Annotated in this window: 48 protein-coding genes and 1 pseudogene (2 of these 49 running past the window's edge); 27 read left to right on the top strand and 22 right to left on the bottom strand. The window is 63.3% G+C overall.

Annotated features, from left to right (window positions below; genetic code table 11):
- The 5 genes from PW947_RS21840 to PW947_RS21820 form a co-directional block, all read right to left on the bottom strand.
- Nucleotides 1-946 carry the 5' portion of an LLM class flavin-dependent oxidoreductase gene (locus tag PW947_RS21840; RefSeq protein ID WP_299634482.1) on the bottom strand. 56 nt of this gene lie to the left of the window's left edge, so only the first 946 of its 1,002 coding nucleotides appear in the window; it begins with the start codon at nucleotides 944-946; the stop codon falls past the left edge of the window.
- A gap of 46 nt (nucleotides 947-992) precedes the next feature.
- On the bottom strand, nucleotides 993-2,207 hold the full coding sequence (gene coaBC, locus PW947_RS21835; RefSeq protein ID WP_299634481.1) for a bifunctional phosphopantothenoylcysteine decarboxylase/phosphopantothenate--cysteine ligase CoaBC: 1,215 nt from the start codon (nucleotides 2,205-2,207) through the stop codon (nucleotides 993-995).
- A gap of 88 nt (nucleotides 2,208-2,295) precedes the next feature.
- Nucleotides 2,296-2,799 (bottom strand): signal peptidase II, encoded by a 504-nt coding sequence (gene lspA, locus PW947_RS21830; protein ID WP_299634480.1) that lies wholly within the window; start codon nucleotides 2,797-2,799, stop codon nucleotides 2,296-2,298.
- Entirely contained in the window at nucleotides 2,799-5,648 is a 2,850-nt protein-coding gene (gene ileS, locus PW947_RS21825) for an isoleucine--tRNA ligase (RefSeq protein WP_299634479.1), read from the bottom strand. Before ileS ends, lspA begins: the two co-directional genes overlap by 1 nt.
- A 169-nt stretch (nucleotides 5,649-5,817) precedes the next feature.
- Nucleotides 5,818-6,837 carry a bifunctional riboflavin kinase/FAD synthetase gene (locus PW947_RS21820; RefSeq protein WP_299634478.1) on the bottom strand — a complete coding sequence of 340 codons (1,020 nt, stop codon included), beginning with the start codon at nucleotides 6,835-6,837 and terminating at the stop codon, nucleotides 5,818-5,820.
- A 117-nt stretch (nucleotides 6,838-6,954) separates the two neighbouring features.
- On the opposite strand from PW947_RS21820, the gene purN reads away from it, so the two are divergent.
- The 6 genes from purN (at nucleotide 6,955) to nadC (ending at nucleotide 14,031) form a co-directional block, all read left to right on the top strand.
- Nucleotides 6,955-7,626 carry a phosphoribosylglycinamide formyltransferase gene (gene purN, locus PW947_RS21815; RefSeq protein WP_299634477.1) on the top strand — a complete coding sequence of 224 codons (672 nt, stop codon included), beginning with the start codon at nucleotides 6,955-6,957 and terminating at the stop codon, nucleotides 7,624-7,626.
- On the top strand, nucleotides 7,623-9,032 hold the full coding sequence (locus PW947_RS21810) for an RsmB/NOP family class I SAM-dependent RNA methyltransferase (protein ID WP_299634476.1): 1,410 nt from the start codon (nucleotides 7,623-7,625) through the stop codon (nucleotides 9,030-9,032). Before purN ends, PW947_RS21810 begins: the two co-directional genes overlap by 4 nt.
- A 73-nt stretch (nucleotides 9,033-9,105) precedes the next feature.
- Nucleotides 9,106-10,461: a mechanosensitive ion channel domain-containing protein gene (locus PW947_RS21805; protein WP_299634475.1), complete on the top strand. Its 1,356-nt coding sequence runs from the start codon at nucleotides 9,106-9,108 to the stop codon at nucleotides 10,459-10,461.
- Nucleotides 10,462-10,686: 225 nt separating this feature from the next.
- The gene (locus PW947_RS21800) at nucleotides 10,687-11,883 is read left to right on the top strand and encodes an acyl-CoA desaturase (RefSeq protein ID WP_299634474.1); all 1,197 of its coding nucleotides are present in this window, start codon (nucleotides 10,687-10,689) and stop codon (nucleotides 11,881-11,883) included.
- A 112-nt stretch (nucleotides 11,884-11,995) separates the two neighbouring features.
- Nucleotides 11,996-13,132 carry a quinolinate synthase NadA gene (gene nadA, locus PW947_RS21795; protein ID WP_299634600.1) on the top strand — a complete coding sequence of 379 codons (1,137 nt, stop codon included), beginning with the start codon at nucleotides 11,996-11,998 and terminating at the stop codon, nucleotides 13,130-13,132.
- Nucleotides 13,132-14,031 carry a carboxylating nicotinate-nucleotide diphosphorylase gene (gene nadC / locus PW947_RS21790; protein ID WP_299634473.1) on the top strand — a complete coding sequence of 300 codons (900 nt, stop codon included), beginning with the start codon at nucleotides 13,132-13,134 and terminating at the stop codon, nucleotides 14,029-14,031. The genes nadA and nadC overlap by 1 nt, the downstream gene beginning before the upstream one ends.
- Nucleotides 14,032-14,116: 85 nt before the next feature.
- Here nadC and nadB read toward each other — a convergent pair whose 3' ends face one another.
- The 4 genes from nadB to radC all read right to left on the bottom strand — a co-directional run bounded on the left by nadB (nucleotide 14,117) and on the right by radC (nucleotide 17,460).
- On the bottom strand, nucleotides 14,117-15,715 hold the full coding sequence (nadB, locus tag PW947_RS21785) for an L-aspartate oxidase (protein ID WP_299634472.1): 1,599 nt from the start codon (nucleotides 15,713-15,715) through the stop codon (nucleotides 14,117-14,119).
- A 222-nt stretch (nucleotides 15,716-15,937) separates the two neighbouring features.
- Nucleotides 15,938-16,105: a 50S ribosomal protein L33 gene (rpmG, locus tag PW947_RS21780; RefSeq protein ID WP_121281636.1), complete on the bottom strand. Its 168-nt coding sequence runs from the start codon at nucleotides 16,103-16,105 to the stop codon at nucleotides 15,938-15,940.
- A 10-nt stretch (nucleotides 16,106-16,115) separates the two neighbouring features.
- Entirely contained in the window at nucleotides 16,116-16,349 is a 234-nt protein-coding gene (gene rpmB / locus PW947_RS21775) for a 50S ribosomal protein L28 (RefSeq protein ID WP_007586227.1), read from the bottom strand.
- 265 nt (nucleotides 16,350-16,614) lie between these two features.
- Complete coding sequence (radC, locus tag PW947_RS21770) at nucleotides 16,615-17,460, bottom strand: DNA repair protein RadC (RefSeq protein WP_299634471.1); 846 nt, start codon at nucleotides 17,458-17,460, stop codon at nucleotides 16,615-16,617.
- A gap of 198 nt (nucleotides 17,461-17,658) precedes the next feature.
- Here radC and PW947_RS21765 point away from each other — a divergent pair, with 198 nt between their 5' ends.
- The 7 genes from PW947_RS21765 to PW947_RS21735 all read left to right on the top strand — a co-directional run bounded on the left by PW947_RS21765 (nucleotide 17,659) and on the right by PW947_RS21735 (nucleotide 24,738).
- Entirely contained in the window at nucleotides 17,659-18,114 is a 456-nt protein-coding gene (locus tag PW947_RS21765) for a peptidylprolyl isomerase (RefSeq protein WP_299634470.1), read from the top strand.
- Between the two features lie 2 nt (nucleotides 18,115-18,116).
- A complete protein-coding gene (gene ispH / locus PW947_RS21760; RefSeq protein ID WP_299634469.1) occupies nucleotides 18,117-19,079 on the top strand; it encodes a 4-hydroxy-3-methylbut-2-enyl diphosphate reductase in 963 nt (320 codons plus the stop codon).
- A 537-nt stretch (nucleotides 19,080-19,616) separates the two neighbouring features.
- Nucleotides 19,617-20,816, top strand: a complete 1,200-nt coding sequence (locus tag PW947_RS21755; protein WP_299634468.1) for a branched-chain amino acid ABC transporter substrate-binding protein — start codon at nucleotides 19,617-19,619, stop codon at nucleotides 20,814-20,816.
- Between the two features lie 225 nt (nucleotides 20,817-21,041).
- The gene (locus tag PW947_RS21750) at nucleotides 21,042-21,992 is read left to right on the top strand and encodes a branched-chain amino acid ABC transporter permease (protein ID WP_299634467.1); all 951 of its coding nucleotides are present in this window, start codon (nucleotides 21,042-21,044) and stop codon (nucleotides 21,990-21,992) included.
- A 25-nt stretch (nucleotides 21,993-22,017) separates the two neighbouring features.
- Entirely contained in the window at nucleotides 22,018-23,187 is a 1,170-nt protein-coding gene (locus PW947_RS21745) for an ABC transporter ATP-binding protein (RefSeq protein WP_299634466.1), read from the top strand.
- A gap of 34 nt (nucleotides 23,188-23,221) precedes the next feature.
- Entirely contained in the window at nucleotides 23,222-23,998 is a 777-nt protein-coding gene (locus PW947_RS21740; protein WP_299634599.1) for an ABC transporter ATP-binding protein, read from the top strand.
- A gap of 35 nt (nucleotides 23,999-24,033) precedes the next feature.
- A complete protein-coding gene (locus PW947_RS21735) occupies nucleotides 24,034-24,738 on the top strand; it encodes an ABC transporter ATP-binding protein (RefSeq protein WP_299634598.1) in 705 nt (234 codons plus the stop codon).
- Between the two features lie 99 nt (nucleotides 24,739-24,837).
- Here the strand turns inward: PW947_RS21735 and PW947_RS21730 are convergent, their stop codons facing one another.
- From PW947_RS21730 to PW947_RS21720, 3 genes are all read right to left on the bottom strand, one after another.
- Nucleotides 24,838-25,305 (bottom strand): GNAT family acetyltransferase, encoded by a 468-nt coding sequence (locus PW947_RS21730; RefSeq protein ID WP_299634465.1) that lies wholly within the window; start codon nucleotides 25,303-25,305, stop codon nucleotides 24,838-24,840.
- Nucleotides 25,306-25,324: 19 nt separating this feature from the next.
- Complete coding sequence (locus tag PW947_RS21725; protein WP_299634464.1) at nucleotides 25,325-26,509, bottom strand: acetylornithine transaminase; 1,185 nt, start codon at nucleotides 26,507-26,509, stop codon at nucleotides 25,325-25,327.
- 316 nt (nucleotides 26,510-26,825) lie between these two features.
- Complete coding sequence (locus tag PW947_RS21720; RefSeq protein WP_299634463.1) at nucleotides 26,826-27,857, bottom strand: CDP-6-deoxy-delta-3,4-glucoseen reductase; 1,032 nt, start codon at nucleotides 27,855-27,857, stop codon at nucleotides 26,826-26,828.
- Between the two features lie 156 nt (nucleotides 27,858-28,013).
- Between PW947_RS21720 and PW947_RS21715 the strand changes: the two genes are divergently transcribed.
- Nucleotides 28,014-29,129, top strand: a complete 1,116-nt coding sequence (locus tag PW947_RS21715; protein WP_299634462.1) for an NAD-dependent epimerase/dehydratase family protein — start codon at nucleotides 28,014-28,016, stop codon at nucleotides 29,127-29,129.
- 74 nt (nucleotides 29,130-29,203) lie between these two features.
- Here PW947_RS21715 and PW947_RS21710 read toward each other — a convergent pair whose 3' ends face one another.
- The 3 genes from PW947_RS21710 to PW947_RS21700 form a co-directional block, all read right to left on the bottom strand.
- A complete protein-coding gene (locus PW947_RS21710) occupies nucleotides 29,204-29,392 on the bottom strand; it encodes a hypothetical protein (protein ID WP_299634461.1) in 189 nt (62 codons plus the stop codon).
- A gap of 168 nt (nucleotides 29,393-29,560) precedes the next feature.
- The gene (locus PW947_RS21705; RefSeq protein WP_299634460.1) at nucleotides 29,561-30,265 is read right to left on the bottom strand and encodes a 16S rRNA pseudouridine(516) synthase; all 705 of its coding nucleotides are present in this window, start codon (nucleotides 30,263-30,265) and stop codon (nucleotides 29,561-29,563) included.
- 93 nt (nucleotides 30,266-30,358) lie between these two features.
- Nucleotides 30,359-31,570, bottom strand: a complete 1,212-nt coding sequence (locus tag PW947_RS21700) for an MFS transporter (protein ID WP_299634459.1) — start codon at nucleotides 31,568-31,570, stop codon at nucleotides 30,359-30,361.
- Nucleotides 31,571-31,991: 421 nt separating this feature from the next.
- On the opposite strand from PW947_RS21700, the gene xdhA reads away from it, so the two are divergent.
- The 3 genes and pseudogenes from xdhA (at nucleotide 31,992) to xdhC (ending at nucleotide 36,575) form a co-directional block, all read left to right on the top strand.
- A complete protein-coding gene (gene xdhA / locus PW947_RS21695; protein ID WP_299634458.1) occupies nucleotides 31,992-33,536 on the top strand; it encodes a xanthine dehydrogenase small subunit in 1,545 nt (514 codons plus the stop codon).
- 27 nt (nucleotides 33,537-33,563) lie between these two features.
- Nucleotides 33,564-35,939 carry a xanthine dehydrogenase molybdopterin binding subunit gene (gene xdhB / locus PW947_RS21690; protein ID WP_299634457.1) on the top strand — a complete coding sequence of 792 codons (2,376 nt, stop codon included), beginning with the start codon at nucleotides 33,564-33,566 and terminating at the stop codon, nucleotides 35,937-35,939.
- Between the two features lie 110 nt (nucleotides 35,940-36,049).
- A pseudogene (xdhC, locus tag PW947_RS21685) lies at nucleotides 36,050-36,575 on the top strand (xanthine dehydrogenase accessory protein XdhC).
- Here the strand turns inward: xdhC and PW947_RS21680 are convergent.
- From PW947_RS21680 to PW947_RS21670, 3 genes are all read right to left on the bottom strand, one after another.
- Complete coding sequence (locus tag PW947_RS21680; protein WP_299634456.1) at nucleotides 36,520-37,512, bottom strand: LysR substrate-binding domain-containing protein; 993 nt, start codon at nucleotides 37,510-37,512, stop codon at nucleotides 36,520-36,522. The pseudogene xdhC and the gene PW947_RS21680 sit on opposite strands and share 56 nt — an antisense overlap.
- A 258-nt stretch (nucleotides 37,513-37,770) precedes the next feature.
- Nucleotides 37,771-38,415 carry a 2-hydroxychromene-2-carboxylate isomerase gene (locus tag PW947_RS21675; protein ID WP_299634455.1) on the bottom strand — a complete coding sequence of 215 codons (645 nt, stop codon included), beginning with the start codon at nucleotides 38,413-38,415 and terminating at the stop codon, nucleotides 37,771-37,773.
- 114 nt (nucleotides 38,416-38,529) lie between these two features.
- Nucleotides 38,530-40,071, bottom strand: a complete 1,542-nt coding sequence (locus PW947_RS21670; protein WP_299634454.1) for a TAXI family TRAP transporter solute-binding subunit — start codon at nucleotides 40,069-40,071, stop codon at nucleotides 38,530-38,532.
- Between the two features lie 510 nt (nucleotides 40,072-40,581).
- On the opposite strand from PW947_RS21670, the gene PW947_RS21665 reads away from it, so the two are divergent.
- Both PW947_RS21665 and PW947_RS21660 read left to right on the top strand, forming a co-directional pair.
- Nucleotides 40,582-40,926: a BON domain-containing protein gene (locus PW947_RS21665; RefSeq protein WP_299634452.1), complete on the top strand. Its 345-nt coding sequence runs from the start codon at nucleotides 40,582-40,584 to the stop codon at nucleotides 40,924-40,926.
- 359 nt (nucleotides 40,927-41,285) lie between these two features.
- Nucleotides 41,286-41,540, top strand: coding sequence for a hypothetical protein (locus tag PW947_RS21660; protein ID WP_299634451.1), 255 nt, complete (start codon nucleotides 41,286-41,288; stop codon nucleotides 41,538-41,540).
- An 18-nt stretch (nucleotides 41,541-41,558) separates the two neighbouring features.
- On the opposite strand, the gene PW947_RS21655 is transcribed toward PW947_RS21660, so the two are convergent.
- From PW947_RS21655 to PW947_RS21640, 4 genes are all read right to left on the bottom strand, one after another.
- Nucleotides 41,559-42,347 carry a sulfite exporter TauE/SafE family protein gene (locus PW947_RS21655; protein WP_299634450.1) on the bottom strand — a complete coding sequence of 263 codons (789 nt, stop codon included), beginning with the start codon at nucleotides 42,345-42,347 and terminating at the stop codon, nucleotides 41,559-41,561.
- 601 nt (nucleotides 42,348-42,948) lie between these two features.
- Nucleotides 42,949-44,007: a helix-turn-helix domain-containing protein gene (locus tag PW947_RS21650; protein WP_299634449.1), complete on the bottom strand. Its 1,059-nt coding sequence runs from the start codon at nucleotides 44,005-44,007 to the stop codon at nucleotides 42,949-42,951.
- A gap of 26 nt (nucleotides 44,008-44,033) precedes the next feature.
- Complete coding sequence (locus tag PW947_RS21645; protein WP_299634448.1) at nucleotides 44,034-44,486, bottom strand: GDP-mannose mannosyl hydrolase; 453 nt, start codon at nucleotides 44,484-44,486, stop codon at nucleotides 44,034-44,036.
- Between the two features lie 203 nt (nucleotides 44,487-44,689).
- A complete protein-coding gene (locus tag PW947_RS21640) occupies nucleotides 44,690-46,681 on the bottom strand; it encodes a hypothetical protein (RefSeq protein ID WP_299634447.1) in 1,992 nt (663 codons plus the stop codon).
- A gap of 728 nt (nucleotides 46,682-47,409) precedes the next feature.
- Here PW947_RS21640 and PW947_RS21635 point away from each other — a divergent pair.
- The 8 genes from PW947_RS21635 to PW947_RS21600 all read left to right on the top strand — a co-directional run.
- Nucleotides 47,410-48,402, top strand: a complete 993-nt coding sequence (locus PW947_RS21635) for a helix-turn-helix domain-containing protein (RefSeq protein ID WP_299634446.1) — start codon at nucleotides 47,410-47,412, stop codon at nucleotides 48,400-48,402.
- Between the two features lie 74 nt (nucleotides 48,403-48,476).
- The gene (locus PW947_RS21630) at nucleotides 48,477-50,024 is read left to right on the top strand and encodes a mannose-1-phosphate guanylyltransferase/mannose-6-phosphate isomerase (protein WP_299634445.1); all 1,548 of its coding nucleotides are present in this window, start codon (nucleotides 48,477-48,479) and stop codon (nucleotides 50,022-50,024) included.
- Between the two features lie 68 nt (nucleotides 50,025-50,092).
- Complete coding sequence (locus tag PW947_RS21625; protein ID WP_299634444.1) at nucleotides 50,093-51,478, top strand: undecaprenyl-phosphate glucose phosphotransferase; 1,386 nt, start codon at nucleotides 50,093-50,095, stop codon at nucleotides 51,476-51,478.
- A gap of 15 nt (nucleotides 51,479-51,493) precedes the next feature.
- Nucleotides 51,494-52,699 (top strand): polysaccharide biosynthesis/export family protein, encoded by a 1,206-nt coding sequence (locus PW947_RS21620; protein WP_299634443.1) that lies wholly within the window; start codon nucleotides 51,494-51,496, stop codon nucleotides 52,697-52,699.
- A gap of 49 nt (nucleotides 52,700-52,748) precedes the next feature.
- Nucleotides 52,749-54,980 carry a polysaccharide biosynthesis tyrosine autokinase gene (locus tag PW947_RS21615; protein WP_299634442.1) on the top strand — a complete coding sequence of 744 codons (2,232 nt, stop codon included), beginning with the start codon at nucleotides 52,749-52,751 and terminating at the stop codon, nucleotides 54,978-54,980.
- A 125-nt stretch (nucleotides 54,981-55,105) separates the two neighbouring features.
- Entirely contained in the window at nucleotides 55,106-56,224 is a 1,119-nt protein-coding gene (gmd, locus tag PW947_RS21610) for a GDP-mannose 4,6-dehydratase (protein ID WP_299634441.1), read from the top strand.
- 7 nt (nucleotides 56,225-56,231) lie between these two features.
- Nucleotides 56,232-57,206 carry a GDP-L-fucose synthase gene (locus tag PW947_RS21605; protein ID WP_299634440.1) on the top strand — a complete coding sequence of 325 codons (975 nt, stop codon included), beginning with the start codon at nucleotides 56,232-56,234 and terminating at the stop codon, nucleotides 57,204-57,206.
- A 344-nt stretch (nucleotides 57,207-57,550) separates the two neighbouring features.
- A protein-coding gene (locus tag PW947_RS21600) for a glycosyltransferase WbuB (protein WP_299634439.1) crosses the window boundary here: on the top strand, nucleotides 57,551-57,671 show its 5' end (the start). It continues 1,199 nt past the right edge of the window; 121 of the gene's 1,320 nt are visible here — the first part of the coding sequence; it begins with the start codon at nucleotides 57,551-57,553; its stop codon lies beyond the right edge, outside the window.

Here is a 57,671-nt window from a genome sequence, read left to right as displayed (position 1 = left end):
GATAGCTGCCCGCAACGGTCAGCACGATCAGTTCGTCGGCCTGGAATTGTTCTTGTAGCGCGTGCAGGCGCGCGGTGACGGACTCCGGCGTGCCGATCACGCTGCGTGGCTTCTCGCGCGCAATCACCAGTTGCTCGCGCTCGCCGTACTCTTGCGCAACCCCTTGCTCGACGGACGGAATCTCCGCGTTCAGGCCGTAAGCCATTTGCACACGTCGTAAATCGACCGCTTTCTCCAGCGCGAGCGCTTCGTCTTCCGTGTCCGCGCAGATCACGAACACGGCGGCCGCCAGATACGGTTGCGTGCCGTTCACGCTCTTGAACCGCTCGCGATACGCATGCGCGACCTGATGGCCGAAGTGCGCGTTGATGAAGTGCGCGAACGCGAAGCGAATGCCGAGTTGCGCCGCCAGCAAGCCGCCGAATTCGCTGGACCCGAGCATCCAGAGATCGGGTCGGGTTTCGACTTGCGGTTGCAGCAGCACGCCATGCGCGACGTGGTCTTCCGGCAGGGTGCCGTTGAACAGCCCGACCAGATCCGCGACCTGCTGCGCGAAGATGTCACCACGGTTGTAGTCGCCGGCTGCGACCGCCTGCGCGGTTTTCATGTCGCCGCCAGGCGCGCGCCCGACGCCCAGATCGATGCGTCCGGGAAACAGCGCTTCGAGCATCATGAATTGCTCGGCGACCTTAAACGGGCTGTAATACGGCAGCATCACGCCGCCCGAGCCGAGCCGGATGCGCTGCGTCACGCTGCCAAGGCGCGCGAGCATCACTTCCGGACACGGGTTCGACACGCCGCGCAAGCCGTGATGCTCTGCGCACCAGTAGCGCGTGTAGCCGAGGTCGTCGGCGAGCTGGGCGAGTTCGACGGTGGCCGCGATGGCGTCCGCCACCGAGTGCCCGGCGATCACCGGCGTTTGATCGAGCACGGAAAGTAGCGTCATCTGAAGCTCCAGCGAAATCGACGCGCAGTGGGATGACCCAACGCGCTTACTTGATCAGGCTCGTGTTCGGCACGCGTTTCGCGATTTCCGCGATCAGCGTGCGTGCGAGCGCCTGCTTGTCCGCGCGCGGCAATTTCGTCGCGCCGCTCGCCTCGAACAGCACGACTTCGTTGTCGTCCTGGCCGAAGGTCAGCGGACCGAGATTGCCGATCAGCAGCGGCACGTTCTTGCGTACGCGTTTTTCTTCGCCGTGCACGTCGAGATCGCCGCTTTCCGCCGCGAAACCCACGCAATACGGCGGGAACGGCATCTTCGCAACCGACGCCAGAATGTCGGGGTTTTCGACGAAGTTAAACGACGGCAACGCGCGATCCGCGGTCTTCTTGATCTTGTGTTCGGCGACGTGATCGACGCGCCAGTCGGCCACCGCCGCGACGCCGATAAAGATGTCGTAGTCCGCTGCGGCCCGCATGACCGCATCGTGCATCTGCTGGGCCGTCTGCACGTCTTCGCGGTACACGCCCCACGGCGTATCCAGCGCCACCGGACCGGCGATCAGCAACACGTCGGCACCGGCCTGCTGGGCCGCGCGCGCGAGCGCAAAACCCATCTTGCCGCTGGAGCGGTTGGTGATGCCGCGAACCGGATCGAGCGGCTCGAAGGTCGGGCCGGCAGTCAGCAGCACGCGGCGTCCGGAGAGAATTTTCGGTGTGAAGAACGACGCGATCGCTTCGTAGATCGCTTCGGGTTCGAGCATCCGGCCGTCGCCGGTTTCGCCGCACGCCTGCGGCCCCGAATCCGGCCCGAGCACGTCGATGCCGTCCGCGCGCACCTGTGCGACATTGCGCTGGGTGGCCGGGTTCTGCCACATCTGACGGTTCATCGCCGGCACCACCAGCAGCGGACAATCACGCGCCACGCACAGCGTGGATAGCAGATCGTCGGCCATGCCGTGCGACAGTTTTGCGATGAAATCCGTGGACGCGGGCGCGATGACGATCGCGTCGGCTTCGCGCGACAGATCGATGTGCGCCATGTTGTTCGGCACGCGTGCGTCCCACTGGCTGGTGTAGACGGGACGTCCCGACAGCGCCTGCATCGTCACCGGCGTGATGAACTGCGTCGCGGCGTCGGTCATCACGACCTGCACGGTCGCACCGGCCTTGATGAGCAAACGGGTGAGTTCGGCGATCTTGTAACAGGCGACGCCGCCCGTCAGACCGAGGACCAGATGTTTTCCAGCGAGTTCTGCGGTTGCCAACGCAAGCCTCCGAATGCATGACAGGCCGGGCGAACGCACCGGCCTGAATTTCCTGACGCTGTTTTGGGCGCGCGATGCGCCGCGACGTCTAGCGCGAGCCGCGCACGCGCCGCAACTCGTCGATCACGAGCAGCACCGCGCCGATCGTGATCGCGCTGTCGGCGATATTGAATGCGGGCCAATGCCACGTGCGAACATGGAAATCGAGAAAGTCGATCACATGGCCGTACGCGAGACGGTCGATAACATTGCCGAGCGCGCCGCCCAGAATCAGCGCGAGCGCGGTGCAGAACATCTTTTGCGCGCCGTGGCGCTTGAGCAGATAGCAGATCACCAGCGCCGCGACGATGCCGAGCGCGGTGAATGCCCAACGCTGCCAGCCGCCCGCCATCGCGAGGAAGCTGAAGGCCGCGCCGCGGTTGTAGACCAGCACCAGGTTGAAGAACGGCGCGAGCACGACGCCCTGGCCGTAGGCCAGAATCTTCGCGACCGCGATCTTGCTCAACTGGTCGAACAGGATGACGATCAGCGCGACGCCCAGCCACGGCGCCAGCGAACCGCTACTCGACGACTTCGACAGGGTTCGAGCCATTATGCCGCGCTCCTCGTTTCACCGTTTCCGAACAGATTGCTGAAGCATCGGCCGCACAGGCCCGGATGGTCGGCGTGTGCGCCGACGTCTTCGCGGTAGTGCCAGCAGCGCTCGCACTTCAGATACTTCGACGTGATCACCTCGACGCCTTCTTCCGCTTCCGATGCCACCTTGACGACCGTTGCCGCCGACGTGATCAGCACGAACTTCAGGTCGTCGCCGAGGCTGACGAGCGCATCGTAGCGCGCGCCGCTCGCACGGATTTCCACTTCGGCCTGCAACGACGAACCGATCAGGTTCGCGCCGCGCGCTTCTTCCAGCGCCTTGGTCACGTCGCTGCGAGCGGAACGCAGCAGGGTCCATTTGTCGAGCAGATCGCCCGCATTCGGCACGGCCGGATACGCGTGATAGGTCTCGGTGAAGATGGTCTCGCTGTTCGGGCTGAAGATCTTCCACGCTTCTTCGGCGGTGAACGACAGGAACGGCGCCATCACGCGCAGCAGACCGTGTGCGATGTGATACAGCGCGGTCTGTGCGGAACGGCGCGCGACCGAATCCGGCGCTGTCGTGTACAGACGGTCTTTCAGCACGTCGAGATAGAAGCCGCCGAGGTCTTCGGAGCAGAACGTCTGCACCTTCGCGACCACCGGATGGAACTCGTACTTGTCGTAGTGCGACAGGATGTCGTTTTGCAGATTGGCCGACAGCGCAACCGCGTAACGGTCGATCTCCAGCCAGTCTTCGACCGGACGCGCGTTCGTGTCGAAGTCGAAATCGGACAGGTTCGCGAGCAGGAAGCGCAGCGTGTTGCGGATCCGGCGATAGCCTTCCGTCACGCGCTTCAGGATTTCTTCGGAGATCGCGAGTTCGCCGGAGTAGTCGGTCGACGCGATCCACATACGGATGATTTCCGCGCCGAGACGGTTCGCCACTTCATGCGGATCGATACCGTTGCCGAGCGACTTGCTCATCTTGCGGCCTTCGCCGTCGACCGTGAAGCCGTGCGTCAGCAGCGCGTTGTACGGCGGACGGCCGTCGAGCATCGACGCGGTCAGCAGCGACGAATGGAACCAGCCGCGATGCTGGTCCGAGCCTTCCAGATAGAGGTCGGCCGGGAATTGCAGTTCGTCCTTGTGCGAGCCGCGCAGCACGTGCCAGTGCGTCGTGCCCGAGTCGAACCAGACGTCGAGCGTGTCGCGGTTTTTCTCGTACATGTTCGCTTCATCGCCGAGCAGTTCGCGCGGATCGAGCGTTTGCCACGCCTCGATACCGGCCTTCTCGACCCGTTGTGCGACTTCTTCGAGCAGTTCCGGCGTGCGCGGATGCAGCGCGCCGGTTTCCTTGTGCACGAAGAACGCCATCGGCACGCCCCACTGACGTTGACGCGACAGCGTCCAGTCAGGGCGGTTCGCGATCATGCTGAACAGGCGCTGCTTGCCCCACGACGGATAGAACGCCGTGTTTTCGATCCCTTCGAGCGCGGTTTCGCGCAGCGTCCGTTCGCTGTCGTTCGGCTTCAGGTCCATGCCCGCGAACCATTGCGACGTCGCGCGATAGATGATCGGCGTTTTGTGACGCCAGCAGTGCATGTAGCTGTGCAGGTACTTTTCGGTGTAGAGCAGCGTGCCGGCTTCGTCGAGCGCTTCGACGATCTTCGGATTCGCGGCCCAGATCGACAGGCCGCCGAACAGCGCGAGCGATTCGATATAACGGCCGTCGCCCATCACCGGGCTGACGATGTCCGAATCGGACATGCCGTGCGCCTTGCACGAGACGAAGTCTTCGACGCCATAAGCGGGCGACGAGTGGACGATGCCGGTACCGGTTTCCGTGGTTACGTAGTCGCCGAGATACACCGGCGCGGTGCGCTTGTACGACGGATGCGCGCCCGACAGCGGGTGATTGAAGCGGATTTCCGACAGATTCGCGCCGACGGTCGTGGCGATCACGCTGCCTTCGAGGCCGTATTGCTTCAGGCACGCTTCGACGCGTTCTTCGGCGAGAATCAGCAGTCCGCGCGGCGTATCGACCAGCGCGTAGACGATTTCCGGGTGCACGTTCAGCGCCTGGTTGGCGGGGATCGTCCACGGCGTGGTGGTCCAGATTACGACGCCGCCTTCGACGCCGCCGTCACGTTGCGGCAGCGCGTCGAGGCCGAACGCCTGCGCGGTTTTGGCCGGTTCGGCGAACGTGAACAGCACGTCGATGGTCGGATCGGTCTTGTCCTTGTACTCGACTTCCGCTTCAGCCAGCGCCGAGCCGCAGTCGAAACACCAGTTGACCGGTTTCAGGCCGCGGAACACGTAGCCCTTTTCCATGATCTTCGCGAGCGCGCGGATTTCACCGGCTTCGTTCGCGAAATTCATCGTCTTGTACGGGTTGTCCCAGTCGCCGAGCACGCCCAGACGGCGGAAGCCGAGCTTCTGCTTTTCGATCTGCTCGGTTGCGTAGGCGCGCGCCTTTTCCATCACTTCGATGGCCGGCAGCGACTTGCCGAACTGCTTTTCGATCTGGATTTCGATCGGCATGCCGTGGCAATCCCAGCCCGGCACGTAGACCGCATCGAAGCCCGCCAGATTGCGTGCCTTGACGATCATGTCCTTCAGGATCTTGTTCACCGCGTGGCCGAGGTGGATGTCGCCGTTCGCATACGGCGGGCCATCGTGCAGAATGAACTTCTTGCGGCCTTTGGAGGCGGCGCGGATCGTCTCGTAGACCTTGCGCTCCTGCCATTCCTTGACCCATTGCGGCTCGCGCTTGGGCAGGTCGCCACGCATCGGGAACGGCGTGTCGAGCAGATTGACCGGATATCGGGATTGGGGTTTCGAGTCGGCTTTCTTGTTGCTCATGATCAGGTCGCGGTGGATTCGATGAACTCAGTGTGAGCGGTAGCGGCGCGATGCTCGCGCAGCGGCGCGGGGCGCGCCGTGCCGGGACAACCGTGGAATGCACGGACGAACCCGGCGTGACGCGTGTCGAGGGTACGCAGGCGCGACGCGCCGGAGCGTACCGCGGCGGCTATCTAATTCGGTCGGTGGCCGAGGTGGCGAAACCGGTGGAACCGCTGCCCGGCGGAGTGTCGCCGGTGTGGCCCATACCATTCACGCCCATCGCCGCGAACCACTCGCGCGCATTGACGACGTCGCGTGCGATTGCAGCAGTCAGCGTTTCGAGGTCGATGTACTTTTCCTCGTCTCGCAACTTTTTCAGGAATTCGACGCGCACGAGTTTGCCATACGCGTCGCCGTGCCAGTCGAGCAGATGCACTTCGAGCAGCACGCGGCCGGAATCGTCCACCGTGGGGCGCAAGCCGAGACTTGCGACGCCCGGCAGCGGTTGATCGCCCAGGCCGTGAACCCGCACGACGAAGATGCCTGCGAGCGCTGGACGCTTGTGCGCGATAGGCAGGTTCAACGTGGGGAAGCCGAGATCGCGGCCGAGTTTCATGCCGTGCACGACATGGCCGCTGATCAGGTAATCGCGGCCGAGCGCGCCACGCGCGGCGTCGAGGTCGCCCGCCATCAGCGCGGCGCGCACGCCGGAGCTGGAAATGCGTGCACCCGACGGATCAGCGACCGTGGCCATCTGTTCGACTTCGAAGCCGTGATGCTGACCCGCTGCCTTGAGCGATGCGAAGTCGCCGGCGCGTTTCGCGCCGTAACGGAAGTCGTCGCCGATCATCACCCAGCGCGCGTGCAATCCGTTGACGATGATCCGCTCGACGAACGATTCCGGCGACTGGCTGGCGAACGTGTGGTTGAAGTGTTCGACGACCACCCGGTCGACGCCGTTGGTGCGCAGTGCTTCGAGTTTGTCGCGCAGCATCGCGATGCGCGGCGGCGCGCCGGCGGGATTGAAATACTCGCGCGGGTGCGGCTCGAAGGTCATCACGCAGACGGGCAGACCGCGTGCATCGGCGGCGGCCCGGACATGGGCGAGCAGCGCCTGATGGCCGCGATGGACACCGTCGAAATTGCCGATGGTCAGCGCGCAGGGCGACCGGCTTTCGGCATTGGGAAGACCGCGGAAGACTCTCACGATAGCGGGTGGTCGGTAGGGCGGCAGGCACGCCGCAAAACAAACGATTATAAACGCTCGGAGCCGGACTCGGCGGCGCGCGGCGGATCGACGGTCCCCGAATGATAAAATCCGCGAATGAAAAAACTCGTCATCCTGATTTCAGGGCGGGGCAGCAACATGGAGGCCATCGTTCAAGCGTGTTTGCGCGAGCGCTGGCCGGCGCGGGTCGCCGCCGTGATTGCCAACCGTCCGGACGCCGCGGGCCTTGTGTTCGCGGCGTCGCAAGGCATTCCCACGGCGGTGATCGATCACCGCCAGTATCCTGACCGCGAAAGCTTCGACGCCGCGCTGGCCGGCGAAATCGACGCGTTCGCGCCCGATCTGGTCGTGCTCGCGGGCTTCATGCGCGTGCTGACGGCCGGTTTTGTCGACCGTTACGCGGGGCGCATGATGAACGTGCATCCGTCGCTGTTGCCCAGCTTTCCGGGCCTGAAGACGCATCAGCAGGCGCTCGACGCCGGCGTGCGCGTGCACGGCGCGTCGGTCCATTTTGTCACGTCGCAGCTCGATCACGGTCCGATCGTGCTGCAATCCGTCGTACCCGTTGTGACCGGCGATGACGCCGCGGCCCTGTCCGCGCGCGTGCTCGCCACCGAACACCAGATTTATCCGCGCGCGGTACGCTGGTTCGTCGAAGGGCGTCTCGCCCTCGACGGCCTGCGCGTCGCGCTTACGCCGCCGGAGCCCCAATGGCTCTTTGACGACACATGTAACAAAAGCAATAACGTCGCCGGGGAGGGCGTATGAGACTGCATGGATTTTTGATTGGACAAACCGAAACCTTGCTGGCCGAGGTTTTGAAACTGGCCGGCCCGGCCGATGCTGCCACCAGCCGCTTTTTCCGCGCGCACCCGAAACTCGGGCACGGCGAGCGCGGCGTGATCGCGGAAGCGGTGTTTGCCGTGCTGCGTCGCCGGATGGAATTCGCGCATCTGGCCGAAAGCGGCACGGGCAGCCCGGCACGCCGGATGGCCTTGCTCGGTCTGATGCAAACGGCCGGCCGTAACGCGCTGAAGCCGTTCGTGTCGGACCAGGAATCGCACTGGCTGGAACACGTGTCGAAGATCGACCCGGAAAGCCTGCCGCTGCGCATCCGGATGAATCTGCCCGACTGGATTTATCAGGCGCTGTCCACGCGTTTCGAAGCCGACGAACTGGCGCAACTGGCCGCGGCGCTGAACTATCCGGCGCCGCTCGATCTGCGCGCGAACCCGATCAAGGCGAGCCGCGACGACGTGCTGACGGCACTGTCGAAAGCCGGCATCGAAGCCGGCGCGACGCCGTTTGCGCCGTTCGGCGTGCGGGTGGTCGGCAAGCCGCCGCTCACCAAGCTCGACGCGTTCCAGCAAGGCTGGCTCGAAGTGCAGGACGAAGGCAGCCAGTTGCTGTGCTCGCTGGTCGCGCCCAAGCGCGGCGAGATGATCGTCGACTTCTGCGCGGGCGCGGGCGGCAAGACGCTGGCACTAGGCGCGGCGATGCGCTCGACCGGCCGTCTGTATGCGTTCGATATTTCGGATCGCCGTCTCGCCAAGCTGAAGCCGCGTCTCGCGCGCAGCGGCCTGTCGAACGTGAATCCGGTGCTGATCGACAGCGAACACGACGCCAAGATCAAGCGCCTCGCGGGCAAGATCGATCGCGTGCTGGTCGATGCGCCGTGCAGCGGATTGGGCACGCTGCGTCGTAATCCGGATCTGAAATGGCGCCAGTCGCCGGATTCGGTGGCCGAACTGGCACCCAAACAGCTGTCGATTCTCACGAGCGCCGCGCGTCTCGTGAAGAAGGGCGGCCGTCTGGTCTACGCGACGTGCAGTATTCTCGACGCGGAAAACGAAGCGGTTGTGGAGAAGTTCCTGTCGGCGCATCCGGAATTCGTCGTGGTGCCTGTGCGCGACGTGCTCGCGGATCAGCGGATCGAGCTGGAAATGGGCGATTACCTGTCGATGTGGCCGCACCGTCATGCGACGGACGGTTTCTTCGCAGCCGTTCTGGAGCGTCGCGGCGACGCGAAGCCGGCAAAGGCGGCAGCGAAAGCCGACGAAACGGCTGAAGCCGTAGCGGAAACGGCAGCGGAAACGGAAACGCCGTCGGAAGCCTCGCCCGAGGCCGCATCCGACGCCGCGCCCGCAGCCCCGGCCGACGACTCGGCGGCCTAAGGCGGACGCGACGGGCCGGTCGTGCGTTGTGTGAAGCAGCGCGCGACCGGCCCGTCGCTTTTTGGTCATCACCATGCAACCACGCGTCTTTTCTCACATGTTCGCCGACGTCGTCCGCGACTTCGGTGAGCCTGTCCTTCTGTGGCAGGCCGGCGTGCTGGTCGGCACGCTCGCGCTTGCCTGGTACCTGTCGCGGCTCTTGCGGCGCACCCTCGACGCGCGCCGTCAGGCTCGCCATCAAAGCTTGCCGTTCGGCGCCGAAAGCCTGAACCGCGCGTTTTTCCCGCTGCTCGGCGGCGCGCTGATGTGGCTGGCCGCGTCGATCGCCGGACAGTTCATCCATACATCGCTGCTCGATCTGGCGCTGGTGCCGTTGCTCGGTATCGGGCTGATCTACATCGTCTTTTTCCTCGCGCGACGCGTGTTCAGCGGCAACGGCGAGACCCACGCGTGGCTGTTACTGATCGAGCGGATCGTCACGGTGGTCGTCTGGATCGCCATGGTGCTGACCGTGATGGGCATTCAGGACGACGTGCTCGGCTGGATGGCGAGCGTCAAGTTCCGGATCGCCAACGCGCATATGACCCTGCTGTCGCTGACCACGGGTCTGTTGTGGGTCGCGATCACGATGATCGTCGCGATGTGGCTCGGCTCGACGTTCGAAGAGCGCCTGATGCGCGCGCGGACGCTCGATGCCAACCTCAAGGTCGTGGTGGCGCGCGTCGGACGTGCGCTGTTCATGATGGCGGCCATTCTGATCAGCCTGTCGCTGGTCGGGATCGACATTACGGTGCTGGGCGTGTTCGGCGGTGCGCTGGGCGTCGGCCTCGGTTTCGGCTTGCAGAAGATCGCGAGCAACTACGTGTCGGGTTTCATCATCCTGATCGACCGCTCGTTGCGGATTGGCGACACGATCAACGTCAGCGGTCTGCAAGGCCGGGTCACGCAGATCCGCACCCGTTACACGGTGGTGCGGGGTCTGGACGGTATCGAAACGCTGGTGCCGAACGAAAAGCTGATCACCGATGTCGTGCAGAACCAGTCGTCGTACCTGACGCGCGGTTATGCGAAGGTGGCGGTGCAGGTTGCGTACACGTCCGACGTCGAGCACGCGATGACGCTGCTCAAGCAAGCCGCCGACGACGTGCCGCGGGTCTTGCAGGATCCGTCACCGACCCCATATCTGGTGAGCTTCGGCAGCGACGGTATCAATCTCGAACTCGGTTTCTGGATCGAGGACGCGGCAACCGGAACGTCGGGAGTGCGATCGAATGTGAACCGAAACGTGTGGCGGCTGTTCTCCGAGCACGGTATTTCGATCCCGTTTGCGCAACGCGAAGTGAGAATCGTCGGTCCGGCCGGCGACATGCTGTCGCAAGCGGTAATAAATCCCGAAACGCCATCGGATCTGCCTGCGAGCGGCGCCTGACGCACATTCGCAACATCCGGACGACCGCAAAATGTCGTCCGGATGCCCCTCCAGCGACGGTCGAGCTTTGTCCCTTAACAAAAAATCTTCAATTGTTACAAACACTTGGAACGCTTGAAGTAGAATATCGTCCAATCTCGCTGTTCGCTTTCACTTTCTTGACATTGGCCCTTTTCCGGGCGATTGTCTTGGCAATCCCGTCTCTCGTTACTCAGGTAAACAACTTTGTTGAATTCCCTGCTTGATTTCCTTGCCCACGGCCTGCTGCGCTTCTCCTGGTTGCAACTCGTGCTCTACACGCTGGTCGTTACGCACATCACCATTATTGGTGTGACCGTGTATCTGCACCGCTGCCAGGCGCATCGCGCGCTGGAGTTGCATCCTATTGCGAGTCATTTTTTCCGGTTCTGGCTGTGGATGACCACCGGCATGCTGACTGGCCAGTGGGCGGCGATCCACCGTAAGCACCACGCCAAGTGCGAAACCGAAGAAGATCCGCACAGCCCGCAAACGCGCGGTCTGATGAAGGTTCTGCTCGAAGGTGCCGAACTCTATCGCGCTGAAGCGAAAAACGAAGAAACGATGCGCAAGTTCAGTCACGGCACGCCGAACGACTGGATGGAACGCAACGTCTACACCAAGTACCCGATCCTCGGCATCAGCCTGATGATGGTCATGAACGTGGCGTTGTTCGGCATCGTCGGTCTGACGGTCTGGGCGATCCAGATGGTGTGGATCCCGTTCTGGGCGGCTGGCGTTGTCAACGGTCTCGCGCACTTCTGGGGCTATCGCAACTTCAATTCGTCGGATGCGAGCACGAACCTGCTGCCGTGGGGCATCATCATCGGCGGCGAAGAACTGCACAACAATCACCACACGTACGCGACGTCGGCGAAGCTGTCGAACAAGTGGTACGAGTTCGATATCGGCTGGATGTATATCCGCATCATGTCGGCATTCCGTCTTGCCAAGGTCAAGAAGGTTGCGCCCACGCCGCGTCTGTCCACCAGCAAGCTGGTGCTCGATCAGGACACGCTGCAAGCCGTGCTGGCCAACCGCTATGAAGTGATGGCGCGTTACGGCAAGGCACTGAAGCGCGCATATCGTCAGGAACTCGCGCATCTGAAGGAAGTAGGCGCACGTGAAAAGTATCAGGTGATGCGTGGTGCGCGTAGCTGGTTCCACAAGGAAGAGGCAGGCCTCGACGAGCCGCAGAAACGTCAGTTGCCGCAAATCTTCGCTGACAGCCAGAAGCTCGCTACATACATCGAACTGCGCCGCGAGTTGTCTGCGATGTGGGAACGCTCGAACGCATCGCGCGAACAGTTGCTGGTTCAGCTTCAAGACTGGTGCCATCGCGCTGAAGAAAGCGGCATCAAGGCTTTGCAGGAATTTGCGATGCGTCTGCGTCGTTATGCCTGAGTACGAAATCCGTTAAGATTTCGGCACGTCACAAAACCCCGCGTTGGCGGGGTTTTGCTTTTTGGGCTGCCGAAAACGTAGGCGGCAAATCAGCAGGGCAGAGGAGATTATGATTCAGCAGGCGATCAGGAGCGTCGAATACGACCGGCCGCAAGCGCAAGGCGTAACCTGTGGGATCGGCCAGGCGTGGGCGAAGGTGCCGGACACGCCGTCGGCGGCTGAAAAACTCGCGTTGAAAGCACGAATCCGCGCGCTCCTCGAGCGTGAAAGGGCGGTGCTGGTCGCGCACTATTATGTCGATCCGGAGCTTCAGGAGCTGGCCGACGAGACCGGCGGTTGCGTCGCAGACTCGCTGGAAATGGCCCGCTTTGGCCGCGATCACGCTGCGCAAACGCTCGTGGTTGCCGGCGTCCGGTTCATGGGCGAAACCGCGAAGATTCTGAGTCCGGACAAGCGCATTTTGATGCCCGATCTGGATGCCACCTGCTCGCTGGACCTGGGTTGTCCGGTCGATGAGTTTTCCGCTTTCTGTGACGCGCATCCGGATCGCACGGTCGTGGTCTACGCGAACACCAGCGCGGCTGTGAAGGCGCGGGCCGACTGGATGGTGACGTCGTCGATCGGGCTGGATATCGTCGCCGATCTGCACGCGCGCGGAGAGAAAATCCTGTGGGCGCCGGATCGGCATCTTGGTGGTTACATCCAGGAAAAGACCGGTGCGGACATGCTGATGTGGCAAGGCTCCTGCCTCGTCCACGACGAGTTCAAAGGCATCGAGCTCGATTTGCTGCGCGCCGAGTATTCGGGCGCGAAGGTGCTCGTGCATCCTGAATCGCCGGCAGGCGTCGTGGCGCAGGCCGACGTGGTCGGTTCGACGACCCAGTTGATCGACGCCGCACAGCGTCTCGATGCAACGCATTTCATCGTCGCGACCGACCTGGGCATTCTGTACAAGATGCGCATCGCCGCGCCCAACAAGACCTTCATCGCCGCGCCAACCGCGGGCAATAGCGCCACGTGCAAAAGTTGCGCGCACTGTCCGTGGATGGCGATGAACGGCCTCACGAACCTCGCCGATGTGCTGGAGCGCGGTCACAACGAAATTTTCGTGGATCGCGCGATCGGCGAGCGAGCACGGTTGCCGATCGATCGCATGCTCGATTTCGCCGCGCGTCAAAAGAAGCGCGTGCAGACAAGCGGTGATTTCGCGAACGACAACGCGTTATTCGCAAATGTGGGGCCGGCGTAATGAGTTCAGCGGAAGTCAATCTGGACGGTGCGGTGTCACCGTTGTTCGGCGAAATTCGCGCGCAATACGGCGACGCGTTCGGTGCGGCACTCGCCCGCAATGTCGCGGATGCGCTCGATGAAGACGTCGGCAGCGGCGATCTGACCGGCCTTCTGGTACCAGCCGACGATGCGCGCGACGCGCGAATCATCGTCCGCGAAGATGCGGTGTTGTGCGGCGTGCCGTGGTTCAACGAAGTGATGCGGCGCGTCGACCCGGCCATCAGCGTGAACTGGCGCTATCGCGAAGGCGACCGGATGACGGCGAATTCGACCGTCTGCGAGTTGCGCGGCGCGGCGCGTTCGCTGCTGACGGCCGAGCGCAACGGCCTGAATTTTCTGCAACTGCTGTCAGGCGTTGCGAGTGCCACGCGGCGTTATGTCGATGCGATCGCACACACGCAAACGCGCGTGCTCGATACCCGCAAAACCTTGCCTGGCTTGCGTCTCGCGCAAAAATACGCGGTTCGCGTCGGCGGCGGCGCGAATCAGCGGCTTGCGCTGTATGACGGCATTCTGATCAAGGAAAACCACATTGCTGCCGCAGGCGGCGTCGGCGCGGCGATGGACGCGGCGCTCGCGCTCGACGCGGGCGTGTCGATCCAGATCGAAGTCGAGACGCTTGCCCAGCTCGAAATTGCGCTCGCACATCGGGCGCAATCCGTTCTGCTGGACAATTTCTCGTTCGACGCGATGCGCGAGGCGGTCCGGATCACGGCAGGTCGCGCGGTGCTGGAAGTGTCCGGCGGCGTCAATTTCGACACGGTCCGGACGATCGCCGAAACGGGTGTGGATCGAGTGTCGATCGGCGCGCTGACCAAAGACGTGCGGGCGACCGACTATTCGATGCGTTTCGTTTGATCACGGCGGGTATTGTGGGCAAAAAAGAACGGCCACTTCTGTGGCCGTTTTTTATTGCGCCGAACGCGCGGTCAGTGTTGCGTGGTTAGACGTTACGGTTCCGTACGTTTTCCGGCGACAACACCGTCGGCAGGGCTTTGGGCAGCGCGGCCGGCCAGTCCCGGCTGAAATGCAGCCCCCGGCTTTCGCGACGTGAGCGCGCGCTATCGACTATCAACGACGCGACGTCGACGAGGTTACGCAGTTCCAGCAAGTCACGGCTGACCTTGAAGTTCGCGTAGTACTCGTGGATCTCGTCGCGAAGCAGGGACAGTCGATGCTTCGCGCGCGCGAGCCGCTTGTCGGTTCGCACGATGCCGACGTAATTCCACATCAGCCGGCGCAGCTCGTCCCAGTTGTGCGCGACCACCACTTCCTCGTCCGGGTCCGATACGCGGCTTTCGTCCCAGTCGGGCAACGGCGCATGAACTGCCGCGCCGAATCCTTCCTCTTCGATGGCTGCCGCAGCCGACCGCCCGATCACGATGCATTCGAGCAACGAGTTGCTTGCCAGCCGGTTCGCGCCGTGCAGACCGGTGCAGGAGGTTTCGCCGACGGCGTAGAGCCCCGCGAGATCGGTGCGTCCGGCCAGGTCCGTCACAACGCCGCCGCAGGTGTAGTGTGCGGCCGGCACGACCGGAATCGGCTCTTTCGTGATGTCGATGCCGAATTCCTTGCAGCGAGCGAGGATCGTCGGGAAATGCTCTTGCAGAAATTCGGCCGGTTGATGGCTGATGTCGAGATACACGCAGTCGATCCCGCGCTTCTTGATCTCGAAATCGATCGCGCGCGCGACCACGTCGCGCGGCGCGAGCTCCGCGCGTTCGTCGTGATCCGGCATGAAGCGCGTGCCGTCCGGGAGTTTGAGGATGCCGCCTTCGCCGCGCACCGCTTCCGAAATCAGGAACGACTTGGCGTACGGGTGGAACAGGCAGGTTGGATGGAACTGGATAAATTCCATGTTCGACACGCGGCAGCCGGCGCGCCACGCCATCGCAATGCCGTCGCCGGTGGCGGTGTCGGGGTTGGTCGTGTAGAGGTAGACCTTGCCCGCGCCACCGGTGGCGAGCACCGTGTGCGCAGCTTCGATGGTCACGGTGCGGCCGGTTTCGATGTCGAGCGCGTACAGGCCGTGACAACGGCGACCGGGCAGGCCGAGCCGGTCGGACGTAATCAGGTCGATCGCGCAATGATTTTCGAGCAGCGTGATATTCGGATGACGGCGAACGCGCTCGGACAAGGTCGCGACGACGGCGTGGCCGGTCGCGTCGGCCGCGTGAATGATCCGCCGATGGCTGTGGCCGCCTTCGCGCGTCAGGTGAAAACCGAGTTCCGCTGCGTTGTCGCGCGTGAACGGCACGTCCTGGTCGATCAGCCACTGAATGGCCGCGCGCCCGTGTTCGACGATGTAGCGCGTTGCCGCCTCGTCACACAAGCCGCCGCCGGCTACGAGTGTGTCCCGCACGTGATTCTCGATGCTGTCCGCGGAGTCGAGAACGGCCGCGATGCCGCCTTGGGCCCAGTCGCTCGCGCCATCGGTCATCGAGCGCTTTGCGATCACCGCCACGCGACGCGTTTCCGCGAGATTCAGCGCAACGCTCAAGCCCGCAAGGCCGCTGCCGACAATCGCCACATCGAAATTCATCTGCCGCATCTCCGTCGTTCGTTTTGCCGTCGGTGCGCAACGTGGTGCGCATTACCGCAAACAAGTTAGCAATGAACGGGAAAGGATACGCGCGCGCGCTCGCAACGGAAAGCTGGCCAAATGGAATAGGCGTGAATGTTTCTCGCAAGAATCGCTCGCGCAAAGCAAAAAGCCCCGCACGAGTGCGGGGCTTTTTGCGTCGAACTGACGCGGAAACCGAGCTTACTTGATCTTGGTTTCTTTGTACTCAACGTGCTTACGGACGACGGGATCGAACTTCATGATCGCCATCTTTTCCGGCATGTTGCGCTTGTTCTTCGTGGTGGTGTAGAAGTGACCCGTACCTGCGGTCGATTCCAGCTTGATCTTGTCGCGTGCGCCTTTTGCCATGATTTACTCCTTAGGCTTCGCCGCGTGCGCGCAGATCCGCGAGCACGGTGTCGATACCGTTCTTGTCAATCAGGCGCAGACCGGCGTTCGAGACGCGCAGACGCACCCAACGGTTTTCGCTTTCGACCCAGAACCGGCGATTCTGCAGGTTCGGAAGAAAACGACGCTTGGTCTTGTTGTTCGCGTGGGAAACGTTGTTGCCGCTCATCGGCGCTTTCCCAGTTACTTGGCATACGCGTGCCATGAGAGCACTCCTAATACGCTAATTCTGAGTTCGAACGCCGTGAAAGTATCCCGGAGAAGAGGCTGGTACGAATGCGGGTTAGTGCATTGAACCGCTACTTTTCCGGAAAGCCTTGGTGGCTTCGGAACAGGGGTTGGAAACAGGCAAACCAGGATTCTAGCAGGGAAAATCCCGAAAAATCAAACCTTATTTGCGACAGCCGAGCCTTGGCGGACATCGGTGAGACTCGCGCCGGCACGGCCGGAGCGCCGTGCGACAACACTTTTCAGGACCAGTCGGCCCTCGCGAAAGAGTAGGTGTCGTGTGCGCCGATTACCAGATGGTCGATCAACTGGACATCGATCAGCGCAAGGGTATCGCGCAAAACCTGAGTCAATTGACGATCGCTCGCGCTGGGTTTGACGGCACCGGAGGGGTGATTATGCGCCACGATCAGGCTTGCTGCATTAGCCGCGAGCGTTCGACGCACAATTTCTCGCGGATAGACCGCCATTCGCGTCAGCGATCCGCGTGAATTCTCCTCGGTCCGGATCAGCCGATGCCGCGCGTCGAGGAACAGGCAAACGAACACCTCGTAAGGCCGGGCGCCGATCAGCAGGCGCAGATAATCTTCGACGGAGTCGGGTGAATCGATCAGCGGACGCTCGCGCATTTTCTCCGCCAGCGCGCGCCGCGCCATTTCGATGATCGCCAGCAATTGCGCACGTTTGGCCGGGCCGACGCCGCGCAGCCCGGCGAAATCTTCGGGCGTCGCATCGAGCATCGCGCGCAACGAGCCGAAGCGTTGCAGCAACGAACGCGCGATGCCGAACACATCGTGGCCCGCCATGCCCGAGCCGAGCACCAGCGCGACCATTTCCGTGTCGGACAGGGCGGCCGTCCCGGCGTCGAACAGGCGCTCGCGCGGCATGTCGCGGGTGGGCCAACCTTGTCGCTTGCGCGAGATGGTGTCGGCAATGGAAAAATCTGTCGCCACGAGGTCGTCAGGTGGCGCGTCGGCCCACTCGACGCATGAGTCGAGGTCCTCGGCATCATGTGGCAGGTGCGAGGTTTCACGCGCCTCCACCCCGTCCGGCAAGGGTTTCTGGAGGGTGCTGACAAGCTGGTTCATCACATGATTCTCCGCAAAGGGTGCTGCGCGCGGGTGCGGCGACCGACAGCGCTTCGTGCCGGACGTCGAACCGCAGTCAAATATGTGGCTTACAATAGGCGTTTGCGCTTGGCACCATGACGGTTTGCCACACGCGCCAACGGCGCCGACAAGCTCCGGTGGCCCGCGTGCAGCGCGTCCCGAACGAACGAGTAACGCATGAGCATCATCGACATCTCTGAAGTGAAATCCGGTTCGCACGTCACGCTTCACTACCGGCTTTCCCTTGCCGATGGCGCCGAAGTCATCAGTACCTTCAACGACAAGCCCGCCACGCTGCTGCTGGGCGCCGGCCAACTTGCGCCGCCGCTCGAAGACATTCTGCTGGGTTTGAAGGTCGGCCACCATTCGACCGTTCAGCTAGCGGAAGGTCAGGCTTTCGGTCCGCGCAACCCGGAATTGATCCAGCGCGTGTCGCTGGCGACGCTGCGCGAAAACAGCATGATCGGCGAGGATTTTTCGCCGGGCGACCTGGTCGAATTCAACGCGCCGGGCGGCGGCCGCTACGCCGGCGTGCTGAAAGAAGTGGGCGAAACCTCCGCCCTGTTCGATTTCAATCACCCGCTTGCCGGCCAGGCGCTGGCGTTCGAAGTGAAAATCATCGGAATCCTGTAACTATGACGAGCATCACGGATACGACTCTCGCCGAAGCCGAGATCCTGCTCGCGCAACCGCGCGGTTTCTGCGCCGGTGTCGACCGGGCAATCGAAATCGTCGAGCGCGCGATCACGCTGCACGGCTCGCCCATCTACGTGCGCCACGAAATCGTCCACAACGCTTATGTGGTCGAGGATCTGCGCAAGAAAGGCGCGATCTTCATCGAGCAGCTGGAAGAAGTGCCGGCGGGCAATACGGTCATTTTCAGTGCGCACGGCGTGTCGAAGGCGGTTCGCGCCGAGGCCGAGTCGCGCGGGCTGCGCGTGTACGACGCCACCTGTCCGCTCGTGACCAAGGTGCATATCGAAGTCGCAAAAATGCGCCAGGACGGTTTCTCGATCGTCATGATCGGCCACAAGGGCCATCCGGAAGTCGAAGGCACGATGGGCCAGGCGGGCGAGGGCATGCATCTCGTCGAAGACATCGAAGACGTCCAGAAGCTCGACCTTGCCGATCCCGACCGTATCGCGTTCGTCACGCAAACCACGCTGTCGGTGGATGACGCGGCGCAGATCATCGGCGCGCTGAAGGCGAAGTACCCGGCCATTCGCGAACCGAAGAAGCAGGACATCTGCTACGCCACCCAGAACCGTCAGGACGCCGTCAAGTTCATGGCGCCGCAGTGCGACGTGGTGATCGTGGTTGGCAGCCCCAACAGTTCGAATTCGAACCGTCTGCGCGAACTGGCTGAAAAGCTCGGCGTGCCGTCCTACATGGTGGACTCGCCCGACCAGATCGATCCGGTCTGGGTCGAAGGCAAGCGCCGTATCGGCGTGACGGCGGGCGCGTCGGCGCCGGAAGCGCTGGCTCAGGCGGTGATCGGCCGTTTGCGTGAACTCGGCGTGCGCAACGTGCGCGCGCTCGAAGGCATCGAGGAAAACATCGCGTTTCCGCTTCCGCGAGGCTTGGGCATTCCTGCCTGACACGCGTTCAAACCGCAAAAAAGCGCGCCAACGGCGCGCTTTTTTTATTTCTACGCGTCTCCAGCAAACGTTTCACACAATAAAAATTCGGGGACACATCAAATTTTTAGTGTGAAAACGCACCCAAAAACCCGACAATTTTTTTGGTGAAGTACCCTAATTTTGATGGCTGCGCTTCGATACGTCCCCATTATTAACGTGCGGTTGATGACGAATTGCACCGTGTTGGTGCGCAAGGTTTTTCCAGCGGTTCGGCGCTGACGCCCGCGGCTTCCACTGTTAAATCAAGCGCTACGAACCCAGTCGCGCAACAGTTGATGCAACGGTTGTCTGCGGTGGTGCAACTGGTGCACGAAAATGAGTCGCAACCTGGTTGCTACTTTTGACGAAAGTTCGACTCAAAAAGCGGTTGCAATGCAGGAAAACCCTGCCGTTTCAACAATATTGCCCATCGCAAAATTGGAGTTACAATGCGCGCGTTCTCAAGGCCTCCGGGGCTTGGGACACCGAAATTGCAAGGCGCGGGAGACCTAATTAATGCGAGTCGAGTTTGCTTACGCCGTGTCCATCGCGGCCGCGGTTGCGCTGTTGACCGCGTGCGGCAAGAAGAATGAAGGCGAGGCAGGCACAGGCGCATCGGCTGCTGTTTCGGCAGCCGCGCCGGCAAGCGATGCAACCATCGTCCGGATCGGTCATGCCGGTCCGTTGACGGGTGGCATTGCGCACCTCGGTAAGGACAATGAAAACGGGGCTCGCCTCGCGATCGAAGAAATCAACACGCAGGGTTTGACCATCGACGGTCGCAAGATCCAGCTCGAACTCGATGCGCAGGACGACGCCGCCGATCCGAAGACCGGCACGCAAGTCGCGCAGAAGCTGGTCGACGATCACGTCGTGGCCGTGGTCGGCCATCTGAATTCGGGCGTGTCGATCCCGGCGTCGAAGATTTATAGCGACGCCGGCATCGTGCAGATTTCACCGTCGTCGACCAATCCTGCGTATACACAGCAAGGTTTCAAGACCACGTACCGGGTCGTCGCCACCGACGCGCAGCAAGGTCCCGCGCTCGCCGGTTACGCGACCAAGGCGCTCAATGCAAAGCGCATCGCGATCGTGGACGACGCAACCGCCTACGGCAAAGGTCTCGCGGACGAATTCGCGAAGAGTGTCGAGGCAAGCGGTGCAAAGATCGTCGCGCGCGAAGCGACGACTGACAAGGCCACGGACTTCCGGGCCATCCTCACGAAGATCAAGAGTGTTCATCCGGACGTCATCATGTTCGGCGGAATGGACGCAACGGGCGGGCCTTTCACGAAGCAGGCGGCCGCGCTCGGAATCGGGGCAAAAATCCTTGGCGGCGACGGCGTGTGTACCGACAAGGTAGGGGAGCTGGCGGGTACCGCCGTGCATAACCTGGTGTGTTCGGAAGCGGGACTCGCGCTTTCGAAGATGGACAAGGGAGCGGACTTCCAAAAGAAGTACGAAGACCGCTTTCACACGCCGGTGCAGATTTACGCACCGTTCACGTACGACGCTGTGTACGTGATAGTCGATGCAATGAAGCGCGCTAACTCGATCGACGCGCCCAAGGTGCTGGCTGCGATGCCGTCCACCGACTACAACGGTGTAATCGGCCATATCGCATTCGACGACAAGGGTGATTTGAAAGAGGGTGCCATTACGCTTTACGACTTCAAGGACGGCAAGAAAGCGGTTCTCGACGTCGTGAAGATGTGAGCGGGACGTATAGCCTGACGGCACCGACCCACCCAACGGTGCCGTTTTTGCATCCGCCTGCGGCATGCCACCAACTGCAACCCGGTTGATTGGCGTGCCGGTGACGGATAACCCTTACCGGTCTTTTACATCAGTACCCGCAGTGCCGTTGCGATTCCGTGAAGCATCACCGCCCACCGGCTGATGAACCACGCGAATCCAGTCGCACGGGCTAAGGAGCAATAAATGGATATTTTCATCCAGCAGATCATCAACGGACTGGTGCTTGGCAGCGTGTACGCCATCATCGCACTGGGCTACACGATGGTTTACGGCATTCTGGGCATCATCAACTTCGCCCACGGCGATGTGTTGATGGTGGGCGCGATGGTCGCGCTCTCGGCTATCGGCGTGCTGCAGAACCATTTTCCGGGTCTCGGCCATGTGCTGACACTCGTCATCGCGCTGGTCGTTGCGGCCGTGGTGTGCGCGATAGTCGGTTATACGATCGAACGGGTTGCGTACCGGCCGCTGCGCCGCGCGCCGCGCCTCGCACCGCTGATCACCGCGATCGGCGTGTCGATCCTGCTGCAAACGCTGGCCATGATGATCTGGGGCCGTAATCCGCTGGCTTTCCCGCAGCTTCTGCCGACCGATCCGCTCAACGTGATCAAGGCCACGGATACGACGCCGGGCGCCGTGATCTCGATGACTGAAATCGTGATCATCGTGGTTGCGTTCCTCGTGATGGCCGGTCTGCTGCTGCTGGTGCACAAGACCAAGCTGGGCCGCGCAATGCGCGCGATCGCGGAGAACCCGAACAACGCCAGCCTGATGGGCGTGAACCCGAACTTCGTGATCTCGGCAACGTTCATGATCGGCTCGGCGCTGGCCGCACTGGCCGGCGTGATGATCGCGTCGGAATACGGCAACGCGCACTTCTACATGGGCTTCATCCCCGGTCTGAAGGCCTTTACCGCAGCGGTGCTGGGCGGGATCGGCAACCTCGGCGGCGCGATGGTCGGCGGCGTGCTGCTGGGCCTGATCGAGCAGCTGGGCGCGGGTTACATCGGCAATCTGACCGGTGGCGTGTTTGGTTCGAACTACCAGGACGTGTTTGCGTTCATCGTCCTGATTATCGTGCTGGTGTTCCGTCCGTCGGGTCTGCTCGGCGAACGTGTCGCGGATCGAGCTTAATTCCAGGCCATAAGGAGTTATACAAATGACCTCAATTCAACCGATCGAGCCGTCCACGACCTTGATCCCCGAGAAGAACCGCACGAAGACGCTGACGGTCGGCATCATCACCGCGGTATTCGTGATCCTCGCGCCGATGATCATCGGCGCGGCAGGCGGCAACTATTGGGTCCGCGTGCTCGACTTCGCGATGCTGTACGTGATGCTCGCGCTCGGCCTGAACGTCGTGGTGGGTTTCGCAGGCTTGCTCGACCTGGGCTACATCGCGTTTTACGCGGTCGGCGCCTATGTCACGGCGCTGCTGAGCTCGCCGCACCTGTCGTCGCAATTCGAGTGGATCGCGCACTTCGCGCCGAACGGTTTGCATGTGCCGTTCCTGATCATCATCCCGTGTGCGATGGCGGTCGCGGCGCTGTTCGGGATTCTGCTCGGCGCACCGACGCTGCGTCTGCGTGGCGACTACCTCGCGATCGTGACCCTGGGCTTCGGGGAAATCGTCCGGATCTTCATGAACAACCTCGACCGTCCGGTGAACATCACCAACGGCCCGAAGGGGATCACGGCGATCGACCCGATTCACGTCGGCGACTTCAGCCTCGCGCAATCGCACTCGCTGTTCGGCATCAACTTCCCGTCGGTGTACTCGTACTACTACGTGTTCGTACTGTGCGCGCTGCTGGTGATCTGGGTGTGTACGCGTCTGCAACACTCGCGTATCGGCCGTGCATGGGCCGCGATCCGCGAAGACGAAATCGCCGCGAAGGCGATGGGCATCAACACCCGTAACGTGAAGCTGCTGGCTTTCGCGATGGGCGCATCGTTCGGCGGTCTGTCGGGCGCGATGTTCGGCTCGTTCCAGGGCTTCGTGTCGCCGGAATCGTTCACGCTGTCGGAATCGATCGTCGTGCTGGCCTGCGTGGTGCTGGGCGGTATGGGCCACATCCCGGGCGTGATTCTCGGCGCGGTGCTGCTCGCCGTGCTGCCGGAATTCCTGCGCTCGACGATGGGTCCGCTGCAGAACATGCTGTTCGGTCACGAGATCGTCGATACGGAAGTCATCCGCCAGCTGGTCTACGCACTCGCGATGGTGCTGATCATGCTCTATCGCTCGGAAGGCCTGTGGCCGTCGCCGAAGCACGAAGACAAGATCGCCAAACTCGCGAAGCGCGGCGCCAAGAAGCCGGTGCGCGCCTAAAGGCAGGCTGGGAGAAAACACAATGAGCACTACTGTGAGCAACGATCAAGTCCGTCTGTCCGTCAAGGGCGTGAACAAGCGTTTCGGCGGCCTGCAGGCGCTGTCGGAAGTCGGACTGGAAATCAAGAGCGGCCAGATTTACGGCCTGATCGGCCCGAACGGCGCAGGCAAGACCACGTTTTTCAACGTGATCACGGGTCTCTACACGCCGGACTCCGGCGAGTTCAAGCTCGACGGCACGCCGTACACGCCGACTGCTGTGTATCAGGTCGCGAAGGCCGGTATCGCGCGGACGTTCCAGAACATCCGTCTGTTCGGCGGCATGACCGCGCTGGAAAACGTGATGGTCGGCCGTCACGTTCGCACGAAGCACGGTCTGCTGGGCGCGGTGTTCCAGACCCCGGCGGAGCGCCAGGAAGAGCGTGAGATCAAGGAACGCGCGATCGAACTGCTCGAGTACGTCGGCATCGCGCAATACGCGGATTTCACGTCGCGCAACCTGTCGTACGGTCACCAGCGTCGTCTGGAAATCGCCCGTGCGCTGGCCACCGATCCGAAGCTGCTCGCGCTGGATGAGCCCGCCGCCGGCATGAACGCAACGGAAAAGGTCGAGCTGACCAAGCTGCTCGACAAGATCCGCGCGGACGGCAAGACGATCCTGCTGATCGAGCACGACGTGAAACTGGTGATGGGTCTGTGCAACCAGATGACGGTGCTCGACTACGGCAAGGTGATTGCGCAAGGTCTGCCGCAAGACGTGCAGAAGGATGCGAAGGTGATCGAGGCTTACCTCGGCGCGGGAGTTCATTGATGGCAGCGACTATGGCAACGAGTGCAAATACCCCGATGCTGAAAATCAAGGGTCTGCAGGTCAACTATGGCGGTATTCAGGCCGTCAAGGGCATCGACCTGCAAGTGGAGCAGGGCGAACTGGTCACGCTGATCGGCGCGAACGGTGCGGGCAAGACCACCACGATGAAGGCGATCACCGGCCTGAAGGCGTACTCGGCAGGCGATATCGAGTACATGGGTCAGTCGATCAAGGGTCTGCCCGCGCACGAACTCCTCAAGCGCGGTCTGGCGATGGTGCCGGAAGGCCGTGGCATCTTCGCGCGCATGTCGATCATCGAAAACATGCAGATGGGCGCGTATCTGCGTAAGGATACGGAGGGCATCAAGGCCGACGTCGATCGCATGTTCGGTTTCTTCCCGCGTCTGAAGGAACGTGCAGCGCAGTTTGCCGGCACGTTGTCGGGCGGCGAGCAGCAGATGCTGGCGATGGCGCGCGCGATCATCAGCAAGCCGAAGCTGCTGTTGCTGGACGAACCGTCGATGGGTCTGTCGCCGATCATGGTCGAGAAGATCTTCGAAGTGGTGCGTGCGATTTCCGGCGAAGGCATGACCGTGCTGCTGGTCGAGCAGAACGCGCGTCTCGCGTTGCAAGCGGCGAACCGCGGCTACGTGATGGATTCCGGTCTCGTCACGATGTCCGGCGACGCGAAGCAGATGCTGGATGATCCGAAGGTGCGTGCAGCGTACCTCGGCGAATAAGCCGGCTCGATACCCGCTGTCGTGGGGTTAAAAAAAGCCCGTATGCGTGCCAACGCATACGGGCTTTTTATCGTGCGCCGACGCTTCGAGCGCCGATGTTCACGCCGTCGATTCGAGCGCCGCGCCGTCGAGCCGTTTGCCGAGACTGATCACGGCATCCGCGCGATAACCGAGCGCTTCGTAGAACGCCTGCACCTCGGCTTTCGCGCTCAACACCTGCAGATTCACCTTCGGGCAGCCGCGCGCGATCAATGCACGTTCGGCATGCGCGACCAATTGCGTGCCGATCCCATGACGACGCGCCGACGCATCCACCGCGAGCGAGTACATCCAGCCGCGATGGCCGTCGTAACCGGCCATTACCGTGCCGACGATACGCGTATCGCGCGTCGCGACGAAGAACAGTTCCGGCTGCGTCGCGAGCTTGTTCGCGATCGACAGATGCGGATTGCGCTGCGGCCGCGTCGGATCGCGATACTCGGGAAACGCGTCCTGCCACAACCCAACGACAGCTTCGGTATCGCGTGCGTCGAAGCAGCGGATCGCAACGGATGAGACTTCGTTCATCGTCATGTGTCCTTGCCCATTACAGCGAATCGAGCACCGAGCGCAGCATCGTCATCATCTGATCGATCTCGCCGGTGGTGACGTTCAGCGCGGGCATGAAGCGCAGCAGATTCGGGCGCGCCGCATTCAGCAGCAAGCCGTCCGGTTGCATCAGACGCGCCTTCTCGACGATCTGCGGACCGATGTCCTTGCCGAGCAGCAACGCGCGCAACAAGCCTTCGCCGCGCTCGCCGTTGAAGCCGCGTTCTTCCGACAGTTCGAGCAGCTTCGCGCGCAGATAGTCGCCGGTTTTGCGGACGTTTTCGAGGAAGCCCGGCGCGGTCAGTTGCGAGATCACCGAGTAGCCGACCGCCGTCATCAGCGGATTGCCGTTGTAGGTGCCGCCCTGATCGCCCGCTTCGAACACGCAGATTTCTTGCTTCGCCATCAGCGCGGCCAGCGGCACGCCGCCGCCGATGCCCTTGCCGAGCGTCATGATGTCCGGTTCGACGCCCGACAGTTCGTACGCGAACAGCGTGCCGGCACGACCGCAACCGCTCTGCACTTCGTCGACGATCAGCAGCAGGTTGTGCTGTTTCGTCAGCGCGCGCAGTTGCTGCATGAATTCGCGCGTGGCCGGAATCACGCCGCCTTCGCCCTGGATCGGTTCGAGCATCACCGCGACCGTCTTGTCGTTGATCAGCTTCTCGACCGACGCGATGTCGTTCAGATCCGCTTTCGGGAAACCCGGCACTTGCGGCGCGTAGATCGTGTCCCAGCCCGGCTTGCCGCTCGCCGACATGGTCGCGATCGTGCGGCCGTGGAAGCTGTGATCGAACGTGATGATCTCGAACGCGCCGCCCTTGTTTTTCTTGCCCCACTTGCGCGCGAGTTTGATCGCGCCTTCGTTGGCTTCGGCGCCGCTGTTCGCGAAGAACACCTTGTCGAAGCAGCTGTGCTGCGTCAGCAGGCTGGCGAGCTGGGCCATCGGCTCGTTGTAGAACGCCGGCGACGGATTGATCAGCAGACGCGCTTGCGTGTTCAGCGCCTCGATCATGCCTTCGTTGCAATGACCGAGACTGTTGACCGCCCAACCCTGGATGAAGTCGAGATAGCGCTTGCCTTCGTTGTCATAGAGCCACGAGCCTTTGCCGTGCGTGTAGACGATCTCCGGACGGCTGGTGATGTACATCAGCGACTCGATGGGGTACTCATTGAAATTCATGGCAACAGGCTCCTGACGGCACTTAAGGTGAATGGACAACGCTAAGGTTTCAGCACGATGAAAAGCGGGCGGGAAAAACAAAAAAGCCACGGCAGGCCGTGGCTTTCATGATTCGAACTACATGCGCGTGTTTAGCGGCGCGAATCCGTGACGAGCCAGCGGCGCCCCAATGGGAGCGGCGAGCGGCGACGTCGGAGTTCGGATTGAATGCGGTTCATGCGTCGAAGGATACGATAAGCGCGACCGATGTGTAAACCGCTGAGTTGCATCGTTTTTGCAAACGCGCGGTTTCAGCGGCTTACCGTTTCGCGTTGCGTCAGACCGGGTTCGCTAGATCGGCGGCGCTGGTGAACGAGTCCGCGTAGAACTCGTCTTCGGGCAAGCCGTGATGCTGCGAGAAATCGCGCTGTGCCGATTCCACCATCACCGGCGCACCGCACGCATACACCTGATACGCGGACAGATCCGGCAAATCCTCGATCACCGCGCGATGCACGAAGCCGACGCGACCCGTCCACGCATCCGACGCGTCCGGCTCCGACAGCACCGGCACGAACGTGAAGTTCGGCACGTCGCGCGCCCATTGTTCGGCGAGTTCGAGCAGGTACAGGTCTTTCTTGCGACGTGCGCCCCAGTACAGCGTGACCGGACGCTCGATCTTCTTGTGCACGATATGTTCGACGATCGCCTTCAGCGGCGCGAAGCCCGTGCCCGAGCCGAGCAGCACGATCGGCTTGTCCGAATCTTCGCGCAGGAAGAACGTGCCGAGCGGCGCTTCGAAACGCAGGATGTCGCGTTCCTTCAGCGTGTTGAAGACGTGATCGGTGAACACGCCGCCGGGCATATGGCGGATATGCAGCTCGACCGGACCTTCGGCGTGCGGCGCGCTCGCCATCGAATAGCTGCGGCGCTTGCCGTCCTTCAGGATGAATTCGAGGTATTGACCGGCCAGATACTGCAGACGCTCGTTGGCGGGCAGTTGCAGCTTGAGCACGACGACGTCGTCGGCGACGCGCTCGATTGCGTTGACGCGGCACGGCAGCTTCTTGACCTGCACATCGCCGACACCGGCCACTTCGCGGATATCGATTTCGAGGTCGGAGCACGCGGTCGCGCAGCAGAACAGCGCCATGCCGCGGGTTTTTTCATCGTTCGACAATGCCGAAGACGAGTGCTGCGCCTGTTCGACATCGCCGTTCACCACGGTGCCCTTGCACGACCCGCACGCGCCGTTCTTGCAGCCGTACGGCAGGCCGATGCCCTGGCGCAAAGCGGCGCTCAGCACGGGTTCGTCGGGTTCCACTTGAAACTGCCGGCCGCTTTGCCGGAGGGTGACGTTGAATGCCATATCGTAGGGATCTTAAGTTCGGTGATGCTGTGATTCGGTAATGTATGCGGCGTGCGACCGCCGTCCTGCCATTGCGTGCGAGCCGTCGCCGAGGCGGGCGAGGACCGGTGCCGGTCGTTCTCGTCACGGGCTTGCGGCGGCTACAATGCGTCCACCATGAGAGCGACACGAACCTTGCGCCGGCCGCGCGTCCTGATCGTAGGATGCGGCGACGTCGGCATGCGCTGCGTCGAACTGCTGCGACCGCGCGCCCACCTCTACGCCCTGACGAGTCACCCGGAGCGCTGCACCGAATTGCGCGCGGCGGGCGTCAGCCCGCTGGTCGGCGATCTCGACGTGCGACGCAGCTTGCGCCGCCTCGGCGGTCTTGCGCCGACGGTGCTGCACCTCGCGCCGCCGCAAAAAGACGGCGAACTCGACCGGCGCACCCGCGCGCTGATTGCCGCGCTGACCGCACAGCCGCTTCGGGCCGCCCGCGCGACCCTGAAAACCGCTGCGCCGGTGGCCCGTTTGCGCCGCTTGCGCGGTGCGTCGATGCGACCACAGCCGACGAATATTGTACCCGACGGGGTGCATCGTCCGACGCAGGGCTCGTCGCGCGGCAGGATGCGCAAACCGGTGTTGCAGACCGGGCGTCCGGTGCCGCGTTCGCTGCCGGGCATCGGCAAACGTTGGGTGAATCCGCTGCACGCCGCGCCGCGCGTGGTCTATGCCAGTACGACCGGCGTCTATGGCGATTGCGGCGGTGCATGGATCGACGAAACGCGTCCGGTGCGCCCGGCGAATCCGCGCGCGCAGCGACGTGTATCGGCGGAACGGCTGTTGCGCAAGGCCACCGCGCGCGGCTCGATTGCCGCCAGCGTCGCGCGGATTCCCGGCATTTACGCAGGCAACCGCTTGCCGCTCGCGCGGCTGGAAAAGCGCACGCCCGCGTTGCTCGATGTCGACGACGTCTACACCAGCCATATCCACGCCGACGACCTCGCGGCGATTCTCGTGCGGATGACCACGCGCGGACGACCGGCGCGTGTGGTGCACGCGTCGGACGATAGCGGGATGAAGATGGGCGAGTATTTCGATGCCGTCGCCGATGCGTTCGGCGTTGCGCGCGCGCCGCGCATTTCGCGCGACGCCGCCGAACAGCAGATCGATCCGATGCTGCTGTCGTTCATGCGCGAGTCGCGCCGATTGATCAACCGGCGGCTGAAAGAAGAGTTGCGCGTGCGGCTGCGTTATCCGAGCGTCGACGACTTTCTCGCGACGCTCGAATAAGCCGATGCGCTGCAACACGCGGCGCATCCGCGCGTTCACGATCGCTTACGTCGGGCCGCGCGCCGGGTTTCGGTTCACGTCAACGCGGGCAGGGCTTCCAGCAGCAGGAAACACAGAAACGCGCCGATCAGCGCGCCGATCAGGTTCGGGTGGTACTTGTGGCGCATATGCATGATGGCCAGCAGGCCACCCACCACCAGCGCGCTTATAACAATGAACGCAATCATCAGGTATGAGATTGCAAAACCAGTGTGATGGATCATGGCGCCCCTCCCGGATTCCTTTGTAATCCTTGTTTAATCGAGTATAGGGCGGGATGTCAGGAAGGGCATGCTGCGCCGCAGCGCAAAACGCGAACTTTTTCGTGTGTGCGTACGGACTCGCACGCAGTGCTTCGTGCCGAATCAACGACTTCGGCGCGGGCTCGATGTTTACCCTTTCCGGAGAAGTCCGAGTGCGGTTTCGTCGAGCCATTGCCACGCGCCCGGTGCCAGTTCGGCGGGCAACGTATAGCCGCCGATGCTGTCGCGATGCAGCGCTTCGCAGCGGTTTCCGGCGGCGGCGATCATCCGTTTGACCTGATGATATTTGCCTTCGAGCACGGTCAGTTCGAGTTCGTGGTCACCGCGGGCGTTCGCGGCGACGGCGGCGATCGGTTTCGGCTCGCCGTGCAGCAGGACGCCTTCGCGCAACGCGCCAAGTTGTGCGTCGTCGAGCGGATGGCGGGTGGTCGCGACGTACAGCTTCGGCACCTTGCGTTTCGGTGACGTGAACGCGTGGACAAACTGGCCGTCGTCGGAGAGCAGCAGCAGGCCGGTCGTGTCCTGATCGAGACGCCCGACGCATTGCACGCCGCGCGTCGCGAATTGCGCCGGCAACAGGCTGAACACGCTTCGATGATGTTGCGGATCGCGCGAACATTCGTAGCCGGCCGGCTTGTTCAGCACGATATACGCGGCCGCGTGATACGGCCACGTGACGCCGTCGACCGTGAAGTTCAGCGCGTTGGTGTCGTGATCGGCGTCGGGATCGGTGGCGCTCTCGCCGTCGATCGTGACGTGGCCGCGGGCGATCAGCGCGCGGCATTGCCGACGCGAGCCGAAGCCTTGCGTAAAGAGAATGCTTTCGAGGTTCATCGGTGGTGGGGGCGCCGTGCTTGCGGCTGCGGCGGTCGGGCGATTGCGGAAGCCGCTATTGTGCCCGCAACGCCCGCCGCTTCGCGCGACCGGTCAGGCCGCCGCGCTCGCGTCACCGACGCGGGTATGCCGCAGGTACAGGAACGTCGACAGCGCGACGGCGGCCGCTGCGGCGACAGCCGCGAACAGGAACACCGAGCCGTAGCCGAATTCCCCGGCGATATACCCGGCGAGCGGCCCGGTAATCCCCAGCGACAGATCCAGAAACACCGAATACGCGGACAAGGCCGCGCCGCGGCTGGCCGGCGGCACCAGTCCGACCGCTTCGACGCCGAGCGCCGGAAACACCAGCGCGAAGCCGAAGCCGGTCAATGCCGCGCCCGCCAGCGCGAAATGCGGTTCGGGCGCGAGCCACAGCATCAGCAGACCGACACATTCGAATGAAAACGACGCGATGGCGACGCGAAAGCCGCCATAGGTCTTGATGGTGTTCGCGAACAGCAGCCGCGCGCCGATAAACAGCGTGCCGAAAACCGTCAGCGACAGCGCCGCGTTCGGCCAGTGCCGCGCGGCATAGAAGAGCGTGATGAAAGTGGCAATCGAACCGAAACCCGCCGAACCGAGCGCCAGGCCGATGCCGTGCGGCAACACGCGCGTGAACACGCTGCGATACGACATCCGTTCGCCGTGAACGACCGGCACCGGCGCAATCGGACGCGCGAGGTAGTAGCCCGCCGCCGCCAGCACGATCACGCAGATGCCGAGCGCCGCGAAGCCGACCGTGTGCGAGATCGCCACGCCGAGCGGTGCGCCGATGGCGAGCGCGCCATAGGTGGCGATGCCGTTCCACGAAATGACCCGCGCATTGTGGTTCGTGCCGACCCGGCCGATGCCCCACAGAATCGCGCCTGTCCCGCACAGGCTTTCGCCGAAACCGAGCACGAGGCGGCTCAGCACCAGCAGCGTCAGGCTCAGCACCGGCCAGCGACCCGTGACGACCGCCAGCAACAGCAGCACGCCGCTGATTCCGCAGCCGATCAAACCGATGGATACCGTTTTCTTGGGGCCGAGCGTGTCGGCCGAACGGCCGGCGAGCGGACGCGAGGCGAGCGTCGCGAAGTACTGGACGCTGATCGCGAGACCGGCGATGACCGCGCTGTAGCCGAGATCGTCGTGGACGTAGCCCGGCAACACGGCGAGCGGCAGACCGATCGTCAGGTAGCAGATAAAGGTGAAACAGACGACGGAAACGATCTGAAGCGTGATGGCAAATTCGCTGCGCGGTGATGCGGAGTCTGAGGGCATGGGGAAAACGACAGTTGAAAACGGCGGGAAGTCGTGATTTTCCCATGGAACCGGTCCCTGTGCGGGAGATGCTTAATATTTTTATGCTCAAAAATTGAGCGTCAGATGGACATCGATACGCGAAATGTGAATAAAAAGACCACACCGGCGACTACGGAAAGCCACGTGGATAAATGGTCAGTGGCAATTAATACGTAATATCGACAAAAATAAGGCACAGCAGCCACACCGTCATAAGCGCCGACGCACCCGTTCGTCTCAATTTATCGCGCTGACGATATGTCCCGCATGCGTTCCCCGCTATGGGTTACGAATATTGACGGTGATAGTTTTCGAATCGTCAACGCGACACTTTCACGCGCTTTCGAGCCGCAGACGCGAAGTGGACGCCGCCCTGCACAACCGATCCGAGTTCCGAGACATGAGCCAGCCCATCCGTTTTTATCACCGCAACGCGATCCGCGAAGTCGACGACGCGCCCGTCACCCGCACGGTGTTGCAATACCTGCGCGAGGACGCGCGCTGCACCGGCACCAAGGAAGGCTGCGCCGAGGGCGATTGCGGCGCGTGCACGGTCGTGGTCGGTGAACGCAACGCGAACGGCGGCGTCGATTTCAAGGCGGTCAACGCGTGCATCCAGTTTCTGCCGACGCTCGACGGCAAGGCGCTGTTCACCGTCGAGGATTTGCGCCAGCCGGACGGCTCGCTGCATCCGGTTCAGGAAGCGATGGTCGAATGTCACGGCTCGCAATGCGGCTTCTGCACGCCCGGCTTCGTGATGTCGATGTGGTCGCTGTATGAAAAACATGGGCACGAACACAGCTGCGCGAATCGCAGCGTGCCGTCGCGCGACCAGATTTCGAACGCGCTGACCGGCAATCTGTGCCGTTGCACCGGCTATCGGCCGATCGTCGATGCGGCGGTCAGGATGTTCGCCGCGCCCGCGCCGAAAGCGCCGCTCGATATCGACGCGCTGTCGCGCTCGCTCGCCGGCATCGAGCGCGACGATACGTTTCACTACGAACACAAAGGCCAGCATTTCGCCGCGCCGCGCAGCGTCGAAGCGCTCGCGCAGATCAAATCCGCCGCGCCCGACACGCGCATTCTCGCCGGCAGCACCGACATCGGCTTGTGGGTGACCAAGCAGATGCGCGAGCTTGGCGATATCGTCTATGTCGGGCAGATCGACGCATTGCGCCGGATCGAGACCACGCCCGACTGGATCGAGATCGGCGCGGGCGTCACGGTCGAGGCGGCGTACGCGGAACTCGCGAAGCACTATCCGGAACTGACCGAGATGTGGCAACGCTTCGCGTCGCTGCCGATCCGTAACGCAGGCACGCTCGGCGGCAATATCGCCAACGGCTCGCCGATCGGCGACTCGATGCCCGGTCTGATCGCACTGGGCGCGCACGTCGTGATCGGCGGCGACAGCGGCGGCGATAGCGCAAGCAACGGTCGCGGCACTCGCGAGATGCCGCTCGAAGACCTGTATCTGGCGTATCAGAAGAAGGACATGGCCGCGCACGAATTCGTCGCCGGTCTGAAGGTGCCGACCCGGACCGGCGCGCGCCGCAATCTGCAATTCCGCACGTACAAGCTGTCCAAACGTTTCGACTCGGATATCTCGGCGGTGTGCGCGGCCTTTTCGTTTATCGCGGACGGCGACACGATCCGCGAACCGCGCATCGCGTTCGGCGGGATGGCGGCGACGCCGAAGCGCGCGACCCACGTCGAAGCCGTGCTGAACGATGCCGAGTGGCACGAAGCGACCGCGCAAGCCGCGATGCTCGCGCTCTCGAACGACTACGCGCCGTTGTCCGATATGCGCGCGACCAAAGACTACCGGCTCGAAGCCGCGAAGAACACGCTGTATCGCTTCTGGCTCGAAACCCGTCCGCACGACCCGCTGCCGAAAAGCGCGCTCGACGTGCGCGCCGTGCTGGCAGCAGGCGCTACCGCGTAATCAGACAACGGAACCGGAGAACCCACGATGAACCAGCAAGCCGAACCGTTCCTGAAAGAAGCGCAGGCACTCGAAGATTTCGCACAGGTGCATATCTCGCGCCCGCATGAATCCGCGCATCTGCATGTCGCCGGACGCGCCACGTATACCGACGACATTCCCGTGGTTGCCGGGACGCTGCACGCAGCGCTCGGACTGTCCGCGAAAGCGCACGCGAAGATCGTGTCGATGTCGTTCGACAAGGTGCGCGCGACGCCCGGCGTGGTCGCGGTCTTTACCGCCGACGATATTCCCGGCGTCAACGAGTGCGGCCCGATCATCCACGACGATCCGGTGCTCGCGAACGGCATCGTGCAGTTCGTCGGACAGCCGATGTTCATCGTCGTCGCGACTTCGCACGAAATCGCGCGGCGGGCCGCGCGTCGCGCCGAGGTCGTCTACGACGAACTGCCCGCGATCCTGACCGCGAAACAGGCGCGCGCCGCGAACACGCATGTGCTGCCGCCGATGAAAATCGCGCGTGGCGAACCGGGCAACAAGATCGCGCGCGCCACGTATCGCGACGAAGGCGAAATGCTGCTCGGCGGTCAGGAGCAGTTCTATCTGGAAGGGCAGATTTCGTACGCGGTGCCGAAAGACGACGACGGCATGCATATCTGGTGCTCGACGCAGCACCCGACCGAAATGCAGCATCTGGTCGCTCACGTGCTCGGCGTCGCGTCGCACAACGTGCTGGTCGAATGTCGCCGGATGGGCGGCGGATTCGGCGGCAAGGAGTCGCAATCGGGGCTGTTCGCGTGCTGCGCCGCGCTGGCCGCATGGAAGCTGCTGTGCCCGGTCAAGCTGCGCCCGGACCGCGACGACGACATGATGGTGACCGGCAAGCGCCACGATTTCCACTACACGTACGAAGTCGGTTACGACGAGCAGGGCGTGCTCGACGGCGTATCCGTCGATATGACGTCGCGCTGCGGCTTCTCGGCGGATCTGTCGGGACCGGTGATGACGCGCGCGCTGTGCCATTTCGACAACGCGTACTGGCTGCCGGACGTGTCGATCGCGGGCTTTTGCGGCAAGACCAACACGCAGTCGAACACCGCGTTCCGTGGTTTCGGCGGCCCGCAAGGCGCGTTCGCGATCGAATACATCATGGACAACGTCGCGCGTTCGCTCGACCTCGACCCGCTCGACGTCCGCCGTCGCAACCTGTACGGCACGACCGAACGCAACCTGACGCCGTACGGTCAGACCGTCGAAGACAACGTGATCCACCACCTGCTCGACGAACTCGAAGCAACCAGCGACTACCGCGCGCGTCGCGCCGAAATTCGCGAGTTCAATGCGAACAACGCGATCCTGAAGAAGGGGATCGCGGTGACGCCGGTGAAGTTCGGCATCGCGTTCAACGTGACGCACTTCAACCAGGCGGGCGCGCTGGTCCACATCTACACCGACGGCTCGGTGCTGGTGAATCACGGCGGCACCGAAATGGGCCAGGGTTTGAACACCAAGGTCGCGCAGGTGGTCGCGCATGAACTCGGCATCATGTTCAAGCGCGTGCGCGTGACCGCGACGGACACCAGCAAGGTCGCGAACACGTCGGCGACGGCGGCCTCGACCGGTTCCGATCTGAACGGCAAGGCGGCGCAAGATGCGGCGCACCAGTTGCGCACACGGCTCGCGACGTTCGCCGCGGAGAAGTTCGGCGCGGGTCAGGTCGATGCGGCCAGCGTGCGCTTCGCCAACGACAACGTGATCGTCGGCGAGACGGTCGTGCCGTTCGAGGAAGTGATCTCGAAGGCGTATCTCGCGCGCGTGCAGTTGTGGTCCGACGGTTTCTACGCGACGCCGAAGCTGTACTGGGACCAGGCCAAACTGCAAGGCCGGCCGTTTTCCTATTACTCGTACGGCGCGGCTGTGTCGGAAGTGGTGATCGATACGCTGACGGGCGAAATGCGCGTGTTGCGCGCCGATGCGCTGCACGACGTCGGCGCGTCGCTGAATCCGGCGCTTGACGTCGGACAGGTGGAAGGCGGCTTCATTCAGGGCATGGGCTGGCTGACCACCGAAGAATTGTGGTGGAACGACGGCGGCAAGCTGATGACGCATGCGCCGTCCACGTACAAGATTCCGACCGTCAACGACACGCCGCCCGATTTCCGCGTGCGCCTGTTCAACAACCGCAACGTGGAAGACAGCATCCATCGTTCGAAAGCGGTGGGCGAACCGCCGTTGCTGTTGCCGTTCTCGGTGTTCTTTGCGATCCGCGACGCGGTCGCGGCCGTCGGAGATTACCGCATCAATCCGCCGCTGAATGCGCCCGCCACGGCCGAGGAAATCCTCAAAGCGGTCGGCGCGGTGAAGTCGGCGGCGGCGGCAAATCGTGCAAGCGCACGCGTCTGATGATGCGGGCTTCGGAGATCGCGATGAAAAACATGCGTTTGAGCGATCCGGCCGCGCCGGCGCTCGCAGACACCGGCCCCCGGTCTGACGACCGCGCGAAATCGCGTCCGATGCACATCGTGCTGTTCGGCGCGGGGCATGTCGGCCATGCGTTGATAGCGTTGCTCGGGCGTCTGCCGTGCGTCGTGCAATGGGTGGACGAGCGCGACGAACTGTTCCCCGACGAAACCCCGCCGAACGTGCAGGTCGAAGCCACCGACACGCCCGAATCGATACGTCGATCAGGCGCCGGCGGGCGCGTACTTTCTGGTGATGACGCACAACCACGCGCTCGATTTCGCGCTTGCCGCACGCATCATGCGGCGGCGCGATTTCACGTACTTCGGGATGATCGGTTCGGCGACCAAGCGCGTGAAGTTCGAGCGGCGCTTGATCGAGCGAGGCGTGCAGCCTGAGCGGATGGACGAGATGGTGTGCCCGATCGGCGTGCCGGGGATCGTCGATAAAGCACCGCCATCGATCGCGCTCGCGGTGTGCGCGGAGTTGCTGCAGATCCGCTCGCGGGCGGTGACGGCAGATGTCAGCGTGACAGCAAGGCCGACACGTCAGCGTGATCTTCAGGCTTTGCGCGTTTGACCCGGCGCGCGCCGCGCGCCACCAGTTGCTCCGATACTTGCGACATCAACGCCCGCAGCCAGCCGATATCGCTCGGCCGACCGGCTTGCGGGTGCCACAACTGATAGCACTTGATCCGCGGAAACGGGATCGGTGCATCGACCACCGCCAGCGGCAGAATGCCCGCATAGTGACTCGCGAATCGCCGCGTCGTCGTAAAGATCAGATCCGATTGCAGTAGTACTTGCGGCACGAGGCCGAAGTACGGAATGGTTGCGACCACGCGACGTTGCGCATGCGCGCGCGCAAAGCCGATATCGATCGCGCCGCCGCGTGCGCCGCTATACGCGGTAGGCGCGAGATGCGGGGCCGCGAGATACGCGTCGCGGGTCATCGGACGCCGCGCGAGCGGATGATCGGCGCGCATCAGGCACACGACGGTATCGGAGAACAGATCGCTTTTGCCGAAGCGCGGATCGGGCTTCGGCCAGTTGCCGATCACGAGATCGAGTTCGCCCGCGTCGAGTGCGGCGTCGTGATCGAGCGTCGGGCTCAACGAACCGATCTCCAGCCGCGCATGCGGTGCCGCCTCGCGAAACTGCGCGATCACGGTCGGCATGAAGAAGTCGTTCAGATAATCCGGCGCGGCGACGCGGAACGTGCGGCGCGAACGCTCGGGATCGAAGTCGCCGTGCGGCGTCGCGACGAAATCGACTTCGCGCAGCACGCGTTGCGCCGACGCCAGCAGCGACTCGCCGTATTCGGTCGGCACCATGCCGGATTTGCCGCGCACGAGAATCGGATCGTTCAGGGTCTCGCGCAGCTTGCGCAGCGCGGTGCTGATCGCCGGTTGCGTCTGGTTCAGGCGCATCGCCGTCTGCGTGACGCTGCGTTCGACCAGCAGCGTGTGCAGCACGCGCACGAGCCAGATATCGAGGGAAGCGGCGGTGTCATCCATAAGCGGGGCAAGCGAAGTCGAAGGCGGGCGGGATCGTGCAAAAGCGGGCTTTCGGCGACGCGCAAGACGATGTGCGGAAAGCCTAAACCTTAGGCCTGTTTGCGATGCGACGGCATAGCGGGCGCGGTATGACCGGCATCAGCGAAGCCGCTTTTCGCTTATCTGCGAGTGCGCGCGTTGCGTGACGTGCGGCGCAATCGAAACGGCCGCGCCGAAGCGGCGCGGCCGTGCGTGTTGTCAGCGTAGTTCAGCGCCGGGTCAATCTTCCGCAAGACCCGACGGCAGCGTGCTGATGCGCCTGACTTCTTTCGAGTCGAGCCAGTTCGGCGTGCGCGCGCAGTACAGCACCATCGGCAATGCGTCTTCGCCCCAGAACAGTTGCCGGTTCATCCAGAACGTCGGCACGCCGAATACGCCGAGGTCCAACGCGTCTTCGGTATTGCGGCGCAACTTTTCCTTGATGTCGGCGCGCTGGATCAGCGCCGGACCGTCGGGCAAACCGACGCGTTCGCACAGTTCCGCAAACGCTTCGGGGGTGGACGGATCACGGCCTTCGCGCCAGATGAAACGGAAAATTTCGCGCGTCACGTTGATGTCGCCGCCCGCGGCGATGGCCAGCAGCATCGGGCCGGTCGAGTCGAACGGATGCACGGGCGGCATCCGGTACGGAATGCCCAGTTGTTCCGCGCGAAACAGCGCGTGACGATACGTGAACGTGCGCTTGGACGGCACGCCGTAAGCGGGGCGCTGCGACCAGCGCTCGACCAGTTCGTTGACGGACACCGGCGTCGCGACGAACGGGAACGCGGGCCATTTGTCGTATTGCTCCAGCAGCAGGTACGAGAACGGCGAAACGAAATCGTAAAACCACAACGGTTGCGTGGCGTCGATGCCATCGGTCATAAATGTCTCCGGGATTGCCTGTCGGGCGGTCGCGATTCTGCTAAACCGCCGGATGTGTGGTGATCTTACGCGGAGCCGGAGCGGCGCGCATCCCAGGTATTGCGCAGGCGGCGATCACGCATCGCGCGGGGCGGGATTGAGCGGCGGCGCGGTATCGGGCGAGGCCGAGGCCGTTTCCGCAGCGGTCGGAGCGTCGCGGCTATGCATCAGCCGTTCGCGGACGAAGCCGATATGCTCGCGCAGCACGTAGAACTGATCGGCGTACGCCAGCGGCATCTTCAGACCGTTGACGGATTCCTCGATGGCGTCGAGCTTCTCGATCAGCGTGCGCCGTTCTTCCGGCGAATGTTCGCTGAGCGCGCCGCGCTCGATCGCGATCAGCGCGCCGTACCAGCGGTAGATCCGCGATTTCACCCGCCATGCGTACAGCGACGGCACCAGCCGCAAACCCGGAATCAGCACCACGACGATCGGCACCAGCACCACCAGCAGGCGATCCGCGAGACTGGCGAGCCAGAACGGCAGCACGCGATACAGAAAGCCCTTGCCCGACTTGTAGTAGCGCGCGGCGTCGTCGCCGATCGGGAAATCGTGCGCGAGCGGCGCGGGGAATTCGTTGGCGCGCTGCATCACGTTTGCCTTGCCGTGCACTTCCTTCGCGGCTTCGATCATCAGATCCGACAGCGCGGGATGCAGCGAATCGCGCGCGACCAGTTCGGTGGTCGGCGCAACCATATGGATCGTGTTCGACGGCAGGTTGCGGCCGAGGTCGAATGCGCCCATCGGCAACGTGATTTCCGTCAGATACGGAAAGCGGCGCGAGTAGGCGTCGGCTTGCGTGAAGTTGTAGAACTGCACGCCGGGCGTCCGGTACAGCTTGCCCATCACCGGCGGCTGCGCGGAATCGCCGGCGAGAAACGCGGCGTCCACCTTGCCGGTGGTCAGCGCCTGCGCGGCTTCGTCGCCGGACAGCGGCAACAGCGTGGTCGGGCCGCCGGGTTCGATGCCGTTCGCTTTCAGCAAGGCCAGCGCGAGGTCGCGCGTGCCGCTGCCTTCCGCGCCGATCGCAAGACGCAAGCCTTTGAATTCGGACAATCGCGTGACGATGTGCGGCCGGGTTTCGCCGCCAGGCGCGTTGCCGGCGCTTTTCCGGCCGCGCGGCGTGGCCTTGCCGGATGATCCGGACTGACCGGACGAACCAGCCGAACCACCCGGCTGATCCACGGATTCCGGCCGGCTGCGGTAGAAGATCGCCAGCGGCACATACGACACGCTGCCGAGCGAAATCAGATCCTGCCGCGATTGCGTCGGCGCGATGCCGTCCTGCACGAAACCGACATCGACGTTGCCGTGCGGATCGGCGAGCCGCTTCAGGTTGTCGAGCGAGCCTTCGGACGGCAGCACGACCAGCGTGATCCGGTTGCGCGCGAGGATCTCCTTGTACTTTTGCGCCGCATTCCAAAACGTACTGCCGACCGGTCCGGCGCTCATCGTCAGCGTACTGGGCGGCGCGGGCTGGATCAGCCGCACCGCGAGGTAGATCGCGGCGGCGCTGACCAGCAGGATCGGACCGAACGAGACCGCCAGGTCGCGCCAGGAGATCGCCACGAAACGGGCGACGAGGCGAGGAGGTTTGCGGCCGGACAGGGGCTTCATCGGATGACGGGGCGGATGCGAACGGATGCGGTGGAGACGACCAATGGCTCGCGCCGATGGTACATGAGCGCGCCGCGCCCGGAATTCATAAACCAGTAACAAATCGTGAAAGACAGGCGGCGGCGCCTCATGCCGTGGCGGCGCGCGGCCACGATGGGCGCTGGTGCGCGATGCTGACTAAACCCTTTGCGCTTCTCGCGCGGCTAGATTAAATTGTGCATCGCTGCTGCGATTCAAGCGTTTGCGCAGCGCGACCCGGCACGACAAAGCAGAACCGGGCGCGCTGGCGGACTTCGCGGCAGTTCGGCCCGCCTGAACGCACGGTTCACGGCAGCCGGCTTCTCTCGCCTCTCGCACACCGTCAAAGCCATATCGGCCGTTGGATCGCCGCGCGTATTCGCTCGCGCGCGTCGCCAGGCGCGTGATCGCGCGCGCGTGGCGCCAGGCCGCCGGAAGTCGTAACGAAGCCGCAGTGAGATGCGGTCCAAACCGAAGTAAAAGGAGAAAAGCATGAAATCGGTCGGTTTTTTGAAGGCGCTGGGTGGTGTGGTGGCAATGGTCGTTGCTTGCAACGTGTATGCACAGGCAAGCGATGCCGGCACGATGGCAGCGCCGGCAACGAGCGCGAAAGCCGGCAAGAAGGCTAACAGCCAGCTCGGCCGCAAGGTCCGCGCGGCGATCGGCAAGACGCCCGGCGTCGACGTGTCGAACATCGTCGTGCGCGCACGCGGCGGCGCGGTTTCGCTGACCGGCTCGGTGCCGGACCAAGGCCAGATCGACGCAGCCGGCACGGCCGCCAAGGGCGTCGCAGGCGTCACGTCGGTGAGCAACAAGCTCTCGGTGGTGCAACAGTAAGCGCTGCTTCGCGGACACGGCGGATCGAGGTTCCGCGGTGTCCGCGGTGCACGCTTGCGTGACGAAGCGCGGCACGTGGACGCGCGGTGGATCGCTGTGCGTCTATCCGGCGCGGGCGATTTCCGTGCGATGAATGTGTCGCGGCGACGAAAACGGGCTCCGGCGAAATCGCCGGAGCCCGTTTTTTTTCGATTTATTTTCCGCTGACGCGCGTAGCGTGACGCGTATTCACGCGCGGCGGACGCGCTTGCTGGCCGGCGATGACCGATCCGGTCGAGGCTCGCAAAAACCCGTGCGCCATGACACACAATTTTCGTATTGGCAGGCGTACTGTGAGGTTATGCACGGGAGTCAACGATATGAACACGACGCTGCAGGACTACACCGATCTGCCGATCGGCGAACGGGCCGCCTTCGAACTGGTGTGCGCGCGGCACGGTTTTGCGCCGGCCCACTTCGAAGTCACCGGATGTCCCGATCCGGACGATATCGCTCATTGCGCGCGGCTCGTGACGGTGCGGCGTGGCGGCTGGGCGCAGTCGTACCGGCTGGATTCGGCGGGGCACTGGGTCCGGCAGTTCGAAAACGATCTGACCTGCCGGTTCTTCAAGTAACGCGCCCGCAGGTTCCGTTCAGGCCAGCACCAGTCGCACGCCCACCAGCGTGAGTGTCGCGGCGAGCAGGTTGCGCAGCAGCGCATCCGGCGCGCGCGACGACAGATAGCTGCCGATCGCGATGCCCGGCAGCGAGCCGACCAGCAACGACAGCAACATCGCCCAGTCGATCGAACCGAGCAGCCAGTGGCCGGCGCCCGCCAGCAGCGTCAGCGGCACCGCGTGTGCGATGTCCGAGCCGACGATACGGGTGGTCGGCAGCAGCGGATACAGCAAAAGCAGCACCGTCACGCCGATCGCGCCCGCACCCACCGACGTCAGCGACACCAGCACACCGAGCACCGCACCGGTCAGAATCGTCAGGCCGAGCGTGCGCGCATGGCTTTGCGCGCTCGCGCGCCGCGCGGCCAGCGCCGCGAGCTTCGGGCGAAAGATCAGTGCGACCGCGGTGATCAGCAGGGCCGCGCCGAGCACGACCTGGATCAGACGGCTCGCGCCCGGCGTATCCATCCCATAGCGATGCAGCAGGATCAGCGTGATGGTCGCGGCGGGCACGCTGCCGGCCGCGAGCCGCAGCGTCACGCCCCAATCCACCGAACCTTTCAGACCGTGAACCAGCGTGCCGGTCGCCTTGGTCGCGGCCGCGTACAGCAGGTCGGTGCCGACGGCAGTGGCCGGATGGACGTTGAACAGCAGCACGAGGATCGGCGTCATCAGCGAGCCGCCGCCAACACCCGTCAGCCCGACCAGGAAGCCGACGAACAGACCGGACAGCGAGTACAGCAGATTCAGATGGGGAAGGGCCATGAAGCGGACCGCGAACGGTCGATGGAGGTTGCGAACCGCGTGTTCCGGCGGCAAACGCCGCGAAGCACGCACAGAGACTGGCGTGACAAAGGCGCTATTGTCGCAAAAGTGGCGCGGTTGCGTCGGTATCCGGAAATGGCGTGCGCCTTTCCCAGACCTTCACGACGGCCGCAGCGGAAGCGGAAGTGGGATTCGAACGAGGACGAGAACGAAGACGAAGTGCATTCAGGACGCGCGCGAGCCGGACGGCCGCGCGCGATCTCGCCGATTGCGTCAATGCTTTTTCGGCGTGGCGGTTGAGGACGGCGTTACCCGAATGGGTTGCGCGCCCGACGGCGTGACAGGCGCCGGCGATTTCTTGTTGGCCTGTTTCGGTTTCTTTGTTTCGCGATTGCTGCGCATCTGACCTTTTGCCATACGGTGACTCCCGGTTGCGTGTGTGCGCCCGTCGAATTGGCCGGGCGTCGCCATCGAGTGTGCGCCGAATCGACATCGCTGTCGCCGGAAGTTTTTGGCGCGACGCTTACGTGCGGGCGTCGCGCCGGGCGGTCAGGCAAGGCGTGCCAGTTATCCGTGACGCACGCCGCGCGTCATCTCATCTTCATGCAGCAGTTGCGTCGGCGTGCTCGCGTTCGTCGGCTGCCGCGTTCTTGCTGTTGCGATTCGCGGTGCGATAACGCGTCGGCGAGATCGACAGACGCCGGCGGAAGATTTTCGCGAGACCGTCGCCGCTGCGCATGCCGCAGCGGCGCGCGATCGCATCGATCGGGAGATCGGTGCCGGTCAGCAGCAGGCAACTCGCGTCGAGTCGTGCACGCAATAGATATTCCGACGGCGTCAGACCCATCTGCGTCTTGAAGCGTCGGAGAAAACTGCGCTCGCTCATCTGCGCGACCTGCGCGGCGTCGCTGACGGAAATCAGCTTGCCGTAGTTCGAACGCAACCACGATGCGGCCGTGTTGATGCGTCCGCTCAACGCGTCCGATTCCGCATCGTCGAGCATCACGCCGAGGCGCCGCCATGCTCCCGGCGCGGAGCGTTCGGAGATCAGTTGCGCCATCGACGTGCCGTGATCGCGGCGAATCACCGTCAGCGCCGCGACGATCGGTCCGCGCGGCGAATCGATCGCGGTGTTCGCGTAATCACCCGGTAATGCGCGCCATTGCGTGCTGCGCACCGACGCGGTCGTGATACTGCCGCGTCCCACCGACAGATCCGCTGCCGCCAGCAACGCGCGTCCTTCGCCGAGCGCTTTCACGATGCCGACTTGCGGCGCGATCGCGCGCAGGCGTCCGAGGAATGTGCTGTTGAATCTGGCGCGCGCCGCACCCGGACCGCCGGCGATAAACAGCGTGTCGAAGCCGCCGAGCAGCGGACCGTTCAGGCTGTCGGTCCAGACCTGCAACGAACACTGGCTCGCGACGCTGCCGCCGTGCTCGGACAACATCACCACCGAATACGGAACATCCGCGCCGGTCTGTGCGACGTGCGCCTCGTTGGCAAGGCGAAACGCTTCGGCAATCGAGCTGACGTCGCTGAGTGGGAAGCCGTCGAACACCAGGATCCCGATCCGTTTGGCGGCACGCACAATGCCGGCCGGATTGCCATGAGCGACCGGCGACTTGGCGCGACTCCGGATCATCACATTCTTCTCTTGCATTGAGGTCTCCCTTCGCTTGTGAGGCGCTAGCGGAAATACGCCTTGGCGTTTTCGTGGACGTCGTCGCGGGCGAGCAGCTCTTCCGGCGCAAGCCATGCATATTCGCTGTGCTGATCGAAGCGGCCGACGGATGCCGTGCTGGCGAGCGACAGTGCATACGCGAGCACGATGTAGTGCGTGGTGATCTCTTCCTGGGCGGCGAAGTTGTCGCTATAGAGGTGTTCGAACAAACCGCCGAAGCGCGCGGCGGATCGTTCCATGCTGGCGATGCCCAACTCCGCATCGACGATGCGCGTGAACGCTTCGTCGAGTCGCTCGCCTTTGCGGATGCGTCCGCCGGGTACGAACCAGGTGCCGAGCGCGGGCCGGTTGCGACGTCGTCCGAGCAACACCCGCCCGGCTGTGTCCCATACGATCAGATCGATGGACACCAGCGGTGTCATGCGAACGACGTCGAGAAAATCGGGCGCATTGAGCATTGGAGTGGGGTCGCGTAGCGCGTGCTTAACTGGAAAGTTCAACGAGTCTAGGCTCGCACGCGGCACTGCGCACTGGCGAAAATCGCCGAAGTCTCGCCACCGCAAGCCATTCGTCTGAGAGACGGGCATTTTTTTTCGGTCCGCACGTTTAAGCCGCTCCGTTGCGACGCATCGGATGCACCACGGTCTTACGAAAGCGCACGCTAGCGGCCGGTATATCCGAGTGGCGCGGTCGCGTTAGCTTTCATAACTGTAGGGTTCGGCGAGATCACATAGACCGGACTCGCCGACACCGGCAACGACAGCACGCCGTCGCGATACGCGACGGTAGACGGATTGCCCATCATGTCGATCACGGCAACCTCGCCCGACTTGCCGGGCGCATCGACGTTGAGGTTCAACGGCGTGGTGGTGTCGGTGTCGAAGCCGGTTTTCGCGTTCCATTTCGCTGCGTCCCAGGTCCAGAGCGCGGTGACGACCTTGCCGTTGCCGAGCCGCTGGAACGCATAACCGAACACGCCCTTCGGCAGATTCTTCAGCGCACCGAGCGTGCTCGTGCCATCGATCACGCGTGTCATCGCCGCGACCGCGAGCGCGGCCGGTTTCGGGCTGATCGCGGTCGAGCCGTACATGCCGCGCGGGTTCGTCAGATCGAAAAAGACGCCGTAGCCCGGCACGTTTTCGGGCATGTCGGCGGCGTAGAACACGTAGGTGAGATCGGCGCCTTCGCCGAGCAGCATCAGATGCGCACGCGCGACGATGGCCGCTTGCGCCTTGAGTACATCCGCGGTCGGATAGTGCGGCGCATACGCGGTGCCGATGTCGTAGCTGATCCCGAGTTCGGTGACGAACAGCTTTGCGCCGGGCTTCAGATACTCGGCCATCTGACGACGCAGCGCGCGCATCGCGGTGGGAATCGCTTCGGACGCTTCCTTCGGATTGGGCGAGTCGATCGTGCGTTCCGGCGGATGCGACGGGCTGTTGCCGAAGTCGTAGTAGCCGTGAATCGTCAGACCGTCGAGATACTTGCCGATGCCTAGCGGTCCGAAATGATTGAGCCACTTCACGTTTTCGCCAACCGACGAATACGTCAGTCCCATCACGACGGCGCTGCGATCCGTCGCGTGCAGTCCCTGCCAGACCGCCGCATACATCGCGACGAAATTCGCGTCGGTATCTCGCCACGGCAGGCCGCCCGCCGGGTCCGGTTCCCATGTGACCTGATAGTAGTTATGCGCCTGCGCGGGGAAATACTTCGTGCGAACCTGAACCGACTCGGTGCCCACGCGCGTCATGTATTCGCGCATTGCGTCGAGCGACACGGGTGCGTAGCTATGCGTTTCCTTCCCTTCCGGCGCGGCCCATTTCGGAATGCCGTCGACGAGGATCAGCCGCATGATGTCCGGCGTGCGGAAATACGCGTCGAGCTGCTTTTTGGCCGGGTCGAAGGTATTCGCGTGGTCGGGTTCCTCGACGTTCCAGTTGCGGTGATCGTTGGCCCAGCTCAGCCCGAGATTGGTGTACACGGGACGCAGTCCGTCGCCGCCGCAACAGTGCTGGCCGGGCGCGATATACGCGGTGCCCTGACCGCCGAAGCGATGCAGATCCGCCTGCGGAAAACGCACCGGCGGCAACACGGCATTGAGTTGCGGCAGCACGCCGAACGTGACGATTCCGGCGGGTCGCGTGCCACGTTGCGGCAACTCGCCGCCCGACTGCGCATACGACGCCGACAACGCAAAGTAGCCGGCCAGCGTGCCCGTGCAGTTGAGGATGCGCTTGCCGGCGCCGCGCGGCACGTCGAAGCGGCCGCTTGCCTGGGTCTTGTTCCAGCTGTCGCGGATCTCCCAGACGACCGTGTCGTCGCGGGTCGGACGCGTGGTGATGGCAAGTGGAATCGTGACGCCGCGCGCGTAGAGGCGGGTGCCGTCGCTGTCGATCGCATCGGCTTCGATTGCTTCGCCCTGCGCGGCGGGTGCGGCGCCGCTCGCCGCTATGGGCGTGCAGCGGAACGCGCTGTCGGGCGTAGCGGCAGCAGCGGCCGCAGTGACCGTAGCCGCGCGGGCGGCACCGTGCAGGCCGACGATCAGCAGCACGCCCAGCAGCATCGCCACCATCGGCGACCGCTTCGCGCCGGTCCAACCCACGCCCCGCGCCGATGACGATGCGGTTTCGAACCCAGGTTCATCGACCATGCGCGCTCCGAGTGGCTCATCCCGCCATTGATGCGGACGCCTCACGGCATGCTCGCCGCCCCCATCGGCTCCGACCGGCCAAGACTACCGTGCCGTCCCGTCGCGTTGTGGACTTCGTCTAGTGCTTTTCCGCAATGACCGGGTCGCGGCACCTCGCCGGATTTATTGCGCAATGCGGGATGACATTTAAATCAATCAGACGATTCAAACGCAATATGCGGAGTTACGTTCGGTATCCCACACAAGCCGGTATTCAATCGTTGCAGAGTGGAGAGTTCTCCACGCCGATTATTCACGCTTAATCGTCATATCAAAAGCCGATTTTCATCGGCCAAGACGGTCGCTAATTGCGTATTTAAATTTAATTGCCGCTTGATATCGGACGCATATTTCAAACCAGGCGGCTTTGAATAAGCGCTTTGCCGCCATCGTCTGTGCGCCAGCACATATCCTTTTGAAGTCAATGAGTTAATAGCTTCTCAAAATGCGGAGAAGGGCAGTGTTTTCTTTCAAAATCCGAAATATTGACCGGTACTTCGTGCATCGCAAGGTAATTGATTCGTATCGTCTGGATAAAGCCTTTCGAGAAATCTTACGGCTGCGTCCTTAATACGCCAATGTCTCGCAAAAATCAGCCAGCATATGCAGGCGGTGATTATGGTTGCGTATGATGCGCTGCACAGCAATGCAAACTCTATCGCGTACCAAACGACGTCGAGGGGAAGACCATGGAATATGCAAGTCTAGAGTCCCCGGTGACCGGCAGCGTGAGTGCTCTCACCCGGAGCGCGGTTTGTCCCACCCGCCATATCGCCATCCTGTTGTTCGACGGCTGCTCGTTGCTCGGGGCAGGCATCGTTGCTGAAGTGTTCCATGTCGCGAACGAACTGTCGCCGACGGGCCCGAACACCTGGAATTACGACGTCTGCTTCCTGTCCGTCGATGGCGGAACGGTAGCGTGCGCGTCGTCGATCCGGGTCTGGACCGACCGGCTCGATTCGCGTCATTACGCCAGCTTCGACGCGCTGTTCGTCGCGGGCGGCAAGGCGGCGCTGACCGCGGCCACCGACGAGCGCCTGATTTCGTGGCTGCGACGGGTGCATACGCATACCGCGACGATCCGTTCGATCGCTCAGGGCCGCTCGTTACTGGAAGCCGCGTCGATCACCGAACAGCGCACGCCGCGCGACGGCGACGGCTTCGCGCAACCCGGCGCCGACGACACCTACGCCGATACGAACGATCGTCTTGCTTCGATGAAAACCGCGCTGGCGCTGGTGAAACGCGATCTCGGCATCGAGATCGCGCGGGCCGTCGCGGAACGCCTGATGCCCGATTCCGGCGACAACCTGCCCGCCTTGCTCAGCGACATGTCCGGCACCAGCCGCGCCGACAAGATTCGCGCGGCGGCGCGCTGGTTACAGGAAAACTGCCAGAACTCGATCTCGGTGGCCGATGCGGCGCAGATCGCGGCGATGAGCGAGCGCAATTTCCTGCGCCGCTTCAAGCTCGAAATGGGCATCACGCCGTCCGAATATCTGCTGCACGCCCGTCTGACGATCACCTGCGGCCTGCTGACGGATTCCGAACTGCCGGTCGACAAGATCGCGCGCCGGACCGGAATGGGCAACGGCGACCGTCTCGCCAAGATCTTCCGCAAACGCATGATGGTTTCTCCTACGGAGTATCGCCTGCAAAGTCGTCTCGAAGCCGGCGTCTGACGCCGGACATCCTCTCCACCGCACTGCACGCCGCACCGCAGCGCAGACTGCGTATTGATCGTAAGGATTACAAAATGCGTAATGGTTCGGAGGACCCGCCCGGGGTGGCGGACGACGTGTCGCCGGGCGACGGCGACACCAGCGGTGTACAGGACGCCGACGTCGCGACGCGCACCGCGCGCATCGTGCCCGTGATTCTCGCGGGCGGCTCGGGCACGCGTTTGTGGCCGATGTCGCGTGAAAACTTTCCGAAGCAGTTGATCGGCGTATTGGGCGCGGATTCGCTGCTGCAAGCCACCGTGCGCCGGATGGAAGACTTCCCGTCCGACTGGGAAGTCGCCGCGTCGCCGATCGTGGTCTGCGGCGAAGAACATCGTTTCATGGTCGCCGACCAGTTGCGCGCGAGCGGCGTCAATGCCCGGCTGATCGTCGAGCCGGCGCGCCGCGATACCGCGCCAGCGTTGACGCTCGCGGCCGCGATGGCCTGCGCCGACGGCGACGACCCGATCCTGCTCGTGATGCCCGCCGATCACGCCATTCTCGACCGTGCCGCGTTGCATGCGGCGATGACCCTGGCTGCGAGCCACGCCGAACGCGGCGCGATCGTCACGCTCGGCGTGCCGCCGCGCTCGGCCGAAACCGGTTTCGGCTATATCCGCGTGGGCCGCGTGCTCGACGACGGCGCGCGCGAGATCGACGGCTTCGTCGAAAAGCCTGCGGCCGAACTGGCCGCGCGCTATGTCGAAGCCGGCAGCTACTGGTGGAACAGCGGCATCTTCGTGATGCGCGCGAGCGTCTGGATGCGCACCGTGCAGCGCTTGCAGGCGGACATGCACGCCGCCTGTCTCACCGCCTTCGTCGGCGCGCGCGTGGACGGCCTGTCGCTGTTTCCGTCGGCGGACGCGTTCGGCCGCTCGCCCGCCGATTCGATCGATTACGCCGTGATGGAGCGCCTCAATACCGAAGTCGACGGCATGCCGCCCGGTGTCGCGGTTGCGCTTGACGCGGGCTGGTCCGATCTCGGTTCGTGGGACGCCGTGTGGGACGCGATGGAAAAGGACGCGTCGGGCAACGTCGCGCGCGGCCGCGTGATGTTCGAATCGTCGACATCGACCTATGGACACTCGGAAGGGCGCCTGCTCGCGTGCGTCGGCACGACCGGTCTGATCGTCGTCGAAACCGCGGACGCGGTGCTGGTCGCGGATCGCTCGCACGTGCAGGACGTGAAGGAACTGGTCACGCGGATCAAGGCGCTGCGCGCACCGGAAGCCGACGCGCATCGCAAGGTCAGCCGGCCGTGGGGTTACTACGACTCGATCGATCACGGCGAACGCTTCCAGGTGAAGCGGATCGTCGTCACGCCGGGCGCGCGGCTGTCGCTGCAACTGCATCATCACCGCGCCGAACATTGGGTCGTGGTGCGCGGCACCGCGCTCGTCACGCGCGCCGAAGAGCAGTTTCTGCTGGCCGAAAACGAATCCACCTTCATCCCGCTCGGGGTTAAGCACCGGCTTGAAAACCCCGGAAAAGTACCGCTCGAAATCATCGAAATCCAGTCAGGCGCCTATCTCGGGGAGGACGACATCGTCAGGTTCGACGATACCTACGGCCGCTGTCGGTAGTCGCTGCGACGGCGCTTTGGATGCACCCAATGGACAAGCAGTGAACGCCAAACGGCAGGGTGAGCGAAATGCGGGAGCTACAAGGGATATTGGCAAGATTGGCGGACGTCACGGTCGTGATCGTCGGGGCAGCCGTTGCATCGAGAATCCGTTTCGACGATGCAACGCAAGTCGGTTTCTATAGTGCGTTCGTGCTGTTCGCCGCGGCGTTTGCGCTGGCGATTTTTCCAGCGTTCGACGTGTACGAATCCTGGCGCGGCCGCTCGAAGCTGGCGCTGGCCGGGCAGGTTTCGCTGGCGTGGCTGGTGGTGCAGGGTTGCGCGCTCGCGGCGATGTATTCGCTGCACCACATCGATTCGGTGTCGCGGTTGTGGTTCACGTACTGGACCGCGATGGCGGGCGGTTTGCTGCTGGCGTGGCGGCTGATCGCGCACGGTGTGCTGGCACGCGCACGGCGCGCGGGGCTGAACGTGCATCAGGTTGCGATCGTCGGGCCGGGCACGCAGTGCGATGCGATCGTGCGTCGGATCGATACGTCGCCCGCGACCGGTTTCCGCGCGACGGCGATCTACAACACGTCGCCCGACGAACTGCCGCTGGCGTCGCCGAACATGACGATGCTCGACACGCTCGAAGGTCTTGCCGACTACGTGCGGCGCAACGACGTGCACGAAGTGTGGCTCGCGTTGTCGCTGGCCGACGAACGCACGATCTTCAAGCTCGTCACCGAGTTTCGCAACGATCTGGTCAATATCCGCTTTATCCCGGACGTGCGCAGCATCGCGCTGTTCGATACCAGCGGCGTGATCGATCTGCTCGGCGTGCCGGCGATCAACCTCGTCGCGTCGCCGCTGTCGTCCCGCGCGCTGGTGAAGAAGGAACTGTTCGACCGTCTGTTCGCGGCGGCCGCGCTGGTGGCGCTGACGCCGCTGCTGATCGCGATCTCGATTGCGGTGAAAGCGTCGTCGCGCGGGCCGGTGCTGTTCAAGCAGAAGCGCAAGGGCGCGGACGGCCGGGTTTTCACGATCTATAAGTTTCGCTCGATGCGCATGCATACGGAGCAGGCGGGCACGGTCAGTCAGGCGACCCGCGGCGATTCGCGGATCACCCGGGTCGGCGCGTTTCTGCGCAAGACCAGCCTCGACGAGTTGCCGCAGTTCTTCAACGTGCTGCGCGGCGATATGTCGGTGGTGGGACCGCGTCCGCACGCGATCGAGCACGACGATATGTATCAGAAGCTGGTGACGGGCTACATCAACCGTTACCGGATCAAGCCGGGCATCACAGGCTGGGCGCAGATCAATGGTTTTCGGGGCGAGACGGACCGCATCGAAAAGATGGAACTGCGCGTGGCCCATGATCTTTACTACCTCGCTCACTGGTCGTTCTGGCTCGACATGCGAATCATCGTGGCGACCGTCGTTCGAGGCCTCGTTAATGACAATGCGTACTGAAGTGTGGGGGAGACGATGAAAACGGTCCCCGTTGTGAACAGTGTTGCCGCCTATGCCGCGCGCAACGTCCGTACGTCGCTGGCTGTGCGCCTGCGTCGTGCCCTGCAAACGATCGGCTGCGTCGCGGCGATCGGTGCGTTGTCCGCATGCGGACTCGCGCCCGGCCAGAAGATGGCGACGCCGGCGACCTTGCCAGAAACAGGAGGCGAATACAGCACCGAAGCGCAGCAGGACGTCCAGGTGCCGATTACCGATATCAACCTCGCATTGCTGCGGCAGATGAAGGCGTCGCCGCAATCGGTGGTGACGGCGGAGACCCTGCAGCTGTTCGGCAAGCCGACGTCGTACCGGATCGGTGCGGGCGACGTGTTGCAGATCACCGTGTGGGATCACCCGGAACTCGCCGCCGCGGTCGGGCAGCCATCGCAGAACACGCGTACGGCCGATGCCGCGCCGGGTTTTCTGGTCGATAGCTCGGGCAACGTGCAGTTTCCGTACGCCGGCAAGGTTCACGTCGGTGGCGACGATGCGCAGACCGTGCAGTCGAAGATTCACACCGAGCTGGCGAAGGTGTTCCTGAATCCGCAGGTGACGGTGCGGATCGCGTCGTTCCGCGCATCGTCGGTGTATATCGACGGCGAAGTGCATACGCCGGGCTCGCAGCAGATCAACGACATTCCGATGTCGCTGACCGAAGCGGTCGGACGCGCGGGCGGATTCACGTCGAACGCGGATCAGAGCCGCGTCGATCTGGTGCGCAACGGCGTTACGTATCCGATCAACGTCGCGGAACTGATCAAGAGCGGCCGCAATCCGTCCGAGATCTATCTGCATAGCGGCGATCTGTTGCGGGTGGCCTCGCGGGAAGACAACGGCGTGTACGTGATGGGCGAATTCAACCGCCCGGCAACGATCCTGCCGATGCGCGACGGACGCCTGACGCTGTCGGATGCGATGTCGCAGGCGGGCAGTCTGAACGTGAATTCCGCCGACGCGAAGCAGTTGTTCGTGATTCGCGGATCGATCACCGGCGGCGAGCCGCAGGTGTATCACCTCGACGTGAAGTCGCCGGTGTCGATGATTCTCGCGAACCAGTTCGACCTGCAACCGAAAGACGTCGTGTACATCGACAACAACGGACTCGTGCGCTTCAACCGTGTGCTGAACCTGCTGCTGCCGGCAATCAACGCAGGCGTAACCGGCGCGTTGCTCGCGAAGTAATTCGCGGTGCACCGCTTCTGAAATGGCTCTTCTTTGACAGATCACGAACATGGCTACCGAGTTCGAAAACCGTTACGCCTTCATGCCAGGCGATGAGTCGCATCTGGGCGACTATCTGCAGACCTTGCTGTCGAACTGGCGGCCGGCTGTCGTGATCACGTTGTTGGCCCTGATGCTGGGCGCCACGTACGCGTTTCTCGCGACGCCCGTCTATCAGGCCGACGTGATGTTCCATGTGGTCGACAAGACCGATAGCGGCCCGAACGACAAGGGCGGGCCGCTGCCGGTCAGCGGCATGTTCGACACCAAGCCGTCCACCGCGGCCGAAATCGAACTGCTGCGCTCGCGCCTCGTCACCGAAGAGACCGTCAAGGCCCTGCATCTCGACATCACCGCGAAGCCGCGCAAGTTTCCGCTGATCGCGCCGCTGCTCGGCAACATCGTGAACGGCAAGTGGGGATTCAAGCTGCCGTCGTTCATCAATCTGTCGAGCTACGCGTGGGGCAACGAAACGATCGCCGTTTCGCGTTTCGATACGAACGCCGATCAGTACGACCGGCCGTTCACGGTGCGCATCGTGTCGCCGGGCGAATACGTGTTGCAGGACCCGGACGGCGCGACCGTGCTCGAAGGCAAGGTCGGCGAGCCGGTGCAGGCCGATACCGCGGCCGGTCCGATCGCGCTGCAGATCGACACGCTGACCGGGCCGCCCGGCATGCGCTTCGAGCTGTCGCGGGCGTCCACGCTGACCACGGTGGAACGGCTGCGCAAGCAGATGGAAGTGGCGGAATCGACGCTGCAATCGGGGATCATCCGCGCGAGTCTCGAAGGCCACGATCCGCGCCTGACCACCGAGATCATCAACTTCGTCGCGCGACGCTTTATCCAGCAGGACGTGGCGAGCCGTTCGGCGGAAGTCGAGCACATGCTCGGCTTTCTCGATCAGCAGATGCCGCAGTTGCGCGCCGAACTCGACGCCGCCGAACAGCGCTACAACAAGTTCCGCAACGAACACGGCACCGTCGATCTCGGCGAGGAAAGCAAGCTGCTGCTGCAACAGATCGTCGATAACAAGACGCGGCTGGCCGATCTTCAGAACCAGCGTCTGGAGATGTCGCAACGCTTCACGCCGAATCACCCGACCGTCGCTGCACTCGACGCGCAGATCGGCGCGTTGCAGGCGCAGCAGTCGGTGATGAACCGCAGCGTCGCGGGTTTGCCGGGCACGGAACAGACCGCGTTGCGTCTGCTGCGCGACGTGCATGTGAACACCGAGCTCTACACCAACCTGCTGAACAGCGCGCAGCAATTGCGTATCGCGCGGGCCGGCCAGGTCGGCGATGTGCGCGTGGTCGATTTCGCGGAAGTGCCGGACGATCCGGTGCGCCCGAAAAAGCTGATCGTGATGTTGATCGCGCTCGGCGCGGGCCTGTTTATCAGCGTGATTTTCGCGTTCGTGCGCAAGACGCTGTATGGAGGTGTCGAACGTCCGGACGAAATCGAAAACGTGCTCGGCGTGCCGGTATTCGCGGTGGTGCCGCGCAGCGAGCAGCAGTTGCGTCTGCAAAACGACGTGATGCTGCGCCGTCGCGGGCTGCACGTGCTCGCCGAACAGTCGCCGCAGGACATCGCCGTCGAAGGCGTGCGCAGCTTGCGCACCACGCTGCAACTGCTGCTGGGCAGCTCGCAGAACAACGTCGTGATGCTGACCGGATCGCGTCCGGACGCGGGCAAGTCGTTCCTGTCGGTGAACCTCGCGGCACTGGTTGCGTCGGCGAATCAGCGCGTGCTGATCGTCGATGGCGACATGCGGCGCGGCGACGTCCACTCGCACTTCGGTATCACGCATCAGCCGGGTTTGTCGGACGTGCTGCGTGGCGGCGAACTGCGCGTGGCGATCCGTCGCGACGTGCTGCCGGGCCTCGATGTGCTGCCGAAGGGTTCGCTGCCGTCGCATCCGTCCGAACTGCTGATGAGCGCGAATTTCTCGCGACTGCTCGACACACTGAAGGCGCAGTACGACGTCGTGATCATCGATACGCCGCCGGTGCTCGCGGTCACGGATTCGACCGTGATCGGCAAGCATGCAGCCACAACGTTGCTGGTGACGCGCTTCGGCCGCAATCCGGTCAACGAGCTGGTCGAAACCGCGAAGCGTCTGCGTAACGGCGGCGTGAACCTGAAGGGCGTGCTGCTGACCGACGTGCCGCAAGCGGCCGCGTTCCTCGGCTCGACCGGCTATCGCGGCGGCATCTACCAGTACGACAGCATCGCCGGCTAGACCCGCAACACCGGTTTCGATTTAAAAAAACGCTGGACACATACGCAGCATAGGGGCGGTACGCAGACCGGCTGCCTCGCCGGTCTGGTTTTTCAAGCATTGACGACAATGACGAGGAGTAAGCAATGACTAAGAAGGTCGCCTTGATTACCGGTGTCACCGGACAGGACGGTTCGTATCTCGCTGAACTGCTGCTTGAAAAAGGATACGAAGTACACGGCGTCAAAAGGCGTTCGTCGTTGTTCAATACCGACCGGATCGATCACCTGCACCATGATTCGCACGAGACCTCGGAAGGTCTGAAGCTGCATCATGGCGACATGACCGATTCGACCGGACTGATGCGCATCGTCCAGACGGTCGAGCCGGACGAAATCTATAACCTCGCCGCGCAAAGCCACGTCGCGGTGTCGTTCGAGGAACCCGAGTACACGGCCAATGCCGACGCGCTCGGCACGCTGCGTCTGCTCGAAGCGATCCGCACGCTGGGTCTGGTCAAGAAAACGCGTTTCTATCAGGCCTCGACCTCGGAGCTGTACGGGCTGGTTCAGGAAACGCCGCAACGCGAAACCACGCCGTTCTATCCGCGCAGCCCGTATGGCGTGGCGAAGCTGTTCGCTTACTGGACCACGGTGAACTATCGCGAGTCGTACGGGATGTATGCGTGTAACGGCATCCTGTTCAACCACGAGTCGCCGGTGCGCGGCGAGACCTTCGTCACGCGCAAGATCACCCGCGCGATCTCGCGGATCGCGACCGGCCTGCAAAAGCAGCTGTATCTCGGCAATCTGTCGGCGCTGCGCGACTGGGGCCATGCCCGCGATTACGTCGACATGATGTGGCGCATGCTGCAACAGGACGAACCGGAAGATTTCGTCATCGCGACGGGCGTGCAGTACAGCGTGCGCGATTTCGTCCGCCACGCGGCGGCGGAGTTGGGCGTGACCGTGCGTTTCGAAGGCACGGGCGTCGATGAAGTCGGCATCGTGGATCGCGTCGAAGGTCGCGAAGCGAAGCTGACGCCGGGCGACGTGATCGTGCGCATCGATCCGCGCTATTACCGTCCGGCCGAAGTCGAGTCGCTGATCGGCGATGCGTCGAAAGCGCATGCGAAGCTCGGCTGGCGTCCGACGACGTCGTTGCAGGCATTGATCAAGGAGATGGTCCGCTCGGATTACCAGATCGCCCGGCGTGATGCGCTGGTGACGCTCGCCGGATTCCGTTCGCTCGAACATCACGAGTAAATACGTCATGGATAAAAACGCACGCATCTTCGTGGCCGGACATCGTGGCATGGTGGGCTCGGCGCTGGTTCGCGGATTGCGCGCGGCCGGTTATCGCAACCTCGTCACACGCGACCGCAGCGAACTGGACCTGACCGATCAACACGCGGTCGCTGCGTTCTTTCAGGATGAACCGATCGACGTGGTGCTGCTCGCGGCGGCGCGCGTCGGCGGGATTCTCGCCAACGCGTCGCAGCCGGCCGCATTTCTGTACGAGAACCTCGCGATCGAAAGCAACGTGATTCATGCGGCGTATCGCGCGAACGTCGGGCGGCTGGTGTTTTTCGGTTCGTCGTGCATTTATCCGAAGCTGTGCGAGCAGCCGATCCGCGAAGAGTATCTGCTGAGTTCGCCGCTCGAACCGACCAACGACGCCTACGCGATCGCGAAGATCGCCGGGCTGAAGCTGTGCGAAGCGTACAACCGGCAGTACGGCACGCGGTATGTGTCGCTGATGCCGACCAACCTGTACGGTCCGAACGACAACTACGATCTGAACAGCAGTCACGTGTTGCCTGCGCTGCTGCGCAAGGCGCACGAAGCGAAGCTGAACGGCGAGCGGGCGATCACCGTGTGGGGGAGTGGCGAACCGCGCCGCGAATTCCTGCACGTCGACGACGTCGCGGCGGCCACGCTGTTCGTGCTGGAAAACGATGTCAGCGAAGGCGTGTTCAACGTGGGTGTCGGCGACGACCTGTCGATTCGCGAACTCGCGGAGTGCATCTGCGAAGTCGTGGGCTTCGACGGCGCGCTCGAATACGACACCACCAAACCCGACGGCACGCCGCGCAAGCTGCTCGACGTGTCGCGGCTGACGGCGATGGGCTGGCGGGCGCGCATCGGCCTGGCAGAGGGCATTGCGTCGACGTATGAAGATTTTCTCGGCAGACAGGCGCACCGCTTTGCGCGTACGCCTGCCTGGGAGGCCGCCGTGCGAGGGTAGCCGCACGCGGACGATTGATGCGTGCCGTCCGGGACCGGCGGACGGCACCGTCCTTGTTCGAAGGACGGCGGCATCGGTCACGAGCACTGAATCCGGTTGCACCGGTTGTTCCGAAGTCCATCCGACGTTTCACCGTTTCGCGACAAACCGGAACGCGGTGGCAGTGTGTGTGCAGCAGCGTATGACGTACGTTCTGGCAGCAGTCCGATGCGGCGGTATTTCGACGAGGACAACCACAACCATAAAACACAACGACAACGACAGCACATGGCAAGGCGTGACGCAGGAACGGGGCGCGTTCAACGATGTACCGGCACCAGTCGGCGGACACGGGATTGTCAAACATGAAGGTTTTGATCTACGGACTCAATTACGCGCCCGAACTGTCGGGGACGGGCAAGTACACCGCCGAAATGAGCCAGTTGCTGACCGCGCGCGGTCATCAGGTGCGGGTGGTGTGCGCAC

The organism is Paraburkholderia sp., from assembly GCF_028283785.1.
Taxonomy (GTDB): Bacteria; Pseudomonadota; Gammaproteobacteria; order Burkholderiales; family Burkholderiaceae; genus Paraburkholderia.
Note: the sequence above shows the minus strand (reverse complement) of the source record. Positions and strands in the feature narration are given on the sequence as shown.

Excerpts from the sequence above, each read along its gene's own strand:
- nadB (WP_299634472.1), bottom strand. The coding sequence starts at position 15,715 with ATGAATTTCGATGTGGCGATTGTCGGCAGCGGCCTTGCGGGCTTGAGC.
- PW947_RS21620 (WP_299634443.1), top strand. The coding sequence starts at position 51,494 with ATGAAAACGGTCCCCGTTGTGAACAGTGTTGCCGCCTATGCCGCGCGC.
- PW947_RS21615 (WP_299634442.1), top strand. The coding sequence starts at position 52,749 with ATGGCTACCGAGTTCGAAAACCGTTACGCCTTCATGCCAGGCGATGAG.
- PW947_RS21700 (WP_299634459.1), bottom strand. The coding sequence starts at position 31,570 with ATGCCCTCAGACTCCGCATCACCGCGCAGCGAATTTGCCATCACGCTT.
- purN (WP_299634477.1), top strand. The coding sequence starts at position 6,955 with ATGAAAAAACTCGTCATCCTGATTTCAGGGCGGGGCAGCAACATGGAG.
- PW947_RS21720 (WP_299634463.1), bottom strand. The coding sequence starts at position 27,857 with ATGGCATTCAACGTCACCCTCCGGCAAAGCGGCCGGCAGTTTCAAGTG.
- PW947_RS21655 (WP_299634450.1), bottom strand. The coding sequence starts at position 42,347 with ATGGCCCTTCCCCATCTGAATCTGCTGTACTCGCTGTCCGGTCTGTTC.
- PW947_RS21630 (WP_299634445.1), top strand. The coding sequence starts at position 48,477 with ATGCGTAATGGTTCGGAGGACCCGCCCGGGGTGGCGGACGACGTGTCG.
- PW947_RS21675 (WP_299634455.1), bottom strand. The coding sequence starts at position 38,415 with ATGACCGATGGCATCGACGCCACGCAACCGTTGTGGTTTTACGATTTC.
- PW947_RS21605 (WP_299634440.1), top strand. The coding sequence starts at position 56,232 with ATGGATAAAAACGCACGCATCTTCGTGGCCGGACATCGTGGCATGGTG.
- ileS (WP_299634479.1), bottom strand. The coding sequence starts at position 5,648 with ATGAGCAACAAGAAAGCCGACTCGAAACCCCAATCCCGATATCCGGTC.
- xdhB (WP_299634457.1), top strand. The coding sequence starts at position 33,564 with ATGAACCAGCAAGCCGAACCGTTCCTGAAAGAAGCGCAGGCACTCGAA.
- PW947_RS21680 (WP_299634456.1), bottom strand. The coding sequence starts at position 37,512 with ATGGATGACACCGCCGCTTCCCTCGATATCTGGCTCGTGCGCGTGCTG.
- PW947_RS21670 (WP_299634454.1), bottom strand. The coding sequence starts at position 40,071 with ATGAAGCCCCTGTCCGGCCGCAAACCTCCTCGCCTCGTCGCCCGTTTC.
- xdhA (WP_299634458.1), top strand. The coding sequence starts at position 31,992 with ATGAGCCAGCCCATCCGTTTTTATCACCGCAACGCGATCCGCGAAGTC.
- rpmG (WP_121281636.1), bottom strand. The coding sequence starts at position 16,105 with ATGGCAAAAGGCGCACGCGACAAGATCAAGCTGGAATCGACCGCAGGT.
- PW947_RS21735 (WP_299634598.1), top strand. The coding sequence starts at position 24,034 with ATGCTGAAAATCAAGGGTCTGCAGGTCAACTATGGCGGTATTCAGGCC.
- PW947_RS21750 (WP_299634467.1), top strand. The coding sequence starts at position 21,042 with ATGGATATTTTCATCCAGCAGATCATCAACGGACTGGTGCTTGGCAGC.
- rpmB (WP_007586227.1), bottom strand. The coding sequence starts at position 16,349 with ATGGCACGCGTATGCCAAGTAACTGGGAAAGCGCCGATGAGCGGCAAC.
- PW947_RS21765 (WP_299634470.1), top strand. The coding sequence starts at position 17,659 with ATGAGCATCATCGACATCTCTGAAGTGAAATCCGGTTCGCACGTCACG.
- PW947_RS21645 (WP_299634448.1), bottom strand. The coding sequence starts at position 44,486 with ATGCTCAATGCGCCCGATTTTCTCGACGTCGTTCGCATGACACCGCTG.
- radC (WP_299634471.1), bottom strand. The coding sequence starts at position 17,460 with ATGAACCAGCTTGTCAGCACCCTCCAGAAACCCTTGCCGGACGGGGTG.
- PW947_RS21805 (WP_299634475.1), top strand. The coding sequence starts at position 9,106 with ATGCAACCACGCGTCTTTTCTCACATGTTCGCCGACGTCGTCCGCGAC.
- PW947_RS21725 (WP_299634464.1), bottom strand. The coding sequence starts at position 26,509 with ATGAATTTCAATGAGTACCCCATCGAGTCGCTGATGTACATCACCAGC.
- PW947_RS21745 (WP_299634466.1), top strand. The coding sequence starts at position 22,018 with ATGACCTCAATTCAACCGATCGAGCCGTCCACGACCTTGATCCCCGAG.
- gmd (WP_299634441.1), top strand. The coding sequence starts at position 55,106 with ATGACTAAGAAGGTCGCCTTGATTACCGGTGTCACCGGACAGGACGGT.
- nadC (WP_299634473.1), top strand. The coding sequence starts at position 13,132 with ATGAGTTCAGCGGAAGTCAATCTGGACGGTGCGGTGTCACCGTTGTTC.
- PW947_RS21650 (WP_299634449.1), bottom strand. The coding sequence starts at position 44,007 with ATGCAAGAGAAGAATGTGATGATCCGGAGTCGCGCCAAGTCGCCGGTC.
- PW947_RS21730 (WP_299634465.1), bottom strand. The coding sequence starts at position 25,305 with ATGAACGAAGTCTCATCCGTTGCGATCCGCTGCTTCGACGCACGCGAT.
- lspA (WP_299634480.1), bottom strand. The coding sequence starts at position 2,799 with ATGGCTCGAACCCTGTCGAAGTCGTCGAGTAGCGGTTCGCTGGCGCCG.
- PW947_RS21640 (WP_299634447.1), bottom strand. The coding sequence starts at position 46,681 with ATGGTCGATGAACCTGGGTTCGAAACCGCATCGTCATCGGCGCGGGGC.
- PW947_RS21710 (WP_299634461.1), bottom strand. The coding sequence starts at position 29,392 with ATGATCCATCACACTGGTTTTGCAATCTCATACCTGATGATTGCGTTC.
- PW947_RS21625 (WP_299634444.1), top strand. The coding sequence starts at position 50,093 with ATGCGGGAGCTACAAGGGATATTGGCAAGATTGGCGGACGTCACGGTC.
- PW947_RS21635 (WP_299634446.1), top strand. The coding sequence starts at position 47,410 with ATGGAATATGCAAGTCTAGAGTCCCCGGTGACCGGCAGCGTGAGTGCT.
- PW947_RS21665 (WP_299634452.1), top strand. The coding sequence starts at position 40,582 with ATGAAATCGGTCGGTTTTTTGAAGGCGCTGGGTGGTGTGGTGGCAATG.
- PW947_RS21705 (WP_299634460.1), bottom strand. The coding sequence starts at position 30,265 with ATGAACCTCGAAAGCATTCTCTTTACGCAAGGCTTCGGCTCGCGTCGG.
- PW947_RS21755 (WP_299634468.1), top strand. The coding sequence starts at position 19,617 with ATGCGAGTCGAGTTTGCTTACGCCGTGTCCATCGCGGCCGCGGTTGCG.
- PW947_RS21715 (WP_299634462.1), top strand. The coding sequence starts at position 28,014 with ATGAGAGCGACACGAACCTTGCGCCGGCCGCGCGTCCTGATCGTAGGA.
- ispH (WP_299634469.1), top strand. The coding sequence starts at position 18,117 with ATGACGAGCATCACGGATACGACTCTCGCCGAAGCCGAGATCCTGCTC.
- PW947_RS21660 (WP_299634451.1), top strand. The coding sequence starts at position 41,286 with ATGAACACGACGCTGCAGGACTACACCGATCTGCCGATCGGCGAACGG.
- PW947_RS21810 (WP_299634476.1), top strand. The coding sequence starts at position 7,623 with ATGAGACTGCATGGATTTTTGATTGGACAAACCGAAACCTTGCTGGCC.